47 protein-coding genes and 3 pseudogenes (1 of these 50 running past the window's edge) are annotated in these 42,645 nt (G+C 60.2%); 21 read left to right on the forward strand and 29 right to left on the reverse strand.

Annotated elements, in window-relative coordinates; translation table 11 throughout:
- The 9 genes from ACIPZC_RS16610 to ACIPZC_RS16650 all read left to right on the forward strand — a co-directional run.
- On the forward strand, positions 1 to 50 hold the final stretch of the coding sequence (locus ACIPZC_RS16610) for an extracellular solute-binding protein (RefSeq protein ID WP_400628208.1). Its footprint begins 1,876 nt before the window's first position; only the last 50 of its 1,926 coding nucleotides appear in the window; the start codon falls outside the window, past its left edge; the stop codon is at positions 48 to 50.
- Positions 47 to 1,105, forward strand: coding sequence for a microcin C ABC transporter permease YejB (locus ACIPZC_RS16615; protein ID WP_400628210.1), 1,059 nt, complete (start codon positions 47 to 49; stop codon positions 1,103 to 1,105). Before ACIPZC_RS16610 ends, ACIPZC_RS16615 begins: the two co-directional genes overlap by 4 nt.
- Positions 1,105 to 2,121, forward strand: coding sequence for an ABC transporter permease (locus tag ACIPZC_RS16620; protein ID WP_241803483.1), 1,017 nt, complete (start codon positions 1,105 to 1,107; stop codon positions 2,119 to 2,121). Before ACIPZC_RS16615 ends, ACIPZC_RS16620 begins: the two co-directional genes overlap by 1 nt.
- 34 nt (positions 2,122 to 2,155) lie before the next feature.
- A complete protein-coding gene (locus ACIPZC_RS16625; protein ID WP_400628212.1) occupies positions 2,156 to 3,538 on the forward strand; it encodes a sigma-54 interaction domain-containing protein in 1,383 nt (460 codons plus the stop codon).
- 221 nt (positions 3,539 to 3,759) lie between these two features.
- Entirely contained in the window at positions 3,760 to 5,151 is a 1,392-nt protein-coding gene (locus tag ACIPZC_RS16630) for a GntP family permease (RefSeq protein WP_012314567.1), read from the forward strand.
- Positions 5,152 to 5,162: 11 nt separating this feature from the next.
- A complete protein-coding gene (hbdH, locus tag ACIPZC_RS16635; RefSeq protein WP_241803486.1) occupies positions 5,163 to 5,933 on the forward strand; it encodes a 3-hydroxybutyrate dehydrogenase in 771 nt (256 codons plus the stop codon).
- 55 nt (positions 5,934 to 5,988) lie between these two features.
- Positions 5,989 to 6,468 carry a serine protease inhibitor ecotin gene (eco, locus tag ACIPZC_RS16640; RefSeq protein ID WP_400628215.1) on the forward strand — a complete coding sequence of 160 codons (480 nt, stop codon included), beginning with the start codon at positions 5,989 to 5,991 and terminating at the stop codon, positions 6,466 to 6,468.
- Positions 6,469 to 6,539: 71 nt separating this feature from the next.
- Positions 6,540 to 8,501, forward strand: a complete 1,962-nt coding sequence (locus ACIPZC_RS16645; RefSeq protein WP_400628217.1) for an acetoacetate--CoA ligase — start codon at positions 6,540 to 6,542, stop codon at positions 8,499 to 8,501.
- A 36-nt stretch (positions 8,502 to 8,537) separates the two neighbouring features.
- Complete coding sequence (locus ACIPZC_RS16650) at positions 8,538 to 8,813, forward strand: peptidylprolyl isomerase (RefSeq protein WP_046786145.1); 276 nt, start codon at positions 8,538 to 8,540, stop codon at positions 8,811 to 8,813.
- A gap of 9 nt (positions 8,814 to 8,822) precedes the next feature.
- Here ACIPZC_RS16650 and ACIPZC_RS16655 read toward each other — a convergent pair whose 3' ends face one another.
- Positions 8,823 to 9,446 (reverse strand): LysE family translocator, encoded by a 624-nt coding sequence (locus ACIPZC_RS16655; RefSeq protein ID WP_400628219.1) that lies wholly within the window; start codon positions 9,444 to 9,446, stop codon positions 8,823 to 8,825.
- 131 nt (positions 9,447 to 9,577) lie between these two features.
- On the opposite strand from ACIPZC_RS16655, the gene ACIPZC_RS16660 reads away from it, so the two are divergent.
- Together ACIPZC_RS16660 and ACIPZC_RS16665 are read left to right on the forward strand one after the other, a co-directional pair.
- Positions 9,578 to 10,399, forward strand: a complete 822-nt coding sequence (locus ACIPZC_RS16660) for an AraC family transcriptional regulator (protein WP_400628221.1) — start codon at positions 9,578 to 9,580, stop codon at positions 10,397 to 10,399.
- A gap of 86 nt (positions 10,400 to 10,485) precedes the next feature.
- Positions 10,486 to 11,100, forward strand: a complete 615-nt coding sequence (locus ACIPZC_RS16665) for a LysE family translocator (RefSeq protein ID WP_400628223.1) — start codon at positions 10,486 to 10,488, stop codon at positions 11,098 to 11,100.
- Here ACIPZC_RS16665 and ACIPZC_RS16670 read toward each other — a convergent pair.
- Complete coding sequence (locus tag ACIPZC_RS16670; RefSeq protein WP_400628225.1) at positions 11,081 to 11,773, reverse strand: metallophosphoesterase; 693 nt, start codon at positions 11,771 to 11,773, stop codon at positions 11,081 to 11,083. The two genes, ACIPZC_RS16665 and ACIPZC_RS16670, sit on opposite strands and share 20 nt — an antisense overlap.
- Positions 11,774 to 11,975: 202 nt before the next feature.
- Between ACIPZC_RS16670 and ACIPZC_RS16675 the strand changes: the two genes are divergently transcribed.
- On the forward strand, positions 11,976 to 12,719 hold the full coding sequence (locus ACIPZC_RS16675; RefSeq protein ID WP_400628227.1) for a carbon-nitrogen hydrolase family protein: 744 nt from the start codon (positions 11,976 to 11,978) through the stop codon (positions 12,717 to 12,719).
- A complete protein-coding gene (locus ACIPZC_RS16680) occupies positions 12,716 to 12,958 on the forward strand; it encodes a hypothetical protein (RefSeq protein WP_241803494.1) in 243 nt (80 codons plus the stop codon). The genes ACIPZC_RS16675 and ACIPZC_RS16680 overlap by 4 nt, the downstream gene beginning before the upstream one ends.
- Positions 12,959 to 12,999: 41 nt before the next feature.
- Here the strand turns inward: ACIPZC_RS16680 and ACIPZC_RS16685 are convergent, their stop codons facing one another.
- Entirely contained in the window at positions 13,000 to 13,500 is a 501-nt protein-coding gene (locus ACIPZC_RS16685) for a methylated-DNA--[protein]-cysteine S-methyltransferase (RefSeq protein WP_400628230.1), read from the reverse strand.
- 73 nt (positions 13,501 to 13,573) lie between these two features.
- Entirely contained in the window at positions 13,574 to 14,374 is an 801-nt protein-coding gene (locus ACIPZC_RS16690; RefSeq protein ID WP_400628232.1) for a lipopolysaccharide biosynthesis protein, read from the reverse strand.
- 193 nt (positions 14,375 to 14,567) lie between these two features.
- Here ACIPZC_RS16690 and ACIPZC_RS16695 point away from each other — a divergent pair, with 193 nt between their 5' ends.
- Entirely contained in the window at positions 14,568 to 14,765 is a 198-nt protein-coding gene (locus tag ACIPZC_RS16695; RefSeq protein WP_400628233.1) for a hypothetical protein, read from the forward strand.
- 33 nt (positions 14,766 to 14,798) lie between these two features.
- Here ACIPZC_RS16695 and ACIPZC_RS16700 read toward each other — a convergent pair whose 3' ends face one another.
- The 9 genes from ACIPZC_RS16700 to ACIPZC_RS16740 all read right to left on the reverse strand — a co-directional run bounded on the left by ACIPZC_RS16700 (position 14,799) and on the right by ACIPZC_RS16740 (position 20,002).
- Positions 14,799 to 15,128: a hypothetical protein gene (locus ACIPZC_RS16700; RefSeq protein ID WP_400628235.1), complete on the reverse strand. Its 330-nt coding sequence runs from the start codon at positions 15,126 to 15,128 to the stop codon at positions 14,799 to 14,801.
- A 182-nt stretch (positions 15,129 to 15,310) separates the two neighbouring features.
- Positions 15,311 to 15,643 (reverse strand): hypothetical protein, encoded by a 333-nt coding sequence (locus ACIPZC_RS16705; RefSeq protein WP_400628290.1) that lies wholly within the window; start codon positions 15,641 to 15,643, stop codon positions 15,311 to 15,313.
- A gap of 232 nt (positions 15,644 to 15,875) precedes the next feature.
- On the reverse strand, positions 15,876 to 16,172 hold the full coding sequence (locus ACIPZC_RS16710; RefSeq protein ID WP_400628237.1) for a hypothetical protein: 297 nt from the start codon (positions 16,170 to 16,172) through the stop codon (positions 15,876 to 15,878).
- Positions 16,173 to 16,275: 103 nt separating this feature from the next.
- Positions 16,276 to 16,503: a hypothetical protein gene (locus tag ACIPZC_RS16715; RefSeq protein ID WP_400628239.1), complete on the reverse strand. Its 228-nt coding sequence runs from the start codon at positions 16,501 to 16,503 to the stop codon at positions 16,276 to 16,278.
- 60 nt (positions 16,504 to 16,563) lie between these two features.
- Positions 16,564 to 16,809, reverse strand: a complete 246-nt coding sequence (locus ACIPZC_RS16720) for a hypothetical protein (protein ID WP_241803502.1) — start codon at positions 16,807 to 16,809, stop codon at positions 16,564 to 16,566.
- An 85-nt stretch (positions 16,810 to 16,894) separates the two neighbouring features.
- Entirely contained in the window at positions 16,895 to 17,224 is a 330-nt protein-coding gene (locus ACIPZC_RS16725; protein ID WP_241803503.1) for a hypothetical protein, read from the reverse strand.
- Between the two features lie 115 nt (positions 17,225 to 17,339).
- Positions 17,340 to 17,846 carry a flavin reductase family protein gene (locus ACIPZC_RS16730; RefSeq protein WP_400628242.1) on the reverse strand — a complete coding sequence of 169 codons (507 nt, stop codon included), beginning with the start codon at positions 17,844 to 17,846 and terminating at the stop codon, positions 17,340 to 17,342.
- A 110-nt stretch (positions 17,847 to 17,956) separates the two neighbouring features.
- Positions 17,957 to 18,991 carry a methionine synthase gene (locus tag ACIPZC_RS16735; RefSeq protein ID WP_349975291.1) on the reverse strand — a complete coding sequence of 345 codons (1,035 nt, stop codon included), beginning with the start codon at positions 18,989 to 18,991 and terminating at the stop codon, positions 17,957 to 17,959.
- Between the two features lie 27 nt (positions 18,992 to 19,018).
- Entirely contained in the window at positions 19,019 to 20,002 is a 984-nt protein-coding gene (locus ACIPZC_RS16740; protein ID WP_400628244.1) for a DUF1852 domain-containing protein, read from the reverse strand.
- A 369-nt stretch (positions 20,003 to 20,371) separates the two neighbouring features.
- Between ACIPZC_RS16740 and ACIPZC_RS16745 the strand changes: the two genes are divergently transcribed.
- Positions 20,372 to 20,719: a hypothetical protein gene (locus ACIPZC_RS16745; RefSeq protein ID WP_241803507.1), complete on the forward strand. Its 348-nt coding sequence runs from the start codon at positions 20,372 to 20,374 to the stop codon at positions 20,717 to 20,719.
- Between the two features lie 30 nt (positions 20,720 to 20,749).
- Here the strand turns inward: ACIPZC_RS16745 and ACIPZC_RS16750 are convergent, their stop codons facing one another.
- Positions 20,750 to 20,950, reverse strand: coding sequence for a hypothetical protein (locus ACIPZC_RS16750; protein WP_267816099.1), 201 nt, complete (start codon positions 20,948 to 20,950; stop codon positions 20,750 to 20,752).
- A gap of 162 nt (positions 20,951 to 21,112) precedes the next feature.
- On the opposite strand from ACIPZC_RS16750, the gene ACIPZC_RS16755 reads away from it, so the two are divergent.
- A complete protein-coding gene (locus tag ACIPZC_RS16755) occupies positions 21,113 to 21,592 on the forward strand; it encodes a carboxymuconolactone decarboxylase family protein (RefSeq protein WP_241803509.1) in 480 nt (159 codons plus the stop codon).
- Here ACIPZC_RS16755 and ACIPZC_RS16760 read toward each other — a convergent pair.
- On the reverse strand, positions 21,585 to 23,021 hold the full coding sequence (locus ACIPZC_RS16760) for a PLP-dependent aminotransferase family protein (protein WP_400628247.1): 1,437 nt from the start codon (positions 23,019 to 23,021) through the stop codon (positions 21,585 to 21,587). The genes ACIPZC_RS16755 and ACIPZC_RS16760 overlap by 8 nt on opposite strands.
- Positions 23,022 to 23,111: 90 nt before the next feature.
- Between ACIPZC_RS16760 and ACIPZC_RS16765 the strand changes: the two genes are divergently transcribed.
- From ACIPZC_RS16765 to ACIPZC_RS16775, 3 genes are all read left to right on the forward strand, one after another.
- Entirely contained in the window at positions 23,112 to 23,594 is a 483-nt protein-coding gene (locus ACIPZC_RS16765; RefSeq protein WP_241803511.1) for a GNAT family N-acetyltransferase, read from the forward strand.
- A 29-nt stretch (positions 23,595 to 23,623) separates the two neighbouring features.
- Positions 23,624 to 24,301, forward strand: coding sequence for an FMN-dependent NADH-azoreductase (locus ACIPZC_RS16770; RefSeq protein WP_400628249.1), 678 nt, complete (start codon positions 23,624 to 23,626; stop codon positions 24,299 to 24,301).
- 228 nt (positions 24,302 to 24,529) lie between these two features.
- The gene (locus ACIPZC_RS16775) at positions 24,530 to 24,781 is read left to right on the forward strand and encodes a helix-hairpin-helix domain-containing protein (RefSeq protein WP_400628251.1); all 252 of its coding nucleotides are present in this window, start codon (positions 24,530 to 24,532) and stop codon (positions 24,779 to 24,781) included.
- Between the two features lie 205 nt (positions 24,782 to 24,986).
- Here ACIPZC_RS16775 and ACIPZC_RS16780 read toward each other — a convergent pair whose 3' ends face one another.
- The 6 genes and pseudogenes from ACIPZC_RS16780 to ACIPZC_RS16805 form a co-directional block, all read right to left on the reverse strand.
- Positions 24,987 to 26,531, reverse strand: coding sequence for a DUF2875 family protein (locus tag ACIPZC_RS16780; RefSeq protein WP_400628253.1), 1,545 nt, complete (start codon positions 26,529 to 26,531; stop codon positions 24,987 to 24,989).
- A gap of 112 nt (positions 26,532 to 26,643) precedes the next feature.
- A pseudogene (locus ACIPZC_RS16785) lies at positions 26,644 to 28,267 on the reverse strand (DUF2875 family protein).
- Positions 28,268 to 28,306: 39 nt separating this feature from the next.
- Positions 28,307 to 28,576 carry a PAAR domain-containing protein gene (locus ACIPZC_RS16790; RefSeq protein ID WP_400628255.1) on the reverse strand — a complete coding sequence of 90 codons (270 nt, stop codon included), beginning with the start codon at positions 28,574 to 28,576 and terminating at the stop codon, positions 28,307 to 28,309.
- Positions 28,577 to 28,578: 2 nt separating this feature from the next.
- A complete protein-coding gene (locus ACIPZC_RS16795; protein WP_400628257.1) occupies positions 28,579 to 30,261 on the reverse strand; it encodes a DUF2875 family protein in 1,683 nt (560 codons plus the stop codon).
- Complete coding sequence (locus tag ACIPZC_RS16800; protein WP_400628259.1) at positions 30,258 to 32,282, reverse strand: DUF3274 domain-containing protein; 2,025 nt, start codon at positions 32,280 to 32,282, stop codon at positions 30,258 to 30,260. The genes ACIPZC_RS16795 and ACIPZC_RS16800 overlap by 4 nt, the downstream gene beginning before the upstream one ends.
- A pseudogene (locus tag ACIPZC_RS16805) lies at positions 32,279 to 34,833 on the reverse strand (type VI secretion system Vgr family protein). The gene ACIPZC_RS16800 and the pseudogene ACIPZC_RS16805 overlap by 4 nt, the downstream one beginning before the upstream one ends.
- A 774-nt stretch (positions 34,834 to 35,607) precedes the next feature.
- Here ACIPZC_RS16805 and ACIPZC_RS16810 point away from each other — a divergent pair.
- Positions 35,608 to 35,802 (forward strand): annotated as a pseudogene (locus ACIPZC_RS16810) (site-specific integrase); the annotation flags it as partial.
- Positions 35,803 to 36,203: 401 nt separating this feature from the next.
- The gene (locus ACIPZC_RS16815) at positions 36,204 to 36,647 is read left to right on the forward strand and encodes a hypothetical protein (protein WP_400628261.1); all 444 of its coding nucleotides are present in this window, start codon (positions 36,204 to 36,206) and stop codon (positions 36,645 to 36,647) included.
- Positions 36,648 to 36,803: 156 nt separating this feature from the next.
- Here the strand turns inward: ACIPZC_RS16815 and ACIPZC_RS16820 are convergent, their stop codons facing one another.
- The 8 genes from ACIPZC_RS16820 to ACIPZC_RS16855 form a co-directional block, all read right to left on the reverse strand.
- Positions 36,804 to 37,109: a hypothetical protein gene (locus tag ACIPZC_RS16820; RefSeq protein ID WP_400628263.1), complete on the reverse strand. Its 306-nt coding sequence runs from the start codon at positions 37,107 to 37,109 to the stop codon at positions 36,804 to 36,806.
- The gene (locus ACIPZC_RS16825) at positions 37,106 to 37,399 is read right to left on the reverse strand and encodes a hypothetical protein (protein WP_400628265.1); all 294 of its coding nucleotides are present in this window, start codon (positions 37,397 to 37,399) and stop codon (positions 37,106 to 37,108) included. Before ACIPZC_RS16825 ends, ACIPZC_RS16820 begins: the two co-directional genes overlap by 4 nt.
- A 63-nt stretch (positions 37,400 to 37,462) precedes the next feature.
- Positions 37,463 to 37,966, reverse strand: a complete 504-nt coding sequence (locus ACIPZC_RS16830; RefSeq protein WP_400628267.1) for a DUF2514 domain-containing protein — start codon at positions 37,964 to 37,966, stop codon at positions 37,463 to 37,465.
- Positions 37,963 to 38,406, reverse strand: coding sequence for a structural protein P5 (locus ACIPZC_RS16835; RefSeq protein ID WP_400628269.1), 444 nt, complete (start codon positions 38,404 to 38,406; stop codon positions 37,963 to 37,965). Before ACIPZC_RS16835 ends, ACIPZC_RS16830 begins: the two co-directional genes overlap by 4 nt.
- A 68-nt stretch (positions 38,407 to 38,474) precedes the next feature.
- Entirely contained in the window at positions 38,475 to 40,166 is a 1,692-nt protein-coding gene (locus tag ACIPZC_RS16840) for a tail fiber domain-containing protein (RefSeq protein ID WP_400628271.1), read from the reverse strand.
- 12 nt (positions 40,167 to 40,178) lie between these two features.
- Positions 40,179 to 40,886, reverse strand: a complete 708-nt coding sequence (locus ACIPZC_RS16845) for a hypothetical protein (RefSeq protein ID WP_400628273.1) — start codon at positions 40,884 to 40,886, stop codon at positions 40,179 to 40,181.
- Entirely contained in the window at positions 40,886 to 41,137 is a 252-nt protein-coding gene (locus ACIPZC_RS16850; protein WP_400628275.1) for a hypothetical protein, read from the reverse strand. Before ACIPZC_RS16850 ends, ACIPZC_RS16845 begins: the two co-directional genes overlap by 1 nt.
- A 47-nt stretch (positions 41,138 to 41,184) precedes the next feature.
- On the reverse strand, positions 41,185 to 42,645 hold a 1,461-nt coding region (locus ACIPZC_RS16855), incomplete at its 5' end, for a DUF1983 domain-containing protein (RefSeq protein ID WP_400628277.1).

Below are 42,645 nucleotides of genomic sequence, written 5' to 3' on the forward strand. Positions count from 1 at the left end.
CCGCCCTGACCAATGCACAGATGGCCGAGCGCCAGAAGGCTGCGCCATGACGTCCTACATTCTGCGCCGCCTGCTGCTGATCATTCCCACGCTGCTGGCGATCCTGCTGGTCAACTTCGCCATTGTCCAGGCCGCCCCTGGCGGGCCAGTGGAGCAGGCCGTGGCCAGGCTGCAAGGCATCGGCGGCGGGGCACCGGGCGCGCGGGCCGAGGTGGTTCAAGGCCAATCCCGCGCCACCCGTGGCCTGGACCCGAAACTGATCGAAGAGATCAAGCGCCAGTACGGCTTCGACAAATCGGCGCCGGAGCGTTTGTGGCTGATGGTCGGCCAATATGCGCGGCTGGATTTCGGCCAGAGCTTCTTCCGCGGTGCCAAGGTCACCGACCTGATCCTGGACAAACTGCCGGTGACCTTGTCACTGGGGTTCTGGGCCACGTTGATCACCTACCTGGTGTCGATCCCGCTGGGCATCCGCAAGGCGGTGCGCCACGGCAGCCGCTTCGACGCCTGGAGCAGTGCGCTGATCGTGATCGGTTACGCCCTGCCCTCCTTCCTGTTCGCCCTGTTGCTGATCGTGCTGTTCGCCGGTGGCACCTCGTTGAACTGGTTTCCGGTACGTGGCCTGGTTTCGGAGCACTTCGACCAGCTCAGCCTGCTGGGCAAAGTCGCCGACTACTTCTGGCACCTGGTGCTGCCGGTGGGGGCACTGGTGGTCGGCGGGTTCGCTACGCTGACCTTGCTGACCAAGAACGCCTTCCTCGACGAAATCTCCCGTCAGTACGTGGTCACAGCGCGGGCCAAAGGCCTGAGCGAGCGCCGGGTGCTGTACGGCCACGTACTGCGCAATGCCATGCTGGTGGTGCTGGCCGGCTTGCCGCAGGCGCTGATCACGGTGTTCTTTGCCGGGTCCCTGCTGATCGAGGTGATTTTCTCACTCGATGGCCTCGGCCGCATGAGCTACGAGGCAGCGGTCTCGCGTGATTACCCGGTAGTGTTCGGCACGCTGTTCATCTTCACCCTGGCCGGCCTGTTGATCCGCCTGATCGGTGATGTGTCGTACACCTTGCTCGATCCGCGCATCGACTTCGACGCGAGGGCGCACTGATGCTCTCGCCGGTTTCGCGTCGCCGACTGCAACGCTTTCGTCGCAACCGTCGTGGCTGGGTGTCGTTGTGGCTGTTCGCTGGCCTGCTGCTGCTCAGCCTCGGCGCAGAGCTCGTGGCCAACGACAAACCCTTGCTGCTGGGCTACAAGGGAGAGCTGTACATGCCTGCGCTCAAGCGCTACAGCGAGCAGCAGTTTGGTGGCCAACTGCCGTTCCAGCCGGACTACCGTAGCGCGTATGTACGCCAGTTGATCGAGGGCCAGGGTGGCTGGATGCTGTTCGCACCGATTCCGTTCAGTGCCGACACCCCTAACTATGACCTGCAGGTCCCCACGCCAAGCCCTCCGAGCAGCAGCAACTGGCTGGGTACCGACGACCAGGGCCGCGACGTGCTCGCGCGGGTGTTGTACGGCACCCGGGTATCGCTGCTGTTCGCTTTTGCCCTGACCGTGGTCAGCGTGCTGATCGGCGTCACCGCCGGGGCCCTGCAGGGCTACCACGGTGGTTGGGTGGACCTGCTCGGGCAACGCGTGCTGGAGGTGTGGTCAGGGTTGCCGGTGCTGTACCTGCTGATCATCCTCAGCGGTTTCGTTGAGCCGGACTTCTGGTGGCTGCTGGGGATCATGGCGCTGTTCTCGTGGTTGACCCTGGTGGATGTGGTGCGTGCCGAGTTCCTGCGTGGGCGCAACCTGGAGTACGTCAAGGCCGCCCGCGCACTGGGCCTGCCGGACAGCCAGGTGATGCTGCGGCACATCCTGCCCAATGCGATGAATGCCACGCTGACCTATGTGCCGTTCATGCTCACCGGGGCCATCACTACCCTGACGGCCCTGGACTTCCTCGGCTTTGGCATGCCGGCCGGCAGTGCTTCGCTAGGCGAGCTGGTCACCCAGGGCAAACAGCACCTGGAGGCACCTTGGCTGGGCTTCACCGCGTTCTTTGCGCTGGCGCTGGTGCTGTCATTGCTGGTGTTTATCGGAGATGCCATGCGCGAGGCTTTCGACCCGCGCGTTTAGGCTGGCGCGGCCATCACAGTTTCAGGGAACTGCCATGCAAGAAAGCAACACCCTCAAGGACTACCCTCAGGTACGGCAACTGGCGATCCGCTCGCTGTTCGAAATCATCGAGCAGTCCAGCGAAGGCACGGTGATCGTCGACCGCGACGCGCGAATCGTGTGGATGAACGAACGCTACGCCCGGCGTTTTGGCCTGGCCGATGCAGCCAGTGCCATCGGCCAGCCATGCGAAACGGTGATTCCGGGCAGCCTGATGCGCGAGGTGGTGAGTAACGGCCGGCCGATCCTGCTGGACATGCTCGACACCCCCAACGAGCCACTGGTGGTCATGCGCCTGCCTATCCACGATGCCCAAGGGGCGCTGATCGGTGCCATCGGCTTTGCCCTGTTCGACCAATTGCGCAGCCTGTCGCCACTGCTCAAGCGCTATTCGAGCATGCAGCAGGAACTGGCCACGACACGCTCGCAGTTGCGCGCGCGCCAGGCCAAATACAGTTTTGCCCAGTTCGTCGGCAGCAGCGCCGCGAGCCTTGAGGCCAAACGCCGGGCCAGGCGTGGCGCGGCCAGCGAATCGCCCGTGCTGCTGCTTGGCGAAACCGGCACTGGCAAGGAGCTGCTGGCCCACGCCATCCACGCAGCGTCGGCACGTGCGCGCAAAGCCTTTGTCAGCATCAACAGCGCAGCGATTCCGGAGGCGCTGCTGGAGGCCGAGTTCTTCGGCACGGCACCAGGCGCCTTTACCGGCGCTGACCGCAAGGGGCGTAGCGGCAAGTTGCAGTTGGCCGAAGGCGGCACCTTGTTCCTCGACGAAATCGGCGACATGCCTTTGGCCCTGCAAAGCAAGCTGCTGCGAGTGCTGCAGGAGAAGGAATACGAACCGGTGGGCTCGAACCAGATGCTGCGCAGCGACGTGCGTATCATCGCTGCCACTTCGATCGATTTGCAGGCGGCCATCGCCCGCGGAGCGTTCCGCGCCGATCTGTATTACCGCCTGAATGTGCTGCCAATCCAGGCCCCGCCGCTGCGCGAGCGCCTCGAAGACCTGCCGGCATTGTGCGAGGCGATCCTCGCCGAACTGGGCAGCCAGTTCGAGCTGGAGCCCGATGCGCTGCAATTGCTGGCACGCCATGCCTGGCCCGGGAACATCCGTGAGCTGCGCAACGTGCTGGAGCGGGCGACCCTGCTGGCGGACCAGCCGCGCCTTGCCGCCATGGACGTGCGCGAGGCACTCGGGCCGGTGACGCCCGTTGCTACGCCACCCCAGCGGCAAAGCTACCGCGATGCCTGTGCGCAATTCGAGCGCAAACTGATTGCCGATACCTTGGCCGAGCACGCCGGAAATGTGGTCGAAGCAGCGAAAGCATTGGGCTTGGGTCGTTCGACGTTCTACAAGAAACGGGTGGCTTTGGGGGTGTAAGTCTCTTTTTGGGGACTGATGTTTCTAATCGGAGACAGCGCTTAGCGCGCAGACAGGCGCAGCGTTTGGGTCGGATACTTGCCCAAGTGAGTCTCGAATGCGAGACACAGCCATCTTCTTTCCTTTAAAAACCCTTACAAATCAATGACTTAAATATTGGCACGATTCCCGCTATCTCCCGGCTACCGATAACAACAAGACTTACCCAGGAGATCTACCCGATGACCGTGCTCATCGCTCTCGCCGCTTTGGCCCTGCTGATGCTGGCCGCCTACCGCGGTTACAGCGTGATCCTTTTCGCGCCCATCGCCGCCCTCGGCGCGGTGCTGCTGACCGACCCCGCCGCCGTAGCGCCCGCCTTCACCGGGGTGTTCATGGAAAAGATGGTCGGCTTCATCAAGCTGTACTTCCCGGTGTTCCTGCTGGGCGCAGTGTTCGGCAAGCTCATCGAACTGTCCGGTTTCTCGCGCTCGATCGTCGCCGCGGCCATCCGCCTGCTCGGCACGCGACAGGCCATGCTGGTGATCGTGCTGGTTTGCGCCTTGCTCACCTATGGCGGGGTATCACTGTTTGTGGTGGTGTTCGCGGTGTATCCGTTCGCTGCAGAAATGTTCCGTCAAAGCGATATACCCAAGCGCCTGATCCCGGCGACCATCGCCTTGGGCGCCTTCTCGTTCACCATGGACGCCCTGCCCGGCACCCCGCAGATCCAGAACATCATCCCCAGCACCTTCTTCAACACCACTGCCTGGGCCGCGCCCTGGCTGGGGCTGATCGGCACGGTGTTCGTGTTCTGCAGCGGCATGCTTTACCTGCAACGCCAGCGCAACAAAGCCCAGCGCGCCGGCGAGGGCTATGGCAGCAACCTGCGCAACGAACCGGAGACTGCCGCCGACCTGACCTTGCCCAACCCTTGGCTGGCGCTTTCGCCGCTGGTGCTGGTGGGTGTGATGAACCTGCTGTTCACCCACTGGATCCCGCAGTGGTACGGCGCCAGCCATACCCTGCAGCTGCCGGGCATGAGTGCGCCGGTGAACAGCGACGTGGCCAAGCTCACGGCAATCTGGGCAGTGCAGGCCGCGCTTCTGGTGGGCATCCTGATGGTGCTGGTCTGCGCCTTCGGCGCCATCCGTGAGCGCTTGGCCGAAGGCACCAAAAGTGCTGTCGGTGGCGCCTTGCTGGCCGCCATGAACACAGCGTCAGAATACGGCTTTGGTGCAGTGATCGCTTCGCTGCCAGGCTTTCTGGTGCTGGCCGATGCCCTGCGCGGCATCCCCAACCCGCTGGTCAATGAAGCCATCACCGTGACGCTGCTGGCGGGTATCACCGGCTCCGCTTCGGGCGGCATGAGCATTGCCCTGGCGGCCATGGGCGACAGCTTCATCGCCGCGGCGAACGCCGCCAACATCCCGCTCGAAGTGCTACACCGGGTGGCCGCGATGGCCAGCGGCGGCATGGACACACTGCCGCACAACGGTGCGGTGATCACCTTGCTGGCCGTCACCGGCTTGACCCACCGCGAGGCCTACAAGGACATTTTCGGTATTACCCTGATCAAGACCCTGGCGGTCTTCGTGGTCATCGCCACGTTCTACGCCACCGGCATCGTCTAAGGAGCTTTTGCATGACCCTCAAAGGCAAGACTGCACTCATCACCGGATCCACCAGCGGCATTGGCCTGGGCATCGCCCAGGTGCTGGCCCGCGCCGGCGCCAACATCCTGCTCAACGGTTTCGGCGACCCGGCAGCGGCGCTGGCCGAGGTTGCGCAACAGGGGGCGAAGGTTGCGCACCATCCGGCCGACCTTAGCGATGTCGCCCAGATAGAAGCCTTGTTCGCGTTTGCCGAACAGACCTTCGGCGGTGTCGACATCCTGGTCAACAACGCGGGCATCCAGCATGTGGCGCCGGTCGAGCAGTTTCCGCTGCAAAGCTGGGACAAGATCATCGCCCTGAACCTGTCGGCGGTATTCCATGGCACGCGCCTGGCCCTGCCCGGCATGCGTGCGCGCAACTGGGGGCGCATCGTCAACGTCGCTTCGGTGCACGGCTTGGTCGGCTCCACCGGCAAAGCAGCTTATGTGGCGGCCAAGCATGGCGTGGTCGGCCTGACCAAGGTCGTGGGGCTGGAAACCGCCACCGGCAATGTCACCTGCAACGCCATCTGCCCAGGCTGGGTGCTGACCCCGCTGGTGCAAAAGCAGATCGACGAACGTGCCGCCAAGGGTGTCACCCCGCAGCAGGCGCAAGAGGACTTGCTGGCCGAGAAGCAACCGTCATTGGCCTTCGTCACGCCTGAGCAGCTGGGCGAACTGGTACTATTCCTCTGCAGCGAGGCCGCAAGCCAGGTCCGCGGCGCCGCCTGGAATGTCGATGGTGGCTGGCTGGCCCAGTGATGGGTGGCCCCGGCCTGGCGCGGCGCTTGCCATCGTTCAACTGCAAGGAGGCCCTATGCGCCCGATCCCCCCATCCGCGATCCTGGCCCTGACCCTGGCGGCCACTGCCCCGGCGATGGCCGCCAGCCTGAAGGACGTCGCCCCTTACCCCGAGGCCGAAAAAGGCTTTACCCGGCAGGTCATCTACCTGCCCACGCAAGCCGACGAGCAAGCCCACAAACTTGAAATCATCGCTGGCAAGACGCTGCAGGTGGACTGTAACCGCCAGCGCCTGGCCGGCAGCCTGGAGGAACACACCCTTGAAGGCTGGGGCTACAGTTATTACCGCCTGGACAAAGTCGGCGGGCCGGCCAGCACCCTGATGGCCTGCCCGGATGGCAAAAAGACCGAGGCCTTCGTGCCAGTGGTCGGTGAAGGCTTCCTGCTGCGCTACAACAGCAAGTTGCCTGTGGTGGTGTATGTGCCCGAAGGCGTGCAGGTGCGTTACCGGGTGTGGTCGGCAGCGCAGGAGGTGCAAACGGCCAAGGTGGAGTAAATTCAAGCGTAGCGGTACCTGAGCGCCGGCAAGCCGGGGATCAGGTGCGTCATGGCACTGGGAGGTATGGCATGAATGATGTGCTTTGGAGTCCTGCTGCGGCGCAAATCGAGGCCAGCACGATGGATGCCTTTCGCCGCTGGATCAACCGGCGCTACAACCTGCAGCTCAGCGATTACGCAGCCCTGCACCGTTGGAGCATCGAGCATCGCGCCGCGTTCTGGCAATCCATTGCCGACTATTTCCAGGTGCGCTGGCATACCCCGCCCAGCCAGGTGCTGAACGAGGGTGCGCACATGCCCGATGCGCGTTGGTTCGCCGACGCCACGCTCAATTTCGCCGAGCACCTGCTACGCCGGCGTGACGATCACACTGCGGTGACGGCCCTGCGCGAGGACGGCCAGCGCAGGTCACTGAGCCACGCGCAACTGGCCGCGGAAGTGGCCGGGCTGCAAACGGCCTTCAAGGATGCCGGCATCGAGCCAGGTGACCGTATTGCCGCGGTGATGCCCAACACCTGGGAAACCCTCGTCGCCATGCTGGCCTGCACCAGCCTCGGCGCCATCTGGTCGACGTCATCGCCGGAGTTTGGCCTGCACGGCATCATCGATCGCTTCGGCCAGATCGAACCCAAGCTGCTGATTGTCTGTGCGGGTTACCAGTACGCCGGCAAGCAGATCGACCAGGTCGACAAGATCAACCAGGTCTGCGCGCAGTTGCCCGGGCTGCAGCAACTGATCGTGGTGCCCTACACGCGCGAGCAGACCCAAGCCGACGAATTCAGTACCCCTGCCAAGGTCAGCCTGTGGGGCGACTTCTACCAGGCAGGCGGTGAGCCAGGCTTCACCCCGCTACCGTTCGATCACCCGCTGTACATCCTCTATTCCAGCGGCACCACCGGCGTGCCCAAGTGCATCGTCCACAGCGCAGGCGGTGTGTTGCTGCAACACCTCAAGGAACACGGCCTGCACAATGATCTCAAGGCCGATGACGTGCTGTTCTACTACACCACCTGCGGCTGGATGATGTGGAACTGGCTGGCCAGCGGCCTGGCAGTAGGGGCCACGTTGATACTGTACGACGGCTCCCCCTTCCACCCGAGCCCCGAGCGCCTGCTCGACCTGATCGACGCCGAAGGCATCCAGGCCTTCGGCACCAGCGCCAAGTACCTGGCCGCGCTCGAACAGGAGGGCCTGGCGCCGGCACGCAGTCATCGACTGGACAGCCTGCGCCTGATCCTCTCCACTGGCTCACCGCTGTCGCCGCACAGCTATGACTATGTTTACCGCAAGATAAAGGCCGAAGTGTGCCTGGCGTCCATGTCCGGGGGCACCGATATCGTGTCCTGCTTCGTGCTGGGCAACCCCACGCTGCCGGTACGCCGAGGCGAAATTGCCTGCAAGGGCCTGGGTATGGCTGTCGAAGTATGGGATGAGCAGGGTCGCCCGGTGACCGGTGAAAAAGGCGAACTCGTGTGCACCCGCCACTTCCCGTCGATGCCCCTGGGCTTCTGGAACGACGACGATGGCAGCCGCTACCGCGAGGCCTACTTCAGTCAATTTCCCGGTGTCTGGGCGCAGGGCGACTACGCCGAGCAGCTCAGCACAGGCGGCATGGTGATCCATGGGCGTTCCGATGCCGTGCTCAACCCAGGGGGCGTGCGCATCGGCACGGCGGAAATCTACCGCCAGGTAGAAAAGGTCGAAGAGGTGCTGGAGAGCGTTGCCATCGGCCAGCAGTGCAAAGGCGATGTGCGTGTCGTGCTGTTCGTGCGCCTGCGTGATGGCCTCACGCTCGATGACGCTTTGCAACAGCGCATTCGCCAGGTGATCCGCCAGTACACCACGCCGCGCCATGTACCGGCGGTGATCCTACAGGTCGGTGATATTCCACGGACCATCAGCGGCAAGCTGGTGGAGCTGGCGGTGCGCAACGTGGTGCACGGGCTACCCGTGAAAAACACCGACGCGTTGGCCAACCCCGAAGCGCTCGAATACTTTCGTGACCGCACGGAGTTGCACGTTCAGGCATAATGGCGCCCTTTTTTCACCCCGAAGCACAGGTGTCTCATGAAAGCTCAAGCCCGCCACATCCTGGTCAAGACCGCTGAAGAGGCCGAAAAGCTCAAACAGCGCATCGCCAATGGCGAGGCCTTCGACGTGCTGGCCAAGAAGTTCTCCACCTGCCCTTCAGGTAAGCGCGGCGGCGACCTGGGCGAAGTTCGGCCGGGGCAGCTGGTCGGGGCGATCGACCAGGTGATTTTCAAGAAACCCCTGCGTGTGGTGCACGGGCCGATAAAAAGCAAGTTCGGCTACCACCTGGTGCAGACGTTCTACCGCGACTGAAACCCGCCGTTAACGGCGCGCGGCCAGCAAGCCGAGACCTGCGCAACCAAGCAGGCCGGCGCTGACCCGGTTGAACACCCGGCGCGGGCCCGGCTGGCTGAACCAGCGCTGCAGGTAGGCGCCAAGGCCGGCATAGAGGGCAATCGCCACCCATTCCAGCAGCAGGAACAGTACCCCCAACCAGAGAAACTGCTCACTGACCGGGGTGGTGCTGCCTACCGTGACGAACTGTGGCAGGAAAGCGGTAAAAATCAGGATCGCCTTCGGGTTGCCCGCGGCCACCCAGAACTCCTGCCGCGCCAGGCGCCAACTGCCACGCGGTTGCTCGCTGGCCACCAGCGCCTCGCCCACCGGAGCGCACCACAGCTGCCAGGCGATGTAGAACAGGTAGGCCGCACCCACCACCTTGATCACCAGGAACAGGTATTCGCTGGTGTGCAGCACCACCGCCAGGCCCATCGCCGCCAAGGCAATCATGCCGCTGAAGGCGATGAGGCGCCCGCCACCTGCCACGCAGGCGGTACGCAGGCCATAGCGGCTGGCATTGTGCAACGACAACAGGTTGTTCGGCCCAGGTGCCATGTTCAGGGCGAAGCAGGCAGGGATGAATAACAGCAGGCTCGACAGGTCCATTTCGTTCTCCTGGAAATCTGCCGCCAATTTCGATGCTCAAGCGGTACCGGGTCAAGGTACAGCCACAAGCAAAAACTGTACGGCAGTGCGTTCGGCGCTGTTAAGCTGCCAGCCAGACCAAGGACTTCAGCATGCCCCCTACCCGCTCCTCACTCTGGCGCGATCCGGCCCTGCCCTGGGTGGAAAGCCGCCGGGCCTCCCACAGCCGCGCCTGCTACAAGGCCCATAGTCACCCGACCTTCTCCATTGGAGCGGTGGACGCGGGGTACAGCCTCTTCACCGGCGCGGGTGATGGGCAACAGCGCCTGACCCCAGGCACGCTGGTGTTGGTGCCGGCGCAGCGGGTGCATGCCTGTAACCCCGAACCCGGTCAGGCCTGGAGCTACCAGATGCTGCATGTCGAGGCCCAGTGGCTTGCGCAGCTGCGGCTGGAGTCGGGGCTTGATGCGGCCGCGCCGGGGGCCCCGGCACGGATAAGCCGGCTGCCTGCGTTGTACCGTGAATTCTGTAGGTTGAATGAATTGCTGTTCTCGGGTGCAAGCAGCGGCGAAAAGGAAGCCGCCCTTATCGCCTTCATGGGTGATCATGATTTTGCCCAGCATCCGCACCTGGAAGCCGCGCCAGCGCCCGTGTTAGGCCTGCCGGCCCTGGGTAGCCTGATTGAGTACATCGAAGCCCAGGACCCTGCCCGGCTCAGCCTTGAAGTGCTTGCCCGGCAAGCAGGGCTTGGCCGCTATCAGTTGATCCGTGCGTTTCGCGCCGCCACCGGGCTGACGCCGCATGCCTACCTGATCAATGCCCGCATCAACCGTGGCCGCCGGCTGCTAAGCGACGGGCTGGCGCTGGCCGAGGTGGCCTATCGATTGGGTTTTGCCGACCAGAGCCATTTTCAGCGGGTATTCAAGGCGCATGTGGGCGTGACGCCGGGTCAGTATCGGCTGCGCCGGGGTTAGCCGCCTTGGGCAACCTGCAATAATCTTCAATACCTGCTCCTGACGCGCCTGCACACTGCGGCTCCACCCCTTGAGAAAGCCGCCCCATGGAGCAGTTTCTGATCGTCGCCCTCGCCCACTTCCTGGCCCTGCTGTCCCCTGGCCCGGATTTCTTCCTGGTCGCCCGCACCTCGATCAGCGCCGGTTGGCGCGTTGCCAGCGGCGCCTGCCTGGGCATCGCCCTGGCCAATGGCCTGTTCATCAGCCTGGCTTTCGCAGGCCTGGCGGTACTGCAGGAAGGCAGCCCGGTGTTCATCGCCCTGCAGTTGGCCGGCGCGCTTTACCTGCTTTACATAGGCGCGCTGTTCCTGCGCCACGCCGGACGATCCGGCCTGGCTGCGGTCGGTACCCGAGGGGCAGTGAGCGGGTGGTGGCGAGGGCTGGGCATGGGCTTCGTATCGGGCGGGCTCAACCCCAAGAACGGACTGTTCTACGCCAGCCTCGCCAGCATGGTCGCCAGCAGCAGTGTTGGCTGGAAATGGGCCTATGGTGTCTGGATGTTCAGCGTCGTTCTGTTGTGGGACTTACTGGTAGCGGCAGCGATCGGCAACCAGCGCCTTCTGCGGCGCTTTGCTCATGCCCTGCCCTGGCTGGAGCGGGCCTCGGGGATGATGCTGATAGTACTGGCGGGTGCATTGCTGTTCAAACTGGCGCGGGGTTGAGCAGTGCCAGGTCGGCCAAGCCCATCAGGCTGAAATGCCCGCTTGCCCACCCCCCGGTGTCCAGGTGCCAGACGTTGCCCAACCGCTTGGCCTGGAGCACCGGCGTATGCCCCACCAGCAGGGCACGCACGCCTTCAACGGCGCCGGTGTCCCCTTCTTTGAGCCGCCGCCGGGACCATTGGCACACTTCACGCACGCCCGGGTCATCATCTTCCAGCAGACTGGCGCGCAACTCGGCCCAGTTTGTAAAGGGGCTGTCGGCATGGAGCACACCAATCAGTCCGGCCTCTGTCTGTACTTCCATGGCTATCGGCAGCTGCAGAAAGTGTTCGACGAACACCGCCTGCTCATCTTTTGGCAGGTCGAGAAACCAACCGCCGCCCGCTGCCCGATACATGTCCAGATCCAGCCGCCCCCCGTAATGACAGGTGATGGCCAACGATTCGTGGTTGCCCTGCACAGCGTAAAACCACGGCTTGGTCAGCCACGTCAGTGCCTCGAGACTATGAGGGCCACGGTCGACCAGGTCGCCGACGCTGAACAGCCGGTCCACTGCTGGGTCGAACCCTACCGCCGCCAGGCATTGCTCAAGCCGCCGAAAATGCCCGTGAATATCGCCAACTGCCAGATCACGGCCGTGGCTGTTGGCGGCTACCCGCCGAAACCGGCTCATTGCATTCTTCCTCTGCTACTGCACGCTGGGGAGCGGACGATGGGTGCCGCGCTCGTCCATGACGTGCTCATGCCCCTGTCAAGCAACAGCATGGCACAAGTTTCGCCCCGCCCGCGGCCTGCGGAAATACCCTTCACTGGTACAGGCATCCGTGGCGGTAGTATGCTCGGCCTTCGACCTGTACCAGGGAAAGGGATTACCCATGAAACTCTGTGCCGTACAGCTGGCATCCGTCAAAGGCGACCTGCAAGTCAATCTCGACCGTCACATGCACTGCATAGAACAGGCCGCAGGCCTGGGCGCCGAACTGGTGGTATTCCCCGAGCTGTCGCTGACGGGTTACGAGCCTACCCTGGCACGGCAGGTGGCCTTGCCGATCACCTCGGGCCGGCTCGATCCGTTACAACAACTCTGCGACCGCCTGGAAATCTGTGTAGCCGTGGGCCTGCCATTGCCCACGGCTGATGGCATTCAGATCGCAATGCCGATCCTGCGTCCCGGTCAGCCGCGGCTGGCCTACGCCAAACAACGGCTGCACGAGGACGAGTTGGCGTTTTTCTCCGCGGGCGATCAGCCCTTGGTTTTCGCCGCAGGGCAACTGCAGATAGCGCCCGCCATCTGTTACGAGTCGATGTTCCTCGCGCACGCAGCACAAGCCCGCGACAGCGGCGCAGAACTGTATCTGGTGAGCGTGGCGAAAACGGCAAAGGGCGTCCGTGAAGGCCATGAGCACTACCCCCAAGTCGCTCGCACTTTGGGTATGCCGGTATTGATGGCCAACTGCGTGGGGCCGGCCGACAATTTCCTGGGGGCCGGCGGCTCGGCGGCCTGGGACAGCCAGGGCAACCTGCTGGCAGCGCTGGACGGCCGTCAGGAAGGCATCATCTTGCTGGATACCACGAACGCCAGCGCCATCAGCGTATCGCTGAGCATGCCGTCGCCATGAAGTATCTGCTTTTGACAGTGGCCTGTTTTGCCAGCACCTACCATTTGGTTGGCCTGTTGATCGACAGCCATCTGAATGAGCTGGCCGAGGGGTTGCGCCATCGCCCGGATGCGCCACCGCCCGGCCAGTACCTGCGCGAAGTAAGGCCCCAGGCCCGCCGGGCGCATCGGCAGTACACGCTGATGGCAGGCTCGACGCTGGCAGTGGTGGTTTGCCTGATCGCGTACTGGGTCAGCTGAGTGGCCAGGTTCAGTCGCGCCCCTTCACCGCCAATACCTGGCTAAAAGTCCCAAGCCTGGCTCTGTTGGCCTTCCAGCGCCAGGAGGTACTGCTTGGCCGGTATTCCCCCGGCAAACCCGGTCAGGCTCCCGGATGCGCCGATCACCCGGTGGCACGGGGCAATGATCGAGATCGGATTACGGCCGTTGGCCGCACCGACCGCGCGTACGGCGCTGGGGTTACCGATCTGCCGGGCAATGTCGCTGTAGCTTCGGGTCTGGCCGAACGGAATGGTGAGCAACGCCGCCCACACCTGGCGCTGAAACGCGGTGCCGGCAAAGTCCAGTGCCAACTCGAAACGTTGGCGCTTGCCAGCAAAATACTCATCCAACTGACCAGCGGCTTGGCGCAGTATTGGCTTTTCGTCATCGCGATGCACCTCACCCAGGCGCACGCGGTTCTCCCGCTCCTGTTCCCACAGTACAGCGGCCAGGGACTCGCCGCGGGCCACCAGGGTCAAGGTGCCGACCGGGGACTGCATCAGGGTGAAGGCACTGGACATGGGATTTTCTCACTGCAAGGCTGGGTGCGGGCACTGTAGCGTCGGCCCTGGCACCGCGCATCCGTTTTCTTGCTCAGGCATCCACGCAGCTCGCGATGCGGCGGGCTTGGGCCAGGTCGATTTTCGGGATCAACGTCGCGGGAATGCGAGAAACCTCGGACAGGTTGTAAACCCGGAACCGCTCGCTGACAACCTGCTCGGCCATCAGCGTCAGCGACGGCAGTATGCGGCTCTCCCAGTGCTGATCGAGCCCACAGGGGGAATGCTGCCCCTCGGCCTTCTCGTAAAAGCGCCCCAGTGACTGGTCGAGGTCGACACCGACCAGCAACACCTGCTCGAAACCCAGGTGATAGGCCAGTTGCAGCGCTACATAAACCACTGTCCGGGCATCGTAGTAGCCCCTTGAGAGGTCTTTGCTGAAGGCGATCGATCGCGCCCGTTTGCTCCACAACGCCCTGCTGCAGACATGGGTTGCGCCGTGCCCCCGCAACCCGTCGAGCATGCCGGGGTTGTCGGCTTTATGCAGTGGGTAACACGCGGTGCCGAGCGGGATATCCGCGCCGATGAACTGCTCTGGCCACAAAGCCAAGCGCTGGCTATCGCGCAACGCCATGGCAAACAACGCTGGCTGCTGCGTGGGAAAGCTTTTGTCGGTGCAGAGGTAAAAGAACGGCTTCACACCACACGCATCGGTGAGGGAAACCGAACCATTCATGGCAATCACAGGGAGGTGTGCAAATTCAAGCAAGGGGAACTGTTTGGCAGAAGCGCCCGACGCAAGAATCACCACAGGCCCTTTCTGGGTATTTCGGCACGCCTCGAAACTTGAGAACGCGCCACGCTCGGCGTTGAGCCGTGAAGGAGATGTATTCATCGTGCCATCATCGGTTTGGAGTACCTAAAACACAATACCCCGGGGCACCTTACGATCATTTCTACAGAGCGCTCACACCTGGCCAATGTCTGGCCCTGCGTATCAAGCGCCGGCGTCATTTATTCATGAGTCTCCTTGCTGGTTACCCCTGGCGGTACTAATACTTAACTCTCTGCCTGGGGAGGCACGAACAATGCAACCAAGATACGTTATCGTTCCCGCAGTACCTATCGAAAAGGAATCATTCCGTGTCGCCGGCCGCTATTACGCAGCAACCGTCTGCGGCGGCTACGACATCTACGACAACCAAGCAAAGGAGCGTCTCAAGCCCAGTTACTCCAGCAAAGAGGATGCGCAGGTGCAATGCCGGCAGATGAACCTGAAGGCCTAGAAGGCATGGGAGTGCCAGGAGCCAGGCGTCACCTCAATCCAGGCACTCCCTGGCCGCCAGGCGCAGTTTGTTGCCCGAGAGGAAACTACCTTTGTAGAACGTCGCCCGGCTGCCCTCCCCGGACTCCACCACTTCAAGGACTTCATCGGAAGTCACTGCGCTGGGGGCGGTCAGGCGGTAGCCGTGGGAAATGGATTTTTGCGTCGTCATTGGCGCCAGCGCTTGCCATTGGGGCAATACACAGGCGACATAGCCTTCTGGCGACTTGCGGGTCAGCTTGCTGGCTGTCGGCTTTCCGGGGTTGGCACAACCGGCCAGGCTCATCACCAGGACGGAGCAGAAAAAGATGCGAAAGTTAGGCATTTGCATTTGACTCAAGTGAACAGGGTGCATTTTAACCACGGTTTTGCATCAGCACTAATGCACCAAGGTAGGACTCGAACTCGTGCCGCATGCAATCAAGCCAGCTCAGGCGTGGGCGCTGAGAATGAAAAGCCCGCACTTGTGTGGTGCGGGCTTTCATGCTCAGGGTTGCAGTTGGCGAATTAGGCCTTCGAACACATGAGCGCTGCGTCGAGCAGCCGCCCGTGGTCATACCAGGCATCACGCTGATAAGCCATGAACTGGTGACGCGTGCCGTAGCTACGCAACTCTACAAGGCCATTGGCTGTGTTGGGGTCGGTACTGTCGACGAACAGGCGGACCGAGTCGCCACTACCCACCTCATAGGTGGTAGCACTCCCATTCAATTCCTCCTTGACGCACCCCAGATAATCCGGCGGGCTCTTCTCAGTGATACCAGAGGTCTGATCATGCCCATCCCGAACATCGGGGTTATGTGCACACCCGGCCAAAAAAGTTGCAGCCAAGGCTGACATCAGTATTGCGCTTGCGAATGATCTAGAGTTTTTCACGCGACACGCTCCGGCGCCCCCGTCAACAACCCTCGAAAAACAGCTAATGAGAAACGCCCTGTTTTTATTTTGCCCTGCTCATATTAACCCTCACTATTAGCAGGGCAATATTCTTCTTCGCTATATGGCTGGCGACAGCGTCCTAGCTGGTTTGCTGCTGACGAGCACCCGGCATGAGGAGTGCCAACCGCAGCGCTCAATCTTGCTCGGTCAGTTCACAAACGCCATTTGCACCGCCCTTGCCCGTGTACGAAACCCCCACAGACTCATCCGGGTTGACCATGATGGAGACGGTAACCCCAGCGCCCTTGGCTTCGTAATACGCGTCACTGAATTTCTTCACCTTTGCCTCCTTGGCATTGATGTAGACAGGGCCGCCTTCATCCGCGTGCACTTCGATGTCGCCCGGGCATGTGGCATTCACCAATGGGATGCCTGCGTTGGCCATACCTGCAACAGCAATCAGAAAAACGCCCAGCATTGGCCGCCTCATTCAAACCTCCGGATCCGAATACAACCTCAGTTATAGGCATAGACGAATGTGAGCGCGCGCGCCTGCAACCTGACAAGGCCGTCGAAGCTGCCCGCCAGGCGCCTCAGCCTCTGGCACGCTCGTAAGCGTCCACCTGCTGCTTCGGGATCAGCACGGTCCTTGAAGCAGGAAGCTTGCTGGCGACATCGGGGTCACGCGCCACTTCATGTGCGAAACAAATGAGCCAGGCACCGTCTGCCTGAACATCCACGTGGGCCAGGTAACTACCCACTTGGCCAATGGTGAGGCCGGAGGCGTCGGCTATCAGTTGGTATTGGTCAGCAATGTCCATTCGACCTTCCAGGTGCCGGGCCCTTGCCGGCCATGCATGCGTTCGATCGAGTGGCAGGCATCAGGCTCTGCCCGCCTGGCTCTGGACATACTGCTCAGCCATCACCTTGCCTTCGAGGATGGCCTCCGTGGAGGACGAAAATGCCCGACTCACTCGCAGCGTTCTCGAAACACTGCCTGGTCGGCCGACCTCTACCAGCATGCCGGTGGGTGATTCAGTGCACGATTCCCACAGAACGTAAATGGATGCCTGGTAACCCAGGTAAGAATGCACATAAAGGTCATGATTGGTGGACTGAAGGTTCATCTGATTCTCCAACGGGCGCCCTGATTGCACCTCTACTGCAAATACGACTGGTGCGTTCACGCGTGCGTTCCGTTTTCCAGTGCGGTTACCTGGAAAGTCGCGAGCCTTTTCGCGGCAGCGGCTCTGGGGCGGGTGGCTGTGGCGCTGGAAACGTGCGGGCAACCCAATCGCGAGCCCTGTCCAGCGCCCAGGCCATGGCTGCGGACAGCTTCTGTCCAGGGCAATCGGTAAAGCTCTCCTCGAGCAGGAGCACGCCTTTTTTCCCATAGATGCCCAGGAACAGCTGCGTGACGTTATCCCTTGAAAGCCGTGCCTGGATATTGATCAAGGTGCCGCAGGAGAGCCGCTCGTCGTAGTTGCGCACATGTAATTCTGGACTGGCCCAGTCCCAATAAATCTTGCCGCGATTGCGCATGGAGCGGACCTTCACCTTTGACATTCCTGACCGGGAAGACAGCATACACAGCTGCACCGGGGAATCCAGGCAGGAACGACAAGGTTACATTCTTTTACATTTGCAAGCGGCGTGCTCAAACCGCGATGGGTTCGGCGAGGTTGCAGTATTGTCCCTTGAAATACAGCAATGGCTGCGCATCACCGGCTTTGTGCAGGTTGAGCGCCTTCACTTCACCGATCACGATCAGATGGTCGCCGGCTTCGTGCTCTGCGTGAATTTCGCAATCGAGCCAATACAGACTGCCAGCAATGATCGGGTTGCCCAAAGGCGATTGCTGCCACTCGACCCCGTGCCACTTATCCGTCCCTCGGCGCGCGAACTGGTTGGAGATCCCGGCCTGTTCACCGGAGAGAATGTTGACCGCGAAGCGACCTGCCTGGCGAATCTTCGGATAGCTGGCCGAGTTGGACATTACGCTGAATGACACCAGCGGCGGGCTCATCGACACGCTGTAAAACGACTGGCAAGTGAAGCCAATCGGCTCGTCATTAATGTGGGTGGTGATCACCGTGAGGCCGGAGGCGTAGTGCCCAAGCGCTTCGCGCAAGCTCGTCGGCTCGAGAGCATTAGGGAATGACATAGTAGGTCCTGGGTGTTGATTACCGCTCGAAGGTGCAGCAAAAGCCAAGTCAGCCCGAGCATTCGGGCTGAACCTTACCTGAGCCGTCGCTGAGCACCTTCGACTTGGGCTCAGCGTTTGTTCAGGAGCTCTTGACGGACGATTTCCGCGCCCGCGCTCAGCGCATTGAGCTTGCCTCTTGCCACCTCACGCGGCAGCGGCGCCATACCGCAGTTGGTGCAGGGGTAGAGCTTGTCGGCATCTACGAACTGCAGGGCCTTGCGCAGCGTGTTTGCTACCTCTTCCGGGGTTTCGATGGCGTGGTTTGCCACATCGATGGCGCCGACCATCACTTTCTTGCCACGGATCAGCTCGATCAGTTCCATGGGCACGTGGGAGTTGTGGCACTCCAACGAGACGATATCGATGCTGGACTTCTGCAGCTTGGGGAAGGCCTCTTCGTATTGACGCCATTCCGAGCCCAAGGTCTTTTTCCAGTCGGTATTGGCCTTGATTCCATAGCCGTAGCAGATGTGCACGGCGGTTTCGCACTTGAGGCCTTCGATGGCGCGCTCCAGGGTAGCGACGCCCCACTCGTTCACCTCGTCGAAGAAGACGTTGAACGCGGGCTCGTCGAACTGGATGATGTCGACGCCTGCGGCTTCCAGTTCGCGCGCTTCCTGGTTGAGGATCTTGGCGAATTCCCAAGCCAGCTTTTCACGGCTTTTGTAATGCGCGTCGTACAGCGTGTCGATCATGGTCATGGGGCCTGGTAGCGCCCATTTGATCGGTTGCGAGGTTTGCTGACGCAGGAACTTGGCGTCCTCGACGAAGACCGGCTTGCGACGCGCAACGGCGCCCACCACCGTTGGCACGCTGGCATCGTAGCGATCGCGAATCCTGACGGTTTCACGTTGTTCGAAATCCACGCCATCGAGATGCTCGATAAAGGTCGTGACGAAATGCTGACGTGTTTGCTCGCCATCGCTGACGATGTCGATACCGGCATGTTGCTGTTCTTGCAAAGACAAGCGCAGCGCGTCCTGCTTGCCTTCGATCAGTTGATCACCTTCCAACTTCCACGGGGACCAAAGTTTTTCAGGCTCTGCGAGCCAGGACGGTTTAGGCAAGCTGCCAGCCGTTGAAGTGGGGAGCAATTTTTTCACAATAAAAGACCTTGTACGTTAGACGATTCAAGCGGCGTCACTGGCAGACCACTGCTCAAGAATGGCGTAATAGGGTTTGATGAAGTGCTCTTCGGCAAACTTCCCTTGCTCGATAGCGAGCCGGCCGCGTTCTTCACGATCATAAACAATACGCGTCAGCGAATAATCCTGGTGTTGCAAGCTGGGCTGATAAGACTTCCCGGCTGCGGAGTTCGCGTTGTAGATTTCAGGCCGGTAAATTTTCTGGAACGTGTCCATCGTGCTGATGGTGCTGATCAATTCCAGATTGGTGTAGTCACCCAGCAAATCACCGGCAAAATAGAAGGCCAGCGGTGCAACACTGTTCGGCGGCATGAAGTAGCGAACCTTCAGGCCCATCTTGCTGAAATACTCATCGGTCAGGGAATACTCGTCCTGCCGGTACTCGACGCCGAGCACGGGGTGCTGATTCTCTGTGCGCTGGTAGGTCCTGGCGCTGGAGACGCTCAGGCAGATGACCGGCGGCTTGCTGAAATGCGCCTTATACGTGTCCGAGCTGACGAAGGACTTGAACAGCTTGCCGTGGAGGTCGCCAAACTTGTCGGGGGTGCTGAATTGCGCCTGGCCCTTGTTGTGGCTCAACAACAGCACGCTGAAATCATAATCCCTTACGTAGGAGGAGAAGTTATTCCCCACCATACCGGCGATACGCTCATTGGTGTGACGGTCAACGACCGTCGTTTTCAAGACCTCGATCAATGGCAAGGCAGGCGTGCTGCGTACAGCACCGATATTCATTTCAACGGAAATGATTTCAAGCTCGAGCGTATAACGATCAGCATTGGGGTTGTCCCAATGCGCCAAGGCATTGAAGCGATTGTCGATCATCTTCAGCGTATTGCGCAAATTCTCTTGACGACTCGCCCCTCTCGCCAAATTGGCGAAATTGGTCGTTGTGCGCGTATTGTCCGATGGCTGATAATGCTCATCGAAGCGAATGCTTTTGAGGGCAAATGCAAATTCATTGCTCATGTTGGCCTGACGTCCTGATCTCGTAATCCGTTCAGTGCACCGTATAGCTGTTTTGATCAGCTAATTAGTGGGTCACTGGCGCTAATTGAGGGGCAGTTTATAGAGCGCGGTTGAGCGGTGGCTAATGAATTGATTTCAAAGGATCGTTAGCGCTGCTCATGATCAGGCCAGGATCAGATGAATATCCTTCACTCAGCTGAGCTTTGAGGCCTTGGACGCTCGCGATTGCTGATCTCCACCCCACGCCCCGCCCTGCCGCCCTGACGCCAGCAGTACTCGCAATCGGCTGGGTGTTTGGGTGGTCAGAGAAAATCGTGTAGGCAATACCGGAAGCCGGCGAACACAGGCAGGGTGAGCTAGAGTTTTGGTATGTCCACGCACCGTGAGATAACGATCATGCTAAAACAAGAAGCAGACGACGTGATTGAGCGTATCAGGGAAGATCTGAAAAGGCATGGCGTGTTGATTGGCTACGATCCAGAGTTCACCACCCCTGATTTCGGTTGCGACCTGGACCACCACGTCGCTCAGGTCAGAGAGGATCCAGAAGCCCGCGTCCTGTGTATCGTGATACATGACGAAGGCTTGTGGGCTCAGCTCAAGCAGGGGTCCATTTACCGCTGCGTCGTCAGTGAGTGTAAAGGCAAGCTGTTCGGCCTGCCGGTCATCATCGACCCGCAAACCGATGCGTCGTACACCATTGAATACAAGCCCTGACGCGGCTGCAGGGTAGCCTGCCAGCGAGGGTCACCATCTGCCTGCCAGGTAGAACATCCCTCCACCAAGCGCCGTCAAGACGATGCCGTCAAACACATCGCCAAAAGAGGCTTTACCTGAACACCATGCCTCGATCTGCGTGGCCAGGAAAAAGACTGCGATGAATAACACGGCGCCCGCGATGCGGCGCTGAACCTTGAACCTGGCCTTGTCGGTTCCGAACCACAGCATGCATGCCTCCTTTCGTGTTCACTGATGGGCTCAGGATAACCCGACGCGCGCATCGATACCGACATGGCCTAGTTCGAAATCACCCTCTTGGCCCTGTGGGGCTAGTCCAAGCGTAGCTACAGTGGGCGCCAACGAACACCAACCCACTGCGAGTAACTCCCCATGAACAACCGCCTTGACTACTTCAAGCTGTCTCCCCAAGCGTCCAACAAATTGGTCGAGCTCACCCTGCAGCTGAGCAAGAAGCCGCCACTGGCCGAGCTTGCCCACCTGATCATGCTACGGGCTTCGCAGCTCAACGGCTGTGCGTTCTGCGTGGATATGCATGTGAAAGAGGCCAAGATCCATGGCGAGCGCGAGCTGCGTCTTCACCATGTCGCCGTCTGGCGTGAATCGCAGCTGTTCTCGCCAGTAGAGCGAGCGGCGCTGGAGTGGACTGAAGCCCTGACCCAGCTGCCGCCTCATGGTGTTTCCAACAGCCTGTATGCACGTGTGCGCGAGCAGTTTTCCGAGCAGGAGCTGTCGGACTTGACGTTCCTGATCGTTGCCATCAATGGCTGGAATCGCCTCAATGTGGCGTTCCAGGCGGTCCCGGGCTCGTCCGATGAGCTGTTCGGCCTGAACAAGGCCAACCTCAACTGAGGAGCTGGCTGATCAAAGTGCCAAGCTGCTCGCCCGGAGCAGCCGTGGCACAGTTGGTAAAACTCAGCAGCAGGCCTGACTGGCGCTGCGATGAGGCAGCCCAGCGCGACAACGCTTGTACCGACATGCCTTTGGCCAGCAGCTGCTCGGCCAGGGCTGTGTCGCTCACCTCCTCCGGCAAACGCAGTACCAGGTGCATGCCGCCTGGAGAGCGCTCCACCTGCATACCCCTGGGCAATGTTCGCTCCAGCGCTTCGATGGTCACCGCGCGTCGCTCGTTGTACAGTCGGCGCATGCGTTGAATATGCCGAGCGAAGTGCCCCTCGGCAGCGAACACCGCCACCAAGGCCTGGGTAATGGACGGTGATCCGGCCGCGAACAAGGCTCGGCCCACGCGCTCGAACGCTGCCACCTGAGCCTGCGGCACCACCAGGTAAGCCAGCCGAATGCCAGGGAACAGCACCTTACTGAAGGTGCCGGCATACAGCACGCGCCCATGGCGATCCAGGCTGGCCAGCGCAGGAAGTGGACGACTGACGTAGCGATACTCGCCGTCGTAATCGTCCTCGACGATCCAGGCACCGGTGCGGGCAGCCCAATCCAGTAGCAACTGTCGGCGCGGCAGCGACAGCGCCATGGACAGCGGGCTCTGATGCCCCGGTGTCACCATGGCCACCTGAGCCGGCCGAGAAACGGCGATGGCCTGCTCCACATTCATTCCATCGGCATCGACCGGCACCGCTTCGAGCGCCAAGCCGAACTGGCGAAGCACCTGGCGCGTAGTGGGATAGCCCGGGTCTTCCACCCAGGCGCGCTCGCCTGGCTGCAACAAGGTATGCGCGACCAACGACAGGCTATTGCGCCAACCGCTGGTGATGAACACCTGATGAGCACCGCAATCGATACCTCGGGACACCTGCAGATACGAGGCGATGGCGCTGCGCAACGCCGCCAGGCCGTGGGGGGCCGGATAGTCCAGGTCCCCCAGGCGCATCCCGCGCAGATACCGAGCACCGAGGCGCGCCCATATCTTGCGCGGAAATGCATCCAGCGCCGGCACCCCCATCTGGAACGGCAACAGTTGCGGCGGACGCCAGAGCGAATCAGCACAGTCTTCGATCACTGGGCTGCTGACCGGTAACGCGGTGGCCGTCGATACAGGCTTCTGCAGTTCGGGGTTGACCACGGTGCCTTTCTGCCCGAGCGCCAGAAGGTAACCCTCGCTGACCAGCAGCGAATAGGCCAGTTCGACGGTACCACGGGCCACCCCCAGGTCCTTGGCCATGGCGCGCGCCGACGGCAAGCGGTCACCAGGAGACAACGTGCCGGCGGCAACGGCAGCCAGCACGCGGTCGTAGAGTTGACGATACAGAGGCAAACCGGACTGCTCTTGCAAGGGCGCAAAAGGCGGCGTGGGGGGAGTCATCATGGCCTAGTTCATATCCCGTTTCTTGGCTCAAGCAAGTGGGTCATTGCACGTTCACTATAGCGCCATCAGCTACTGATGAGGCTAACCCCCATGACATTCACTTCGCACAACTTCGTACCCAGCGTGCTCGATCTGAACGACACCGCCCTGCGTCCCTTGGACAGCACCCAAGACCTGCGCAGCGCATTCCCGGTAATGCAGCAATTGCGCCCACACCTGACCAGCGAAGCCGACTTCATCAGCCGCATCGAGCGTATGCGCGTTGAAGGCTATCGCCTGATTGGCGCCTACGACTCAGGCGTTCTCGTGGCGCTGGCGGGTTACCGCCTCCAGGAAAACCTGGTCTACGGCGCATTCCTGTATGTCGATGACCTGGTAACCGCCGAGGCTCAGCGCGGTGGTCATTGGGGTTCGCGCTTATTGCAGGGCTTGGAACGACTGGCCCGTGCCAGCGGTTGTGCACGCCTGGTGCTCGACACGGGTTTGGCTAACGCCCGCGCACAACGGTTCTACTTCCGCGAAGGCCTGTTGACCGGTGCTCTGCGCTTTCAAAAACAGTTCGTTACGCCATAACCCCCTACGCTTCCAAGGAGGCAACCAGCATGACAACGTCCCAGCAGCCACTTGCTCCTGTGCGTATTCTTCGCCTGATCGCCAGCCCCAATGCAGACGCTTCTGAAAGTTTGAAACTGTCCCAGCAGATCCTGTTCGCCCTGGCCAACCAATCCGGCAGAAGGGGCATCCAGTTGACCAATCTTGACCTCAACACCTTGGCCCCAGTCGATGCGCCATATGCCCAGGCGTTAGCCAATCAGGGCGTGGTCGTAGCGAGCAGCCAGGAAGGTACGTTGAGCCGTTCCGACGAATTGATCGACCAACTGCAGGCTTGCGACGTACTGCTGATCGCCACGCCGATGCACAACTACAGCGTGCCCGCCTCGCTCAAGACGTGGATCGACCAAGTGGTGCGCGTGGGCAAAACGTTTCTCGGCACCGCCAAAGGCAAGGTGGGCACGCTGGCGGATCGGCCGGTTTACGTCGCCATAGCCAGCGGTGGCGCGATCAGCGGCTCAAATGCCCGGCAACCCGATTTTCTGCGCCCCTACCTGTCCGCCGTCCTCGCCACCATTGGGCTGAATCACGTGGACTACTTTACCGTTGAAGGTACGGCCAAGGGGGTGGAGTCACTGAATACTGGAAGAGAAACAGCGTACGGTGAAGTGCAGGCGTTCTTCAGTAAGAGTAGGCAAAGAGTGGATCAAGTCTGTAGTCCGCGTTAAGACCAACCGGTCGACGCGCCCGCACTGGCGGTGTAGATCGCCATGGGCAAATTCCTGGCCTGGTCGGCGTCCATGTTCGCTGGCCTGCGGCAGAGACTCGAATCGATTCTTGGGCGGTGTTGGCTCAGCCGTGATGTTCTGCCTGCACGCACTTGTATCGCTTGTAGCGGCGCCATTCAGCATAAGGCAATATTCGGGCGGTCAACATCGCATAAAAGGATTGCATGGATGCCGTTTTCACCGAAGGAACGTGCTGCACTATTAGCCCTTAAGGGCGTAGGCCCAACCGTCATCACCAGACTTGAGCAGTTGGGTATCGAATCAATGTTCGAGCTGAGCAGGGCCAGCGTTACCGACATCTTGGCCCGGACATCCGCTGCCGTAGGGTCGACATGCTGGAAAAATAGTCCTCAAGCAAAAACAGCGGTGACCGCCGCCGTCGAGCTTGCGAAAGGCGCGTTAACGAATAGCTCATCCTGACTTGGCCACGCTTTTGGGCATTTCAGCGTGGGGATGATGAAGGCGTAGCCATGGCGCTGATGTCGCGGTGCAGGGCGTGTAACTGGCCATGGCCCTCGTGAATGCGACAGGGGTGACAACTGGGCTAATGTAGCGATCCACTCGGTCCGAGCGCGTGACCAGTTGGCCAGTCATGCTTTCGATCCGCGGATGAGGATGGGACGGTTCATGCCTTGGGTCGTCCGGCACTTGGCAGGCCGTACTTGAAGGGGTCAGCGCCACGGTTCTGCTGGTTTTTCGCTTTGCGTGCCTCATCTGGCGGGCTGATCATCTGCACGGTGAGGCTGCCGTCGCTGCCGGCGTACACCACGGCGCTGGCACCGCCGTCGTGGTAGCTGGCGATGGTGGCCAGGTTGATTTCCACCAGCGCGCTGCTGACGCCGGTATTGCCCAGCCGTCGACCGATGTCATAGCCCTCGTCGACATTGCCCACGTCCAGGCCATGGCCGTCGGTATTGAGGCTGTGCAAGGCGTTGGTCAGGGCGATTTCTGCTTCAGCGTTGTTAGTGGTGTCGTAGAACACGCGCACCGGTTTTTGCCCAGCGGGCAGCGTGTCGAGGGCCTTGAGCCAACCTGCTTGCAAGGCCTTGGCCTGCAACGCGGGTTTGAGGCGCTTGCCGTGCTCGTCCTGCATGGAAACCTTGATCGGACGGTGCAGGTAGCCCAGCACTGGCGCTGCGTCGAACTCCTTCAACTGGTGTTCGGCCCAACGCACGGGCAGCCAGGGGGACGGTTCGAAATGGCCTGGGCCCCGGTTGTCGATGGTTTTCCACAAGTTAGGTAGCTGCGATTGCCAGTAGGCGCTGGACATGGTGGTCGGGCCTAGCAAGATTTTAACGCCTTTGGCATTCTCAGCGGCTTCATACCAGTCCATGAATGCCCTACTCCGGTCCCAATAAAACGCCCACAATTTCCCGAAGTCAGTTTGTTTGTCCTGATTGTCCTCGGCGTCATGGCTGACGAAGGGGCGCACGTAGCGATCCACTCGCTCTGAACGCGTGACCAGCAGGCCAGTCGCGTTTTCGTAGATCGTCGGAACCACGTGGCCATTCTGCAATCCCGGTGTGCCGGGCTTGCGATAACCGTTTCGTGTCACGTCACCGTCTCGGCTCGCGATCAAAGCCTGTGGCACCTTCGGGTTATCGTCAAAAAACGTAAACAGTCGCTCGATCATGCCTTGCGCATGGGTAGTGCTTTCATCGTCTTGCCACAGAAACTGGGTAACGCCCAAGGTTGCAGCATTACGGCCTGAATTGATCAGGCCCGCGGCGCTATAGGAGCTGTCGTAGGGGGCAGGCGGCCCCAGCGCAAACACCGGGATTGGCCAGTACGCTACTGCCTCACCTGCCGAGTTTTTGAATGCGATACGGACTTTGATGTTTGCAGAGTTTCTCCTGGAGGTTAGTGACGGGTTGTAGTCCTTCGCGTCCTGCGAGTAGATCGAAGAAAATTTGTCGTTCTTTTTCTGGATAAACTGCCAGATTTCGGACTGGCCGTCAGTGTAAATTCCAAGTCCCGCTCCCCGAATTTCCAGAGCGTAGGTCCGCGCTTGCATGGCCAATTGTTCAGCGTTTCTGGCCTCTATCTGGTTTCGATAATTGGCAAGCTCTGCCTTCTCACTGGCCAGGGCATTGCCCCACCAGTGAGTGCCAAAGATCACCAGCAGCGGGCCGACAATAGCGGCAATGCCCCAGGCCATGACGGGTTTCATGTTGCGAAGTACCATGTCGCATTCCTGTGCTTTTTTGGACAATCCAACAGAGCCAGAGCACAAGCTGCACTCCGGGGATCCGCTGATGAGTCACCCAGGCAGATGGGAGGTTTCATGCCTTGGGTCGCCCGACACTTGGGAGGCCATACTTGAAGGGGTCAGCGCCACGGTTCTGCTGGTTTTTCGCCTTGCGTGCCTCATCGGGCGGGCTGATCATCTGCACGGTGAGGCTGCCGTCGCTGCCGGCGTACACCACGGCACTGGCACCGCCGTCGTGGTAGCTGGCGATGGTGGCCAGGTTGATTTCCACCAGCGCGCTGCTGACGCCGGTATTGCCCAGGCGTCGACCGATGTCATAGCCCTCGTCGACATTGCCCACGTCCAGGCCATGGCCGTCGGTATTGAGGCTGTGCAAGGCGTTGGTCAGGGCGATTTCTGCTTCAGCGTTGTTAGTGGTGTCGTAGAACACGCGCACCGGTTTTTGCCCAGCGGGCAGCGTGTCGAGGGCCTTGAGCCAACCTGCTTGCAAGGCCTTGGCCTGCAACGCGGGTTTGAGGCGCTTGCCGTGCTCGTCCTGCATGGAAACCTTGATCGGACGGTGCAGGTAGCCCAGCACTGGCGCTGCGTCGAACTCTTTCAGTTGGTGTTCGGCCCAACGCACGGGCAGCCAGGGGGACGGTTCGAAATGGCCTGGGCCACGGTTGTCGATGGTTTTCCACAAGTTAGGTAGTTGCGATTGCCAGTAGGCGGTCGACATAGTGCTGGGGGGGATAGAGACTTTAGCGCCTTTGGCACGCTCGGCCGCTACATACCACTCCGTAAATGCTCTGTTCCGGTCCCAGTAAAATGCCCACAGCTTGCCCAGGTCAGTGTTTTTGTCCTGATTATCCTCGGCGTCTTGGGTGACGAAAGGGCGCACGTAGCGGTCAACCCGGTCTGAGCGCGTGACCAGAAGGCCAGTCATACTCTCGTAGATCGTCGGAACCACATGGCCATCCTGCAATCCCGGTGTGCCGGGTTTGCGGTAAGGGTCTCGTGTTACGTCACCGTCACGGCTTGCGATCAAGGCCTGTGGCACCTTGGGGTTATCGTCAAAAAACGTGAACAGCCGCTCGATCATGCCTTGCGCATGGGCCGTGCTCTCATCGTCTTGCCACAGGAACTGGGTAACGCCCAAGGTTGCAGCATTACGACCTGAACTGATCAGGCCCGATGCACTGAAACCGCTTGCGTAAGGATCAGGCGGCCCTAGCGCAAACACCGGGATTGGCCAGTATGCCACTGATTCACCCGCTGAATTTTTGAATGCGATACGGACTTTGATGCCTGCAGAGTTTCTCCTGGAGGTTAGTGAAGGGTTGTAGTCTTTCGCGTCCTGCGAGTAAATCGAAGAAAAATTGTCGTTTTTCTTTTTTATGAACTGCCAGATTTTGGACTGGCCGTCTGTGTAAATTCCAAGTCCCACTCCCCGAATTTCCAGGGCGTAGGTCCGCGCTTGTGTGGCCTGCTGTTCGGCGTTTTTGGCCTCTATCTGTTTTCGATAATTGGCAAGCTCTGCCTTCTCACTTGCCAGGACATTGCCCCACCAGTGAGTGCCAAAGATCACCAGCAGCGGGCCGACAATAGCGGCAATGCCCCAGGCCATGACGGGTTTCATGTTGCGAAGTACCATGTCGCACTCCTGTGCTTTTTTGGACAATCCAACAGAGCCAGAGCACAAGCTGCACTCCGGCGATCCGCTGATGAGGTTTGAAGTCGGGCGGTCTGACTCGTGACTACTCGACGCTCACAGTCAGCGCATGGCTGGCCACGCCGTGGCACCCGCATGCCAGCCGATGGCCTTGCAGCACCACCGGCTTACCATTCATGCGTCGGCTTGGATGCCCTTCGATAAAGGCAAAAACCCCTTTGTGAAGCGGGCAACTGGCCTTGTCGCCCAGCACCGCTGGCGTTTTGCCGTTGACGGTGTGGGTGCCAGCCAGTTGGCATGACAGCACGCTGCCCCCGCTGCTGGTGGGGTCGCCCAGGCAGATCGGATGGCTCATGCCTAGGATCGTCCGACACTTGGCAGGCCATACTTGAAGGGGTCAGCGCCACGGTTCTGCTGGTTTTTCGCCTTGCGTGCCTCATCGGGCGGGCTGATCATCTGCACGGTGAGGCTGCCGTCGCTGCCGGCGTACACCACGGCGCTGGCACCGCCGTCGTGGTAGCTGGCGATGGTGGCCAGGTTGATTTCCACCAGCGCGCTGCTGACGCCGGTATTGCCCAGGCGTCGACCGATGTCATAGCCCTCGTCGACATTGCCCACGTCCAGGCCATGGCCGTCGGTATTGAGGCTGTGCAAGGCGTTGGTCAGGGCGATTTCTGCTTCAGCGTTGTTAGTGGTGTCGTAGAACACGCGCACCGGTTTTTGCCCAGCGGGCAGCGTGTCGAGGGCCTTGAGCCAACCTGCTTGCAAGGCCTTGGCCTGCAACGCGGGTTTGAGGCGCTTGCCGTGCTCGTCCTGCATGGAAACCTTGATCGGACGGTGCAGATAGCCCAGCACTGGCGCTGCGTCGAACTCTTTCAGTTGGTGTTCGGCCCAGCGCACGGGCAGCCAGGGGGACGGTTCGAAATGGCCTGGGCCACGGTTATCGATGGTTTTCCACAAGTTAGGTAGTTGCGATTGCCAGTAGGCGCTGGACATGGTGCTCGGGTCTTCCGAGACTTCGGTGCCTTTGGCGAGCTCGGCGGCTTCATACCAGTCTGTAAATGCCCTGTCCCGGTTCCAGTAAAACGCCCACAACTTGCCAAAGTCAGTTTTTTTGTCCTGATTGTCCTCGGCGTCACGGGTGACGAACGGGCGAATGTAGCGATTCACTCGGTCCGAGCGCGTGACCAGCAGGCCAGTCGCGTTTTCGTAGATAGTCGGTACCACGTGGCCATTTTGCAATCCCGGTGTGCCCGGTTTGCGATAAGGGTCCCGCGCAACATCACCATCCTGGCTCGCGATCAAGGCCTGTGGCACCTTGGGGTTATCGTCGAAAAACGTGAACAGTCGTTCGATCATGCCTTGCGCATGGGTAGTGTTTTCATCGTCTTGCCACAGAAACTGTGTAACGCCCAAGGTCGCCGCATTACGCCCTTCATTGATCAGGCCTGCAGCTCTGTAGCCCTTTGCGTAGGGATCTGGCGGCCCAAGCGCAAACACCGGGATTGGCCAGTATGCCACTGATTCACCTGCTGAATTCTTGAATGCGATACGGACTTTGATGCCTGCAGAGTTCCTCCTGGAGGTTAGTGACGGGTTGTAGTCTTTCGCGTCCTGCGAGTAAATCGAAGAAAAATTGTCGTTTTTCTTTTTTATGAACTGCCAGATTTTGGACTGGCCGTCTGTGTAAATTCCAAGTCCCACTCCCCGAATTTCCAGGGCGTAGGTCCGCGCTTGTGTGGCAAGTTGTTCAGCGTTTCTGGCCTCTATCTGGTTTCGATAATTGGCAAGCTCTGCCTTCTCACTTGCCAGGGCACTGCCCCACCAGTGAGTGCCAAAGATAACCAGCAGCGGGCCGACAATAGCGGCAACGCCCCAGGCCATGACGGGTTTCATGTCGCGAAGTACCATGCCGGCTTCCTGTGCTTTGAGTTGGATAATCCAGATAAAGCTGAGCCAGAGGGCAATTAGCACTCCGGCGATCAGCCGATAAGGTTTCAGGTTAGGGCGTGACTTAGAGTAGGTGGAATAGTTCTTCATCGGCCAACTCCTTTTACAGGTGCATCGACTACCAGGGACGGCGGTGTTAGCGAGACCAACTCAGAAGACGGAAACACGCCCCGTTGATAATACTTACTGCAGGCAGTTACCAATGCCTGAGCCTCCCTACTCAGTCGCAACCAACCAGGTAATTCTTTGATTATCTCAAAGTACTTTTTATCCAACTTCCAATCCGCAATCGCAACCAACACCTCTCGCATAGCCGGATCATCGAGGCTATGCGCCTGGCCAATAGCGATGTCCATCGCCGTTACCCAGCGTTGGTTCTCCGGGCTGCGCAGAACGGCTGAGTGGTAGCTGTTAGGGTCCATCTCGGCCGGATCTAAGGGCATTCGGGCCTTGATTTCATTGGGCGTCTCTTCGCGGAAAATGACGTAATGATCCTGGGTCTTCAGCATTGCATTACCCGATACCGGTTGTTGACGTATGGCTGCAGTTTGATCGCCGGGCTCTTTGCCGCTGTTCCACCGGGCACGTTCTTCTTCCAGGTCGATTCGGGTAGGGTTGGTACGCACCTTGAACCATTTGAACTTGGCCTCCGGGTTGCCCAGCGCGGAGCGGATGCTCACGTCATCAGGGCTGTCCAGGCCTGCCTGGGTGGGGGTGCCGGTTACTGCCTCGCCGCCAAACATTTGTGGCGCATGGGGCGGGTTCAAGGGTTCGGCATTGATCAGGCGCTCTTCACCTTTCGCGATTGATGCTTGTGAGGCCACGGCGGCGGCCGACCAGCCGCCAGGGTAGCGGGGTTCACCCTCGGCACGCAGCACAGTTTGTTGAATGGCTTCGCCGACCAGTACCGGCTCGCCGTTGCGATGACGCTTGGTCCACATGCGCTGGTAAAAGCGCAAGGACTGCAACGCCGCCATCGCCGGTTTACCGTCAGCCAAGGCATTGGGTACCCCATAGGTACCGATGCCATGAACGTCGTCCAGGGCGACCGTGGTGTCGTCCGGGCAAAAGTACAGGTACACCTTGCCGCGGTTGTCACGTTCGGGGAAAACGGTCAGGTTACCCACCTTGTCCTTGCGCGAGCCCTGTGTGGGTGACCACTTGGGGCCCGTGCGACCGCCGTAGGTCTTGCTGTCCCTGAGCGCGGACAACGGCGGCTGGGCATGGGGTGCCTGGGTGACTGCGGTGGCGATGTTGATCAATGTCGCGAGTGTGTCGTGGCCTTTGGGTGTGGCCTTTGGCAGCACACTGTAAGGCGTGTCCACCATGATGACGGTGTCGGCACAGCGTTGGCCCTTGTCGATCAGCATGGCTTGAGCAAGCAGGGTAATCAAGGTGCCTTGACTGTGGCCCATGATGGTGATGGTTTCATCAGGCGATACACGGCGGATCTCACTGACCAACATGGCCAAACGCGTTGCTGCGAACACAAAGTAACGCCGGTGGGGCCCTTTTCCCATGTACTGGGTGTTGGATAGTGTGACTTGCGCAACGTGCCGGATAAGCTTGGCAAAGCCTTGGCTGTACATTTCCAGCAGGTTGTTGGTGGCGTTGGCGAAAAAACCGCCGCCCTTGGCAAAGTGCCGGTCCAGACGGTTCTCGAACACGTCCTGATATTGGTCGCGCAGTTTGGTCGGGTCGTTATTTTTATCGCGCTTGATCTCGCCAGGCTCGGCGCGATAGCCCCAATAAAACGGGATCATCAGGCTGCGGGTATTGGGGTCGGCCGTGTCTCGCTGATAAAGAAACGTGTCTGGATCGTCGAGTGTGGCTTTGTGATCTTCACCGAGGTCCTGAATCGGAATTTTTTTTGCAGCATTGTAGTCAGCCCCATACCGCCCCGCCTTAAGATCAGGCCGATCCAAACGCTCATTCACCCCCTGACACAACCCCGTCTCCACCGATTCGTATGAAGCCCCCGGGTCATTCACGCCGTGCAAGAAGATCACCACCCCTGGCAGGTCGGCGGGCACCTCCATTTTGCGTTCGGTACTGAAATTGGGTACCAGCCGGGTGACGCTTTCAGCCACGGTAATTTGATCGCCACTCATTGGCTGCCTCCTTTGCTACCGACGCTGCGCAAGGCAGCTACTTGCGCCTGGTGCATCGCTTCGCGCTCGACGTGTTCGGTGAGCCCGCTGGCGTCGGTCAACCCTTGCACGGTGCTGCCGTCTTCGAGTTTGATTTGGTAGGCGTGGTCAACGGCCATTCGCACGCTGTCGTCGGCGTGCCCCGGGTAGTGGAAGGCCAGGCGTTGCGCCGCCGGGTCGCGGGTGAATGCCGGCACCTGGGCGCTGTCGGTGTTGGGGCCGACCCAGTCATGCTCACTGGCCTGGACGATTACCTTGCCTTGGCTGCCGATTTCGACGCCGCCACCGATCTTGATGTAACTGCCGTCATCGGCCACCAGGCGAATGGTGGGTGCGGTGACGACTACCTCGCCTTCTGCGGCCGACAGGTGCAGGTTCTTTTGCGCGTTGGCGGTGATGTCGTCTTCCTGGGCCTGGACCAGCACTTTGCCGCGGTTGGCGATGGCATTGATGCCCTCATCCTGGGCGAAGGCAGTGATGCCCTTGCCGGCTTGCAGGCGCATGGCGGCGCCGCTGGTCAACTGCAGATGGTCCTGTGCGGTGGTGTCGTGGTTGGCGCCGGCATAGTGGATTTGCGAGCGCGGTGTGGCACTGGCAATACCCGCCTGGGCCGCAACGGCCATGACGGGCTCGCCCGCACCGTCGCTGTCGGGCGCTGGCCACTGTTCAGCGCCTGGCTCAAGGCGTCCATGCCCTCGCTGTGCACCGCTGCCCCGCCTCGCGCGGCGGCGGTTTGCCCGAGGCTTTTGAACAACTCCCCACACTCGGCCAGCAGCGTGAGCAGTTCTTCGCGGTCCAGCTGCGCGCCCTTGGCGTCCTGCCGTGCATAGGTGGTCAGCAACATGCCTTGGGCGGCGCGCAGGGCAATCGCGGCGTCGGTGCGCAATTCGGCACCGTTGCCACGGGCCTTGGCCTGGCCGTCAGTACGTGGCTCGGTGAGTTTGCCCAGATTGAGCGCTGTGGCCTGGTGCGTGGTGCCGACGCGGGCACGCAAAGCGCCCGGTGTGTCGTCGAACAACAGCTCGTTGAAACCGCGGCCCTTGTGCTCCTGGGTCTGGATGCCGGAAAGCGCGCGGTTGCCTGGCAGGCCCGAGGCTTTGCTGAAGCGCGGCGGTGTCTGCTCGGCGTTGTACAGCACAGAGGTGACCACGGGGCGGTCGATATCGCCTGCCAGGAAGGTGACCAGTACTTCCTGGCCGATCCGTGGCAAGAACTGATGGCCAAAACCTCCACCAGCGCTGGGCATCGCCACACGCACCCAGGTGGTACCCTGCGGCAGGCTGTCGCCGCGCTGCCAGTGAAACCTGACCTGGATCCGCGCCAGCTCGTCGGTGAAGACTTCTTCGCCCTCCGGCCCGACCACGATCGCACTGAGCGGCCCGTTGACGGTGGGGCGCGGCACGGTGAGCGGGTGGCGGTAAGGGATGCTTCGGCGAATGCAGACAAACTGGTTGTCGTAACCTGCAGGCTCATCCGAGAAATAGTTGTTGCGCCCCCGGTGCTCGACCGACACGAGCAGGAACTGGCGAGCTTCTGGCGCACCGTCCTCATGGTCGAAGTGCTGGGTCAGTTCGAACGTGTAGCCCGCACGCATGGCCCGGCAGTTGCTGGTGCCGGTGAAGGTCTTGGCCTGGGCTTCGATGACCTCCAGGTGGCGGCGGACCAGCGCCTCGCCCTCGTCAGGCAGGCGATGACTGTAGGCCCCGAGGAAATCGTACACCTCGTAGGGCGCAACATCGCCCTGTTCATTGAGGCTGCCCATGTGGATGGGCAGCGGATTTCTTGGCTGCTTGTAATCGAACGTCTGGATGGCCATCTTGCCCGATTGCAATACCCGGTGGCTGCGCCATTGGGTGATCGAGTCACTGGTTTCGGTGACAAAGGCGCTGTGGTAGCGGATTTGCGGTTGTTCGGGCAACGCCTGCAGAGCCTGGGATTCATCCATGATGATCAGGTTGTGCCCGTCCCTGCCGTGATCGAAGTAGAAGAACAGGCCGTCCTGCTCCAGCAAGCGCAACACGAAATCCAGGTCGGTTTCGCGATACTGGGTTATGTAACTGTGGGACTTGAGAGGCTTCAGCAGGCGGAACTCGAATGTGCCCAGCCCGCCGTAATGCTCGAAAATGGTGCGGATGACCGTTTCAATGGTCTGCTCTTGAAAGATCCGCGAGTCAACGCGTCGCGTCAGCATCCACAGCCACGGGCTCAGTGTCGCGCTGTAACGCGCCAGGCCACCGTCGCTGCCCAGCAGGTTGAACCGGGTGATGTGACCATGGATGTGGCGTACGCCGCCGTTGGCCAGCTCGATGTCGAGACAGGCAGGTTGGCCGATCAACGATTTGAGTTCGAGCCTGGCATCCTGGCTGATCAACGACAGCTCGAAGCTGAACAGCGTGGATAACCCTTCACTGCTGCTGAAATGCTCCAGCAACAACGTCTGGTCATCTCGGATGGGAGTGGTGAGTTTGATCAGCCGGCGGTTCTGTGGTGCAAAGATACTCGTCAATTCCATCAACGATATTACTCCCTGTTAAAACTAGCTGCGGAAAGTATCACAGGGCCCCGGAGGATCAACCCCATCGGGGCAAGTCAGAATTTGACAAACTGTGACGGTCGTCCCATTGACAGCGTTTTTCGCTTACCACCGACAGCTTCACCGACGTGGGTGGTGGGTGTCTAAGGCCGGCTACCCAGCAAGGCGGAATGTGACGACACAGGCCAGGCAATCCGCGTGTGGCTGCCGTTCTACCCTGACGATTGGCGCTGGGTCAGCGATGACGGTGCACAATAGGGCATCTGCGTCCATACCCCATGTATTGGACGCCTTTGGCAGGGAGATCAGGGTAAACAACGAGGTGAGCGAAATCGCAAGAAACCGGGCGGTTGCCAGGTTCGGTGACGCGCAACGCCCTAGTGGCAAGGTGCGCAAGCATGTCCATAGCTGATGAAGCGCTTTTATCGCAGCGAGACAGGGCACCACCAACCGGGCTTCTGGCTGGATGGGGCTAAGCTGGTGCTACAGGGAAGCTATTCGGCATGCCGATTACCTTTGGCCCTCACACGGATGCGGCGTACACCATTGAGTACAAGCCCTGAAGTGTCTGCAGGGTAGTTCACCAGCGAGGGTCACCCTCGGCTTGCCAGGTAGTACATCCCTCCGGCGAGCGTCGTTAAGACGATGCCGTCAAATACCTCGCCAAAAGCGGCTTTACCTTAGAGCCTTGCGTCGATCTGCGCGGCCAGAAAGAAAATTGCGATGAATAAAACGGTGCCCGCGATGCGCCAATGCCGCCACACCTATGCGACAATACGCTCAATGTCTGGTCTCAACCCCACATTTATCGCCCAACAGCTCGGGCATGGCGTGCAGATGCTCTCATCGACTTATGCGCGCTGGATTAACTCGTCCAACGACTGGCAGGAGCCGGAAACGCTCCAGATGGGTCCGAAATTGGTCCGCAGCTGCGAAGAAGCCACGTAAGTTATTGATAGGTAAGTTCCTTGATCTCCACCGCTAACATCACCATGCGATTATTTTCGCGGTTTTGAGCGGTGTTGAGTGCCTGTTTTCGCGGGCTCCAGCCTCTCCACAACGCACCAAAACGCATACATTGGCCCAAAAATTGGCCCAAGGCTTGAGCTGGAAACTCACCTGCGCGCTTGGTGCTTCTCAGCGGTTTTCAAGACCGTAAGATAGGTCCTTTACCAATGCGAACTGTAGGTACGAATCGATTCCAAAACAAAGACGGAACGGCACGGCTACAAGCCGCATTCGGCAAGGGCCTCGATTCCAGTTTTGGAATCGATTTCGGCCGTGATCGAGCGCCACTAGACATGGGGCTGAGGCCGCTATAGCGTTATCGCTCATTTAGGAGATATCAAATGGCCATTGACGCAGTAAAAAAGGGTTTTATTGAGGGTCTGAAGTTCATGAACAGCCCGACCTCCTATTTGGTCGACGCGTTCGAAGAATCCGTGAAGGAGCGACCGGAACCAGCAGGAATCGACGAACTCAGGGTGGAGACTGAGCGGCGAGAGCTTGAAATGCGGATGTCCGAAGCCGAAGCCAGGGTTGCCCAAGAGTTGGCTATCGCAAGGCGCATCGAGACGGCTTACGAGGTGGAGATGACTGAGTACTTCGAATACGCTGGGAAAGGCCATGTTGGCGTGAGCGCAGAAGGTGAGGCCTTTAGCATTGGCGCCGGCGGCTCCGGGCGGCGCGTCAGCAAAAGGAAGTTCGTTTTTAAAGGGCACCCAGATTTGGCTCAAATTGAGGGCGCCCTTGAGCGCATCCAAGCGTCACCTGCAGCAGTCGATAACGCTTAAGTTCATGTGCCGGAAATAGCTCCGGTACTGCAGCAGTAGTGTGAGAAACAGACTCTAGGCCGCGCAGTTCGCGGCCTATGCATCTGACCTGTCTAATATGCATTGGCTAGTTTGACCGACTTTCGCCCAGTAAAACCGAGTAGCTTTAGCTCAGTTTTAGACAGCTGAACCACCCTTCCCTGGCGTTCTGCCGACTACGATCCGACCTGGCTCGTGCTCAACCCAATCCTCATATTCAAAAAGGCCAATGTGCCAAGCCTCCTCGTGCTCGAGCAGCGCCCACACCCTTGCCGCCTCCGCGAGCTCCAGCATGTCGCACAGGCATCCATCATCCACTTCACGGCGTCGGCGGGCGGCGAAGGCCATCTCGCTGAGCACGGCCGCGCGGCCGTCAGGGTCCGTGACCAAGGCACACCGGTCCTCAAGCTCATCCAGCCAGGCTCTTGGTAGTCGGTTCATCATTCAGCCCTGCACCACCAGGACTGCGCATAAATTACGCCGTCGATCTCCTCCATCCCAGTGATGTTCATGCCGAGTTGAGCCATGCCGTTGACCTTGGCGTCGAGCAAGCGCGGGATGATGTCCGGCCCTGGAGTTGGGTTGAACACCCACGCCTGGGTCGCGACTCGGCCCAGCACTTCGCTGTGATGGTCACCAATGTGGATGTCAGCCTTCAGTGGCCTGATGGTCCTGAGCTGATCGGAGGGGATGGCCACGCCATTCACGCGGCGGCGAACGAGGAGGAAGTACATGGGGCACCGACACTGTATATGGATACAGTATCGTAAGCGCACGCCCCTTCAGCGGCAACTCGATCAGCCGGGCGGCGTTAGGGCATCGTACTCACGCTCGCACTGACGGCCGGCTGACCGGGCGGCGTCATGAGCTTTCGCCAGTTCTCCCGCTCGAGCATCAGCCCGTGCGAGCAGGTCGGAGAGCACCATGGCGGCGCGGGTGGCTGCCTGGCCTCGGGCGACAGCGGCGGTATCCGCGCCGGGGCAACTGATGGTGGCGGCAAACTTGGCGCTTTCGTCGCGCAGCCGCTGGCCAGCAGCATCGGCGCCAGCAGCGCCAGCATCAGCAATCGTTCTTTCTTCCTGAGCATGAGCTCTTGCCTCCTCCTGCGCCATGGCGCGTCGTTGTTCTTCCTGGCGGGCGCTGCGCTCGCCGATCACCTCGGCCAAGCGGTCGCCGCTGTCGCGCTGAGCTGAAGCCTGGGCGGCCTCGGCCCGCTCCACTGACCGGCCGTGCTGGTACACACCCCAGTAGGAAGCGAGCAGCGCCAGCAGCAGCGCTGACCTGATGAGCCAAGACTTCATGCCAGCGCCCTCCGCACCCCTTCATCAATGATCGCCGGCGGGTATGGGTTGCCGCCGTTCTCGTGGATGATGATGCTGACCACCATCCCGCGCAGCGTGGCGGGGTCCTTGATGTTGATCGGGTCGGTGGTGCACACGCCGATCCGCTTGGCCACGGCGACAGCGTAGGCCTGGGTGTCATTCTCGTTGTTGGGCGCCCAGCGGTTGATGGTTTCGAGTACGGTGTCGATGCCCTTCCCGCCCACGCCGGGCATGCCGTCTTTGCCCCGATAGTTGATCAACAGCTTGCCCAGAGCTCGGATGCCGTTCTCGGGCGTGTCGAAGATGGCGAAGCGGCCACTAGGCTCCTTGCCGACCTGGCCCTGCCAGTCGTTGCGGGGGTTGAAATCTATGTTGCCGGGGTTGCGGTTGCGCACGCCCCGGGGCTGGGATTGGGTCATGGGTTTTCTCCAGGCAAAAAAATACCGCCAGGCGGCGGTGGGGGATTTAGTAAAGAGCGATGCAGCAATCAACCCATGGCTGCCTCAAGTGCTGCGAGGCGGGCTTCGAACCCAGCAGCAATAAACATGTTGAGCTCGTCGAAACGGAAGGAGAATCGGTTACCAGCGGGAGTGATTAGGCGGCGAGAGGCAGGCTCGGTCACTACAATCACGACCTCCCCCGCATTCGTTTGTACTTCAGACTCCACCAATTCTCCCGTAACTGGATCTTCAGCCATCTCGGCTCCATATACCGGGTCGGCCGGAACTGTGCTTTCGACAGCTGGGATGTCTTCCCATTTGTCTTCCCACTGGTCATAGCAAACGAACCCGTACTCAAATGGGTCCAAACCGTGAGCCTCCATGATTTCTATGGCTCGCTGAACGGTCATACCGATGTGGTCACGTGCACCGCTCCCCTTTTCCTGAATAGAAGCCAGCCATTTGTAAGCTCCGATTTCCTTACCTAGTTCTTTTGCTGCTGCAATCTCAGGTGCCGTAAGTCGGCGTACCGGCGTCTTCTCCCGGCCGTCAGAGGTGTTGATCGCGCCAGTTGCTGAATAGACGACAGACCATCGAGAGCTAGCGCCACCCAAACCTCTTGCCGCATCACTGTTGGGGGCTAATGGCGTAGTCAAGGGTAAAGCGCTCGCGTTATATGTGCTGAGCACCTGAGACCAGTTCTGCTGCCCATCCGGCGTGTTGGCATATCGATAGAAAAAGGCATTACCGGTACTTACGGCAATTTGCATTCGCCTGTTGTCGGCATAGCCCATATCGATACCAACTGAGTTAGTGCCGAATGGGGAGTCCGGGGCCGAGGACGCCCACCCCGTGAACTTGTTACCTTGCCATACCGTAGACGCAGTCTCCAAATTCGTATTTATCCCTACCCCTAGGTCACCACGCCCGAGAAGCGTTTTCCAATCAGACCAAGTTCCAGTGCCATAAGTGGTTCTGAATCGCATGTCACCAATTGTGGTACTGGAATAGCTCATTGCCATCTGGGAGCGCACCGAAGGGGAGCGATAGAAGTTCAACCCCATCGGATACAGCACAGTTTTTGCGAGTAGCTCCTGTGGTGCGGCTCCCCAATCAGGGGGCAATGAATCTTGAGTAGAAAATAACGAGTGCGATACCAACGATTCCAGGGGCGTCGAGCTAGACATAGTGCTACTCGAAGTCCCTACTCCATGGTCACCGACACGGAGCGCACGCCCTGCTGTGTTATCAGTCATCGACGTTGTCGCGGTAAGAAGCGCTGCGGTACCCAACCCCGCCGTGCTGCGCAGTGATGCCGCGTCGGCTAGGTTCCACAAGCCACGGCCGAAGGCAGTCGACGCTTGCACGGCCATTGCTGTGGTAGACGTCATGTACGGCACGCCATTGGCAGTCATCGCCAGCGCCTGCAGCGCCTGCAAAATAGTGCCGCCCAGCCCAAGGGTGGTGCGCTGAGCAGCGGCGTCGGCGTCGTCAAGCAGTGCACGGCCTGCTGCGGTGAGCGGGGCCATGGCTAGTGTGTTGGCACCTGTGCTGTACATCAGCTGGTTGGCGGCCCATACCGAGGCGGAAATCGCACTTAGTTTGGCATTGGTCGGTTGGTTGACTGTGCCATCGTAAAGCTCGGTAAAGTTGGCGTTGGTTTTCTGGAACGCCGTGCGGGCATCATCCCCGTCCAGGCCACTGGGTGCTGTGCCGAGGGCGATAACTTGCTTGGCCATGTGGCCTCCTATTTAGAATCCTGTCACATCGGCAATCAGCGAACTGCCGCCGGTGTAGTAACGGTCGTAAGACGGTGGTGCAGGCGGCACGGGGGCATACCAAGGCGCATCCATGGCCATGTATGGATATAGACTTGTCACAGTCACCCCATCCGATCTGCAATAGAGCAGATAGGTGTACCAAGCATGTAAATAATACGGAACCTCTCCAGAGGTAGATGGGATGAAATCAGATGTCCATCTACCCATGAACTGCGGAAAATTAACCGCATATTTTTTCCCGGCTGGATGGTTGTAGCTCGCACTGCCGGTGAACGACGGGATAACCCCCTTCACTTTGCAAAACTTGGATGCAGCATCAAATACAAGCTCGCCAGCCGGGTTCCATATTTGCAGGCCGTATAGAGAGGCTGCTGGCGGCTGCTTGCGGAAAATAAAGACCTCTACCGTGACCCCCAGCGCCCTGGTCACGACAATACAACGGTTGTTGCCGTTGGTTTCGATCCGCCGAACCATAAAGCCGAACTCGCTCGTGCAATGAACAAACACAAGGTCCTGCGGTGACGCCACATAGAACTGAACACCGCGTACGAACAAGCCATCGAACGAGATGTTGTCGGTGGAGGTTAGCGACTGCTTACTGATCATCGCGAAGTTGACCCAGGTGTCATCAATCTGAACCAATCCATCTGGCGTGAAGACTTGAAGACCTGCAGGCATCAGAACACCCCGACCGTTATGTATGAGGGCGACTGGTTCTTGTTAGCCTCAAAGGTCCAAGTGATCGTTTCCGCCGACTGATTGATCGAAATGGCCGGCACAAACAAAGCCAGTGAGCCTTGAGTAGAGGACACTGGCGTCGCAGCAAAAAACGGTGTTCCCGAGCTCAACCCAGGCACAGAAGCAGAGCCCGATGATGCTCCCGTGTAGACCGTTCCAAGCATCTTGGCCAGCCGGTCTGTGATATCCACGACTATGTTCCCGGCCTCATCCCAAACCTGTAAACCTGCGGTCATTGTTACCCCCAAAGCCCGAGCCGAACCCGCATACGTGCGGTGTCGTAGACGGTCAGTGCTTGATTGGTGATGTTCATCCGGCCCATTCCAGGCCGAACCCCGTTTATCTCAAACTCATTCGTCACGAAGTTGATGCGGATGCCCTGAGAGCCTGCAACGTAGTTGGAGCTGCGCAGCTCCCCGGTGATGATCAGGTTGATGATGTCGGCTTGGTTGATGATTGCGCTGTTCATAAACACTTGGCCGTTCTGGATGGCAAACACCGACTTCGGCGTGCCGCCGGGCTGGTGCATGACGGAGAACAAGTTGGCCAGGAAAATCACCATCGACTGCATGCCGTCTGGCGTGTTCTCCACCCCGATGCCCATCCCCGCACCGTAGTAGCGGCCGTTCACGTCGACGCCCACCTTGATGTTGCGGGTGGCCGACACGTTGCCCTCCAGATCGACCAGGGCCTCGGACGTGTCCTGCACCAAGGCCTCGGTGCTCCCTACCCGGCTGCTCAGTTGCGTTACAGAACTGCTGATCGCCTGATCGGCGTTCGCCCGGGTCTGCGCCTCGGTGACGATCGCCGCTTCGTTGTCACCGATCTTTGAATTGGCATTCGTGATCTGGACAGTCAAAGCCTCATCCGCCGTGGCTCGCGCAGTAACCTCTTGCTGTAACCGGGCCTCGGTGCCATCGACCTTCGCCGACACCGTGGTGATCTGAGTGGCCAGGGCCTCGTCGGCGGCTACCCGCGCGTACGCCTCCTGCTCGAACCGCGCATTGAGGTCATCACCGATTTGCGCCTCCACTGTGTCGATACGACGGCTCAGGGCCATGTCGGCACTGCTGAAGGCGCTGTAGATCGACGACGCCGTCGCGCGCACGCCGGAGTCGCCTGCCTTCCAGTTGGTCGCGCCAGCCATGCGCGGGAAGACCTGGGTCTCTACCCCGATTACTCGAGTAGCCATGGCCGCCAGCTGGCCGTCGATCTCCTCCACGCTGGTCTCAACAGCATCCAGACGCAGTGCCAGCGCGGTAACCATGTCGCCAAGCGAGGCATAGTCGCCTATGTATTCCCAGTAGCTGCCGTTGGTCACAGGCGTACCAGCTGGAACGTCCTGCTTGGCGCGGTACAGCTTGCCCTCCAGCTTGACCAGCGAGCCGGCCAAATAGGTTTGGCCGGCATCCCAGTCCGGCGCGCCAACCACATCAGCCAACTGGGCCTGCAACGAATCGATCTGGTTCTGCAAGGCGAGATCGCCAGCTGTCAGCCGATCATTGACCGACCCAGGCCCCTCACCGCTGATCTTCTCGATTTCCTTGAGCAGGTCCTGGCCAAGCTGTGTCTCGGTGATCTTGCCGGTGATGTAGTCGAGGATTTCATCAGCATCGGCGCTGGATTGACCATAAACCCAATCGGACCAAGGACCGATGTTGCCGGTGCGGTCGACAAGGCGAGCCCGGAACCAGCGCAC

It is taken from the genome of Pseudomonas sp. NPDC089743 (genome assembly GCF_044748785.1).
In the GTDB taxonomy this organism is placed as follows: Bacteria; Pseudomonadota; Gammaproteobacteria; order Pseudomonadales; family Pseudomonadaceae; genus Aquipseudomonas; species Aquipseudomonas putida_X.

Bases quoted from the DNA above. Each gene is read 5' to 3' on its own strand.
- ACIPZC_RS16615 (WP_400628210.1), top strand. From the start codon at position 47: ATGACGTCCTACATTCTGCGCCGCCTGCTGCTGATCATTCCCACGCTG.
- ACIPZC_RS16620 (WP_241803483.1), top strand. From the start codon at position 1,105: ATGCTCTCGCCGGTTTCGCGTCGCCGACTGCAACGCTTTCGTCGCAAC.
- ACIPZC_RS16625 (WP_400628212.1), top strand. From the start codon at position 2,156: ATGCAAGAAAGCAACACCCTCAAGGACTACCCTCAGGTACGGCAACTG.
- ACIPZC_RS16630 (WP_012314567.1), top strand. From the start codon at position 3,760: ATGACCGTGCTCATCGCTCTCGCCGCTTTGGCCCTGCTGATGCTGGCC.
- hbdH (WP_241803486.1), top strand. From the start codon at position 5,163: ATGACCCTCAAAGGCAAGACTGCACTCATCACCGGATCCACCAGCGGC.
- eco (WP_400628215.1), top strand. From the start codon at position 5,989: ATGCGCCCGATCCCCCCATCCGCGATCCTGGCCCTGACCCTGGCGGCC.
- ACIPZC_RS16645 (WP_400628217.1), top strand. From the start codon at position 6,540: ATGAATGATGTGCTTTGGAGTCCTGCTGCGGCGCAAATCGAGGCCAGC.
- ACIPZC_RS16650 (WP_046786145.1), top strand. From the start codon at position 8,538: ATGAAAGCTCAAGCCCGCCACATCCTGGTCAAGACCGCTGAAGAGGCC.
- ACIPZC_RS16655 (WP_400628219.1), bottom strand. From the start codon at position 9,446: ATGGACCTGTCGAGCCTGCTGTTATTCATCCCTGCCTGCTTCGCCCTG.
- ACIPZC_RS16660 (WP_400628221.1), top strand. From the start codon at position 9,578: ATGCCCCCTACCCGCTCCTCACTCTGGCGCGATCCGGCCCTGCCCTGG.
- ACIPZC_RS16665 (WP_400628223.1), top strand. From the start codon at position 10,486: ATGGAGCAGTTTCTGATCGTCGCCCTCGCCCACTTCCTGGCCCTGCTG.
- ACIPZC_RS16670 (WP_400628225.1), bottom strand. From the start codon at position 11,773: ATGAGCCGGTTTCGGCGGGTAGCCGCCAACAGCCACGGCCGTGATCTG.
- ACIPZC_RS16675 (WP_400628227.1), top strand. From the start codon at position 11,976: ATGAAACTCTGTGCCGTACAGCTGGCATCCGTCAAAGGCGACCTGCAA.
- ACIPZC_RS16680 (WP_241803494.1), top strand. From the start codon at position 12,716: ATGAAGTATCTGCTTTTGACAGTGGCCTGTTTTGCCAGCACCTACCAT.
- ACIPZC_RS16685 (WP_400628230.1), bottom strand. From the start codon at position 13,500: ATGTCCAGTGCCTTCACCCTGATGCAGTCCCCGGTCGGCACCTTGACC.
- ACIPZC_RS16690 (WP_400628232.1), bottom strand. From the start codon at position 14,374: ATGAATACATCTCCTTCACGGCTCAACGCCGAGCGTGGCGCGTTCTCA.
- ACIPZC_RS16695 (WP_400628233.1), top strand. From the start codon at position 14,568: ATGCAACCAAGATACGTTATCGTTCCCGCAGTACCTATCGAAAAGGAA.
- ACIPZC_RS16700 (WP_400628235.1), bottom strand. From the start codon at position 15,128: ATGCCTAACTTTCGCATCTTTTTCTGCTCCGTCCTGGTGATGAGCCTG.
- ACIPZC_RS16705 (WP_400628290.1), bottom strand. From the start codon at position 15,643: ATGTCAGCCTTGGCTGCAACTTTTTTGGCCGGGTGTGCACATAACCCC.
- ACIPZC_RS16710 (WP_400628237.1), bottom strand. From the start codon at position 16,172: ATGAGGCGGCCAATGCTGGGCGTTTTTCTGATTGCTGTTGCAGGTATG.
- ACIPZC_RS16715 (WP_400628239.1), bottom strand. From the start codon at position 16,503: ATGGACATTGCTGACCAATACCAACTGATAGCCGACGCCTCCGGCCTC.
- ACIPZC_RS16720 (WP_241803502.1), bottom strand. From the start codon at position 16,809: ATGAACCTTCAGTCCACCAATCATGACCTTTATGTGCATTCTTACCTG.
- ACIPZC_RS16725 (WP_241803503.1), bottom strand. From the start codon at position 17,224: ATGCGCAATCGCGGCAAGATTTATTGGGACTGGGCCAGTCCAGAATTA.
- ACIPZC_RS16730 (WP_400628242.1), bottom strand. From the start codon at position 17,846: ATGTCATTCCCTAATGCTCTCGAGCCGACGAGCTTGCGCGAAGCGCTT.
- ACIPZC_RS16740 (WP_400628244.1), bottom strand. From the start codon at position 20,002: ATGAGCAATGAATTTGCATTTGCCCTCAAAAGCATTCGCTTCGATGAG.
- ACIPZC_RS16745 (WP_241803507.1), top strand. From the start codon at position 20,372: ATGTCCACGCACCGTGAGATAACGATCATGCTAAAACAAGAAGCAGAC.
- ACIPZC_RS16750 (WP_267816099.1), bottom strand. From the start codon at position 20,950: ATGCTGTGGTTCGGAACCGACAAGGCCAGGTTCAAGGTTCAGCGCCGC.
- ACIPZC_RS16755 (WP_241803509.1), top strand. From the start codon at position 21,113: ATGAACAACCGCCTTGACTACTTCAAGCTGTCTCCCCAAGCGTCCAAC.
- ACIPZC_RS16760 (WP_400628247.1), bottom strand. From the start codon at position 23,021: ATGATGACTCCCCCCACGCCGCCTTTTGCGCCCTTGCAAGAGCAGTCC.
- ACIPZC_RS16765 (WP_241803511.1), top strand. From the start codon at position 23,112: ATGACATTCACTTCGCACAACTTCGTACCCAGCGTGCTCGATCTGAAC.
- ACIPZC_RS16770 (WP_400628249.1), top strand. From the start codon at position 23,624: ATGACAACGTCCCAGCAGCCACTTGCTCCTGTGCGTATTCTTCGCCTG.
- ACIPZC_RS16775 (WP_400628251.1), top strand. From the start codon at position 24,530: ATGCCGTTTTCACCGAAGGAACGTGCTGCACTATTAGCCCTTAAGGGC.
- ACIPZC_RS16780 (WP_400628253.1), bottom strand. From the start codon at position 26,531: ATGAAACCCGTCATGGCCTGGGGCATTGCCGCTATTGTCGGCCCGCTG.
- ACIPZC_RS16790 (WP_400628255.1), bottom strand. From the start codon at position 28,576: ATGAGCCATCCGATCTGCCTGGGCGACCCCACCAGCAGCGGGGGCAGC.
- ACIPZC_RS16795 (WP_400628257.1), bottom strand. From the start codon at position 30,261: ATGAAGAACTATTCCACCTACTCTAAGTCACGCCCTAACCTGAAACCT.
- ACIPZC_RS16800 (WP_400628259.1), bottom strand. From the start codon at position 32,282: ATGAGTGGCGATCAAATTACCGTGGCTGAAAGCGTCACCCGGCTGGTA.
- ACIPZC_RS16815 (WP_400628261.1), top strand. From the start codon at position 36,204: ATGGCCATTGACGCAGTAAAAAAGGGTTTTATTGAGGGTCTGAAGTTC.
- ACIPZC_RS16820 (WP_400628263.1), bottom strand. From the start codon at position 37,109: ATGATGAACCGACTACCAAGAGCCTGGCTGGATGAGCTTGAGGACCGG.
- ACIPZC_RS16825 (WP_400628265.1), bottom strand. From the start codon at position 37,399: ATGTACTTCCTCCTCGTTCGCCGCCGCGTGAATGGCGTGGCCATCCCC.
- ACIPZC_RS16830 (WP_400628267.1), bottom strand. From the start codon at position 37,966: ATGAAGTCTTGGCTCATCAGGTCAGCGCTGCTGCTGGCGCTGCTCGCT.
- ACIPZC_RS16835 (WP_400628269.1), bottom strand. From the start codon at position 38,406: ATGACCCAATCCCAGCCCCGGGGCGTGCGCAACCGCAACCCCGGCAAC.
- ACIPZC_RS16840 (WP_400628271.1), bottom strand. From the start codon at position 40,166: ATGGCCAAGCAAGTTATCGCCCTCGGCACAGCACCCAGTGGCCTGGAC.
- ACIPZC_RS16845 (WP_400628273.1), bottom strand. From the start codon at position 40,886: ATGCCTGCAGGTCTTCAAGTCTTCACGCCAGATGGATTGGTTCAGATT.